Annotated in this window: 44 protein-coding genes and 2 pseudogenes; 23 read left to right on the top strand and 23 right to left on the bottom strand. The window is 46.4% G+C overall.

Annotated features, from left to right (window positions below; all coding sequences use genetic code 11):
- Nucleotides 1-215: 215 nt before the first annotated feature.
- The 4 genes from QUB14_RS20215 to QUB14_RS20200 all read right to left on the bottom strand — a co-directional run bounded on the left by QUB14_RS20215 (nucleotide 216) and on the right by QUB14_RS20200 (nucleotide 4,379).
- Entirely contained in the window at nucleotides 216-602 is a 387-nt protein-coding gene (locus QUB14_RS20215) for a hypothetical protein (protein ID WP_190657455.1), read from the bottom strand.
- 153 nt (nucleotides 603-755) lie between these two features.
- Nucleotides 756-1,724, bottom strand: a complete 969-nt coding sequence (secF, locus tag QUB14_RS20210) for a protein translocase subunit SecF (protein WP_333214142.1) — start codon at nucleotides 1,722-1,724, stop codon at nucleotides 756-758.
- Between the two features lie 122 nt (nucleotides 1,725-1,846).
- Complete coding sequence (secD, locus tag QUB14_RS20205) at nucleotides 1,847-3,244, bottom strand: protein translocase subunit SecD (RefSeq protein WP_333214144.1); 1,398 nt, start codon at nucleotides 3,242-3,244, stop codon at nucleotides 1,847-1,849.
- A 151-nt stretch (nucleotides 3,245-3,395) separates the two neighbouring features.
- Nucleotides 3,396-4,379: an alpha-ketoacid dehydrogenase subunit beta gene (locus QUB14_RS20200; protein ID WP_006631063.1), complete on the bottom strand. Its 984-nt coding sequence runs from the start codon at nucleotides 4,377-4,379 to the stop codon at nucleotides 3,396-3,398.
- A gap of 193 nt (nucleotides 4,380-4,572) precedes the next feature.
- Here QUB14_RS20200 and QUB14_RS20195 point away from each other — a divergent pair.
- Nucleotides 4,573-5,148: pseudogene (locus tag QUB14_RS20195) on the top strand (Uma2 family endonuclease).
- Nucleotides 5,149-5,263: 115 nt separating this feature from the next.
- On the opposite strand, the gene QUB14_RS20190 reads toward QUB14_RS20195, so the two are convergent.
- The gene (locus QUB14_RS20190; protein WP_333214147.1) at nucleotides 5,264-6,637 is read right to left on the bottom strand and encodes an NACHT domain-containing protein; all 1,374 of its coding nucleotides are present in this window, start codon (nucleotides 6,635-6,637) and stop codon (nucleotides 5,264-5,266) included.
- Nucleotides 6,638-6,881: 244 nt separating this feature from the next.
- Here QUB14_RS20190 and QUB14_RS20185 point away from each other — a divergent pair, with 244 nt between their 5' ends.
- The gene (locus tag QUB14_RS20185; protein ID WP_333214149.1) at nucleotides 6,882-7,724 is read left to right on the top strand and encodes an SH3 domain-containing protein; all 843 of its coding nucleotides are present in this window, start codon (nucleotides 6,882-6,884) and stop codon (nucleotides 7,722-7,724) included.
- Nucleotides 7,725-7,798: 74 nt separating this feature from the next.
- Here the strand turns inward: QUB14_RS20185 and QUB14_RS20180 are convergent, their stop codons facing one another.
- On the bottom strand, nucleotides 7,799-8,524 hold the full coding sequence (locus QUB14_RS20180) for a M15 family metallopeptidase (protein WP_333214150.1): 726 nt from the start codon (nucleotides 8,522-8,524) through the stop codon (nucleotides 7,799-7,801).
- 298 nt (nucleotides 8,525-8,822) lie between these two features.
- Entirely contained in the window at nucleotides 8,823-10,118 is a 1,296-nt protein-coding gene (gene purB / locus QUB14_RS20175; RefSeq protein ID WP_333039418.1) for an adenylosuccinate lyase, read from the bottom strand.
- A 199-nt stretch (nucleotides 10,119-10,317) separates the two neighbouring features.
- Here purB and QUB14_RS20170 point away from each other — a divergent pair, with 199 nt between their 5' ends.
- The 4 genes from QUB14_RS20170 to QUB14_RS20155 all read left to right on the top strand — a co-directional run bounded on the left by QUB14_RS20170 (nucleotide 10,318) and on the right by QUB14_RS20155 (nucleotide 12,132).
- Nucleotides 10,318-10,566, top strand: coding sequence for a CopG family transcriptional regulator (locus tag QUB14_RS20170; protein WP_333214152.1), 249 nt, complete (start codon nucleotides 10,318-10,320; stop codon nucleotides 10,564-10,566).
- 48 nt (nucleotides 10,567-10,614) lie between these two features.
- Nucleotides 10,615-10,989, top strand: coding sequence for a hypothetical protein (locus QUB14_RS20165; protein WP_333214154.1), 375 nt, complete (start codon nucleotides 10,615-10,617; stop codon nucleotides 10,987-10,989).
- Between the two features lie 98 nt (nucleotides 10,990-11,087).
- Nucleotides 11,088-11,534 carry a helix-turn-helix domain-containing protein gene (locus tag QUB14_RS20160; protein ID WP_333214156.1) on the top strand — a complete coding sequence of 149 codons (447 nt, stop codon included), beginning with the start codon at nucleotides 11,088-11,090 and terminating at the stop codon, nucleotides 11,532-11,534.
- 19 nt (nucleotides 11,535-11,553) lie between these two features.
- A complete protein-coding gene (locus QUB14_RS20155) occupies nucleotides 11,554-12,132 on the top strand; it encodes a PIN domain-containing protein (RefSeq protein ID WP_333214158.1) in 579 nt (192 codons plus the stop codon).
- A gap of 18 nt (nucleotides 12,133-12,150) precedes the next feature.
- On the opposite strand, the gene QUB14_RS20150 is transcribed toward QUB14_RS20155, so the two are convergent.
- Nucleotides 12,151-13,323, bottom strand: coding sequence for a DNA cytosine methyltransferase (locus QUB14_RS20150; protein WP_333214160.1), 1,173 nt, complete (start codon nucleotides 13,321-13,323; stop codon nucleotides 12,151-12,153).
- A 356-nt stretch (nucleotides 13,324-13,679) separates the two neighbouring features.
- Here QUB14_RS20150 and QUB14_RS20145 point away from each other — a divergent pair, with 356 nt between their 5' ends.
- The 3 genes from QUB14_RS20145 (at nucleotide 13,680) to QUB14_RS20135 (ending at nucleotide 17,423) form a co-directional block, all read left to right on the top strand.
- The gene (locus QUB14_RS20145) at nucleotides 13,680-15,281 is read left to right on the top strand and encodes a metallophosphoesterase (RefSeq protein ID WP_333214162.1); all 1,602 of its coding nucleotides are present in this window, start codon (nucleotides 13,680-13,682) and stop codon (nucleotides 15,279-15,281) included.
- A 145-nt stretch (nucleotides 15,282-15,426) separates the two neighbouring features.
- Nucleotides 15,427-16,155 (top strand): DUF3891 family protein, encoded by a 729-nt coding sequence (locus tag QUB14_RS20140; protein ID WP_333214164.1) that lies wholly within the window; start codon nucleotides 15,427-15,429, stop codon nucleotides 16,153-16,155.
- A gap of 299 nt (nucleotides 16,156-16,454) precedes the next feature.
- Nucleotides 16,455-17,423, top strand: a complete 969-nt coding sequence (locus QUB14_RS20135) for a YegS/Rv2252/BmrU family lipid kinase (RefSeq protein ID WP_333214232.1) — start codon at nucleotides 16,455-16,457, stop codon at nucleotides 17,421-17,423.
- 52 nt (nucleotides 17,424-17,475) lie between these two features.
- On the opposite strand, the gene QUB14_RS20130 is transcribed toward QUB14_RS20135, so the two are convergent.
- The 3 genes from QUB14_RS20130 to QUB14_RS20120 form a co-directional block, all read right to left on the bottom strand.
- The gene (locus tag QUB14_RS20130) at nucleotides 17,476-17,832 is read right to left on the bottom strand and encodes a hypothetical protein (protein ID WP_006631047.1); all 357 of its coding nucleotides are present in this window, start codon (nucleotides 17,830-17,832) and stop codon (nucleotides 17,476-17,478) included.
- Between the two features lie 282 nt (nucleotides 17,833-18,114).
- Entirely contained in the window at nucleotides 18,115-19,902 is a 1,788-nt protein-coding gene (locus QUB14_RS20125; protein WP_333214166.1) for an ABC transporter ATP-binding protein, read from the bottom strand.
- A 313-nt stretch (nucleotides 19,903-20,215) separates the two neighbouring features.
- Complete coding sequence (locus QUB14_RS20120; protein WP_333214168.1) at nucleotides 20,216-20,632, bottom strand: FxLYD domain-containing protein; 417 nt, start codon at nucleotides 20,630-20,632, stop codon at nucleotides 20,216-20,218.
- A gap of 210 nt (nucleotides 20,633-20,842) precedes the next feature.
- On the opposite strand from QUB14_RS20120, the gene QUB14_RS20115 reads away from it, so the two are divergent.
- Nucleotides 20,843-21,598 (top strand): Uma2 family endonuclease, encoded by a 756-nt coding sequence (locus QUB14_RS20115; RefSeq protein ID WP_333214170.1) that lies wholly within the window; start codon nucleotides 20,843-20,845, stop codon nucleotides 21,596-21,598.
- Nucleotides 21,599-21,649: 51 nt separating this feature from the next.
- Here the strand turns inward: QUB14_RS20115 and QUB14_RS20110 are convergent, their stop codons facing one another.
- Nucleotides 21,650-23,353, bottom strand: a complete 1,704-nt coding sequence (locus tag QUB14_RS20110; protein WP_333214172.1) for an NAD(P)/FAD-dependent oxidoreductase — start codon at nucleotides 23,351-23,353, stop codon at nucleotides 21,650-21,652.
- 93 nt (nucleotides 23,354-23,446) lie between these two features.
- On the opposite strand from QUB14_RS20110, the gene QUB14_RS20105 reads away from it, so the two are divergent.
- The gene (locus tag QUB14_RS20105) at nucleotides 23,447-24,358 is read left to right on the top strand and encodes a PPC domain-containing protein (RefSeq protein ID WP_190657500.1); all 912 of its coding nucleotides are present in this window, start codon (nucleotides 23,447-23,449) and stop codon (nucleotides 24,356-24,358) included.
- Between the two features lie 286 nt (nucleotides 24,359-24,644).
- Here QUB14_RS20105 and QUB14_RS20100 read toward each other — a convergent pair whose 3' ends face one another.
- Together QUB14_RS20100 and ribD are read right to left on the bottom strand one after the other, a co-directional pair.
- Entirely contained in the window at nucleotides 24,645-25,241 is a 597-nt protein-coding gene (locus QUB14_RS20100) for a hypothetical protein (protein WP_333214174.1), read from the bottom strand.
- A gap of 45 nt (nucleotides 25,242-25,286) precedes the next feature.
- Nucleotides 25,287-26,462, bottom strand: coding sequence for a bifunctional diaminohydroxyphosphoribosylaminopyrimidine deaminase/5-amino-6-(5-phosphoribosylamino)uracil reductase RibD (gene ribD / locus QUB14_RS20095; RefSeq protein WP_333214176.1), 1,176 nt, complete (start codon nucleotides 26,460-26,462; stop codon nucleotides 25,287-25,289).
- 119 nt (nucleotides 26,463-26,581) lie between these two features.
- On the opposite strand from ribD, the gene QUB14_RS20090 reads away from it, so the two are divergent.
- From QUB14_RS20090 to QUB14_RS20075, 4 genes are all read left to right on the top strand, one after another.
- Nucleotides 26,582-27,853, top strand: a complete 1,272-nt coding sequence (locus tag QUB14_RS20090; RefSeq protein WP_333214178.1) for a transposase — start codon at nucleotides 26,582-26,584, stop codon at nucleotides 27,851-27,853.
- Nucleotides 27,854-28,168, top strand: coding sequence for a hypothetical protein (locus tag QUB14_RS20085; RefSeq protein WP_333214180.1), 315 nt, complete (start codon nucleotides 27,854-27,856; stop codon nucleotides 28,166-28,168). It abuts the gene before it with no gap.
- A gap of 18 nt (nucleotides 28,169-28,186) precedes the next feature.
- Nucleotides 28,187-29,047 (top strand): FAD-binding domain-containing protein, encoded by an 861-nt coding sequence (locus tag QUB14_RS20080; protein WP_039886485.1) that lies wholly within the window; start codon nucleotides 28,187-28,189, stop codon nucleotides 29,045-29,047.
- 97 nt (nucleotides 29,048-29,144) lie between these two features.
- Nucleotides 29,145-29,558, top strand: coding sequence for a hypothetical protein (locus tag QUB14_RS20075; protein ID WP_333214183.1), 414 nt, complete (start codon nucleotides 29,145-29,147; stop codon nucleotides 29,556-29,558).
- 107 nt (nucleotides 29,559-29,665) lie between these two features.
- Here QUB14_RS20075 and QUB14_RS20070 read toward each other — a convergent pair whose 3' ends face one another.
- Complete coding sequence (locus QUB14_RS20070) at nucleotides 29,666-30,205, bottom strand: cyclic nucleotide-binding domain-containing protein (protein ID WP_333214185.1); 540 nt, start codon at nucleotides 30,203-30,205, stop codon at nucleotides 29,666-29,668.
- A gap of 148 nt (nucleotides 30,206-30,353) precedes the next feature.
- On the opposite strand from QUB14_RS20070, the gene QUB14_RS20065 reads away from it, so the two are divergent.
- From QUB14_RS20065 to QUB14_RS20035, 7 genes are all read left to right on the top strand, one after another.
- Nucleotides 30,354-30,650 carry a hypothetical protein gene (locus tag QUB14_RS20065; RefSeq protein ID WP_333214187.1) on the top strand — a complete coding sequence of 99 codons (297 nt, stop codon included), beginning with the start codon at nucleotides 30,354-30,356 and terminating at the stop codon, nucleotides 30,648-30,650.
- 213 nt (nucleotides 30,651-30,863) lie between these two features.
- Nucleotides 30,864-31,994: a hypothetical protein gene (locus QUB14_RS20060; protein ID WP_333297289.1), complete on the top strand. Its 1,131-nt coding sequence runs from the start codon at nucleotides 30,864-30,866 to the stop codon at nucleotides 31,992-31,994.
- Nucleotides 31,995-32,404: 410 nt separating this feature from the next.
- Nucleotides 32,405-32,734, top strand: a complete 330-nt coding sequence (locus QUB14_RS20055) for a hypothetical protein (protein WP_333297286.1) — start codon at nucleotides 32,405-32,407, stop codon at nucleotides 32,732-32,734.
- Nucleotides 32,727-33,068: a type II toxin-antitoxin system PemK/MazF family toxin gene (locus QUB14_RS20050; protein ID WP_333094263.1), complete on the top strand. Its 342-nt coding sequence runs from the start codon at nucleotides 32,727-32,729 to the stop codon at nucleotides 33,066-33,068. The genes QUB14_RS20055 and QUB14_RS20050 overlap by 8 nt, the downstream gene beginning before the upstream one ends.
- 64 nt (nucleotides 33,069-33,132) lie before the next feature.
- On the top strand, nucleotides 33,133-36,252 hold the full coding sequence (locus QUB14_RS20045; RefSeq protein WP_333214193.1) for an SMC family ATPase: 3,120 nt from the start codon (nucleotides 33,133-33,135) through the stop codon (nucleotides 36,250-36,252).
- Between the two features lie 378 nt (nucleotides 36,253-36,630).
- Complete coding sequence (locus tag QUB14_RS20040; protein WP_333214195.1) at nucleotides 36,631-39,939, top strand: PAS domain S-box protein; 3,309 nt, start codon at nucleotides 36,631-36,633, stop codon at nucleotides 39,937-39,939.
- Nucleotides 39,940-40,098: 159 nt separating this feature from the next.
- Complete coding sequence (locus tag QUB14_RS20035) at nucleotides 40,099-41,973, top strand: adenylate/guanylate cyclase domain-containing protein (RefSeq protein WP_333214197.1); 1,875 nt, start codon at nucleotides 40,099-40,101, stop codon at nucleotides 41,971-41,973.
- 116 nt (nucleotides 41,974-42,089) lie between these two features.
- On the opposite strand, the gene QUB14_RS20030 is transcribed toward QUB14_RS20035, so the two are convergent.
- The 7 genes and pseudogenes from QUB14_RS20030 to QUB14_RS20000 form a co-directional block, all read right to left on the bottom strand.
- Nucleotides 42,090-44,336, bottom strand: coding sequence for a restriction endonuclease (locus QUB14_RS20030; protein ID WP_333214199.1), 2,247 nt, complete (start codon nucleotides 44,334-44,336; stop codon nucleotides 42,090-42,092).
- Between the two features lie 10 nt (nucleotides 44,337-44,346).
- Complete coding sequence (locus QUB14_RS20025; RefSeq protein WP_333214201.1) at nucleotides 44,347-45,114, bottom strand: YebC/PmpR family DNA-binding transcriptional regulator; 768 nt, start codon at nucleotides 45,112-45,114, stop codon at nucleotides 44,347-44,349.
- Between the two features lie 145 nt (nucleotides 45,115-45,259).
- Complete coding sequence (locus QUB14_RS20020; RefSeq protein ID WP_333214203.1) at nucleotides 45,260-45,898, bottom strand: histidine phosphatase family protein; 639 nt, start codon at nucleotides 45,896-45,898, stop codon at nucleotides 45,260-45,262.
- A 168-nt stretch (nucleotides 45,899-46,066) separates the two neighbouring features.
- Nucleotides 46,067-46,453, bottom strand: coding sequence for a hypothetical protein (locus QUB14_RS20015; protein WP_333214205.1), 387 nt, complete (start codon nucleotides 46,451-46,453; stop codon nucleotides 46,067-46,069).
- 99 nt (nucleotides 46,454-46,552) lie between these two features.
- A pseudogene (locus QUB14_RS20010) lies at nucleotides 46,553-47,260 on the bottom strand (IS1 family transposase).
- Entirely contained in the window at nucleotides 47,247-48,062 is an 816-nt protein-coding gene (locus QUB14_RS20005; RefSeq protein WP_333214207.1) for an endonuclease NucS domain-containing protein, read from the bottom strand. The pseudogene QUB14_RS20010 and the gene QUB14_RS20005 overlap by 14 nt, the downstream one beginning before the upstream one ends.
- Nucleotides 48,063-48,146: 84 nt before the next feature.
- Nucleotides 48,147-48,287 (bottom strand): hypothetical protein, encoded by a 141-nt coding sequence (locus QUB14_RS20000; protein WP_333214210.1) that lies wholly within the window; start codon nucleotides 48,285-48,287, stop codon nucleotides 48,147-48,149.
- Between the two features lie 94 nt (nucleotides 48,288-48,381).
- Between QUB14_RS20000 and QUB14_RS19995 the strand changes: the two genes are divergently transcribed.
- Nucleotides 48,382-48,717: a hypothetical protein gene (locus QUB14_RS19995; protein ID WP_333214212.1), complete on the top strand. Its 336-nt coding sequence runs from the start codon at nucleotides 48,382-48,384 to the stop codon at nucleotides 48,715-48,717.
- Between the two features lie 57 nt (nucleotides 48,718-48,774).
- Here the strand turns inward: QUB14_RS19995 and QUB14_RS19990 are convergent.
- Nucleotides 48,775-49,358 (bottom strand): transposase (locus QUB14_RS19990; protein ID WP_333214214.1); only part of this gene is annotated, 584 nt, incomplete at its 5' end.

Below are 49,358 nucleotides of genomic sequence, written 5' to 3'. Positions count from 1 at the left end.
GAAGGAAGAAGGAAGAAGGAAGTTCGGCAACGGATTGTGTAACGGATGTAACGGATGTAACGGATGTCAGTCCGATGGAAGTCGGAAGAAGGAAGAAGGAAGAAGGAAGAAGGAAGAAGGAAGAAGCAATAAAAGTTAGGGACTCGGCCGTTGAAACCGCTTAAGAGTCAAACTTTCGTTCCTCTGGCTTGAGACTAAAGAATAAAGCCCGTCGGCTACCGCGAACCTTTGCAAACCCACTTCCACAAAGGATGACTCGGCCCCCGCTGGCGAATGCGCCGCACTTGTTGTTCCAAACCCTGTTTTTCCCGCAGGGGCAATCCTCGCACCATATTGCGACTTTGCCAAGTTAGCACCGCTAAAGTCATTCCCAAGCACAAACCCAAACCGAGAGTTGGCCAGCGATTAAAAGATAAACCGTAGCGCACCGCCGCCCAAGTTAAGTGTTCTAACCACAAAGCGATTTCGCGGCGCAAACCCCAAATGCTCAAAGAACCGACGCTAATCCACAGTAATATCACAGTTAACCAGCGGCCATAAACTGTTAGTTTGTGAAGCCTTTGGACTTCAATTTGAAAATTTGCGTCGCTTTCATTAGTCATTAGTCATTAGTTATTAGTCATTAGTATTTAGGGTACCCAGCGCGCAGCTTACCGCTATAAGTGGCGCGTCAAACCATTTTTTTGTCTTAGTCCTGAGTTAACCGTTAACAGCAGTCAGCAGCTTAATAACTAATGACTGATGAGCGATGACAATTAAACTTCCTCTGACTGGTTGATTCCTTCTGCAGGGACGGGGATAGAGTGGGCCGTGCGAGTGCGCCACCAAGCTAGCAGCGTACTGGCAATGAAAATACTCGAATACGCACCCGCAATAAAGCCGACAATCAATGCTAAAGCAAAGTATTTGAGGGTTTCGCCGCCAAACAAAAAGATTGAAAACAATGTCAGCAGCGTTGTCATCGTCGTGTTAATTGACCTTCCCAGCGTCTGCATGACCGCATCATCGACAATTTGATTTATCGACTGTCCCGGATTTAGCTTGATTACTTCGCGCACGCGATCGTAAATTACCACTGTATCGTTAACAGAAAAACCGATAATTGTCAAGAGAGCGACCACAAATAAGCTGTCAACCTCCACTCCTTGAACTAAACCCAAAAACGAGAAAACACTAAGAGTAACCAACACGTCGTGGAACAGAGCAACGAAAGCAAAAAAGGCATAATCCAACTGAAACCGGAATGTTAGATAAACCGTAATTCCCGCAAAGGAAAGGAATAAAGCCAACAATCCCGAAGTAAATAATTGTTTACCGAGGGTAGGCCCAACCGTATCAATTTGAGTAGATTGAGGAGCAAAAGCGCCTATCTTTTCGCTCAAAGCTGTTTGCAAATTAGTCCGCTGTTCGACATCCAAAGTTTTCGTTCGTAACGATAAACCTCGCTGTTCTTTGCCGATAACTTGAATGCTGCTGCCACCTAAACCTTGGCTGTCCAGGACTTGGCGGACAGCAGCAAGATCGATCGGTTTACAATTTTCCGGTTTCGTGCAGTCGAGTTCAAATTGCAGGCGAGTGCCGCCGATAAAATCTAAACTGGGGCGCAGCGGTGCGCGAATGTCGGGACGAGTCCAAGAAATGGCCATCGACACTATACCTGCAAGGATTATAGCGGCGGAAATACTCCACCAGAGCGATCGTTGTTTGATTACACTGAATTTCATAATTTGAAGGAAGAGGGAAGTTCGGCAACGGATTGTGTAACGGATGTAACGGATGTAATAAGGAAGGAAGAAGTTAACACTTAACAGTTAACAGTCAACTGTCAACTGTTAACTGTTAAGTGTTAACTATTAGCAGTTCTCGACAAACCGGGACAGAACCACTGAGGTTTCCGCAATGCTGGAAAGCTCAATACTACGAACAGCAGAGTGCGGCTGCAAGTGAGCGCAGTAAACATACTCACTCCCACCCCCAATGCCAGAGTTACAGCAAACCCTTTAACTAAACCAGCGCCCAACCAGAACAAAGCAGCACAAGCAATAACTGTTGTGACGTTACCGTCTAAAATGCTGGAAAAAGCGCGGTAAAAACCCGATTCGACCGATCGATAAAGCGATTTTCCGGCCCGCAACTCTTCCCGCGTGCGCTCAAAAATCAGCACGTTAGCATCCACTGCCATCCCGATGCTGAGCACAAAACCAGCAATTCCCGGCAGCGTTAATGTCACTCCCAAAAGCACGAAAGCTGCCCAAGTTAACAGAGCATAAATTAACAGCGCAATATTGGCAATTACGCCGGGGAGTCGATAGTAGGCAACCATGAAAATCAAGACTAAAACTAAGCCGCCTATACCTGCGTTAATACTGCTTTGAATGCTGTCTTTACCCAAGCTAGCGCCGATCGTGCGGTTTTCTACAATTTCGACCGGCACAGGCAAAGCGCCACCCCGCAATTGCACTGCTAAATCGTTGGCTTCTTGCGTTGTAAAGTTGCCTTGAATTACGGCACTCCCACCAGTAATTCCTGTTTGGGCAAATTCAACGCCGACGACTGGAGAACTGATCATTCTTTCGTCTAGGAAAATACCGATACTGCGTCCGGTGCCTGCTAAATTTTTAGTGAGTTGGGCAAATAGTTCGCCTCCTTTGGTATCGAAAACGAGAGCAACGTTCCAGTTGTTCCCAGAGGCCAAGGGTTGAGGTTGAGCGTCTTTGAGGTTTTCGCCACCGAGGCCGCTGCTTTTGAAGAGTTTGGCGATCGCCTCATTGCTTCTTTTCAAAGCAGCCTGATTTTCTTTAATAGCAGCCTCATTCGGGCTAGCTTTCAATTCTGCTTGTTTGACCAGCAATTCCTGCTGCAACTGCCTCTCAATGGCTAATTGTGTTTCTGTTCCTGGCAGTTGTTCCAGAAATTCTAGCTTGGCGGTGCCGCCCAAAACTCGTTCTGCTTGCTGCGGGTCATTTACTCCGGGCAACTGCACGAGAATTTGGTCTTCTCCTACTGTTTGGACTAATGCTTCGGAAACTCCCAAACCGTTAACCCGGTTTTCGACAATCCGCCGCACTGCTTCTAACATTCCCTGGTCAATTTTGGGAATTGTGGGGGTAGTTTTTACTTGAATTGTGAGTTGCGACCCTCCTTGCAAGTCTAATCCCAGCCGCGTCGGAATTGTTACTATTACAGTAATGGCAGCGATGATTAAAACAAAAATTAGGGCTAATAGGGAACGTTGTTTTTGCATATTTAATTATTAGTCATTGGTCAGTTGGCAGTTGGCAGTTGGCAGTTATCAGTTGGCAGATTTTAGTTATCAGTCATCAGTCATCAGTCAACAGTCATCAGTCAACAGTCAACAGTCAACAGTCAACCAATGACTACTGACTAATCACTATTTATACTCGCAAAGCTACCATTTTTTGGACTGCCTCGACAATTTGAGTGGGCTGGACAATGGTCAGTCTTTCCAAATTGCCGTTGTAAGGTGTCGGAATATCTTGTGAAGACAGCCGCAAAACCGGTGCGTCGAGTTCGTCAAAAAATCGATCGCTAATCGAAGCAATTAGTTCGGCACCAATGCCTCCTGTTTTCATGCACTCCTCTACAATAATTACTTTGTGAGTTTTGCGAATGGATGCGCCAATTGTCTCCATGTCCAGGGGTTTGAGAGAAATCAGGTCGATTACTTCTGGATCGTAACCTTCTTTTACCAGTGCGGGCACGGCTTGCATGACGTGGTGTCGCATCCTCGAATAAGTCACGATTGTGACATCTTTGCCCGATCGCACAATTTCTGCTTTGTCCAGCGGCACTAAATATTCTGTTTCTGGCAAATTTTCTTTGAGGTTGTAAAGAAGAACGTGCTCGAAAAATAGAACGGGGTTATCGTCGCGAATGGCTGATTTTAAGAGTCCTTTGGCGTTGTAGGGAGTCGAACAGGCAACTATTTTCAAACCCGGTACAGCTTGGAAATATGCTTCTAAGCGCTGGGAGTGTTCCGCGCCGAGTTGCCGGCCCACGCCGCCTGGCCCGCGAATTACCATTGGCATTTTGAAGTTGCCGCCGGATGTATAGCGCAGCATTCCGGCGTTGTTGGAAATTTGGTTGAAGGCCAGCAGCAAAAAGCCCATGTTCATGCCTTCGATGACCGGCCGCAGTCCCGTCATTGCTGCGCCTACTGCTAGGCCTGTAAAGCTATTTTCGGCGATCGGGGTGTCGAGCACTCTAAGTTCGCCGTATTTGTTGTAGAGGTCTTTGGTGACTTTATAGGAACCGCCGTATTGACCTACGTCTTCGCCGAGTACGAATACGGCGGAGTCGCGGGCCATTTCTTCGTCTAACGCCTCGCGGAGGGCGTTGAACAATAAGGTTTCTGCCATAGGAGGTTAAGCAATGATTGCAGGAGGGTCAGACTAGAATCTTAACCTTTTGGGGGTGTGGATGAGGAGGCGATCGCAAATTTGACAGTTAAAACCTGAGATTTGGCCAATCTGTATCATAACATTTGTATTATGTCAACGAATATTTAAGTTAAAATAATACTAACTTGCCTGCCCACAGCAGAGGAATATTATGCTCCAGACAAAAACTCAACTCACTCTGGAAGAGTTTCTCACTCTTCCCGAAGGAGAAGGCGATATTACCTACGAACTTATTGACGAGCAAGCAGTACCGAAAATGTCACCTAAAAAATTTCATTCTCGCGTCACCAGAAGCCTAATAAAACTCCTCGAACAGTGGGGTGACGAACGGGGAGAAATTGGTGTAGAATGGGCGGTGAAATTAACCCGCCACGGGCGAGACTGGGTGCCAGTACCCGACCTTTTATATGTTTCTTACCAACGCTTATCTCCTGACTGGAATCAAGATGAAGCCTGTTTTGTAGTCCCGGAATTAGTCATAGAAATTATTTCACCAGAACAAACTTTCGGTCAGTGAGCTGCTAAAGCGAGAGATTATTTAGATGCTAAGGTATTGCGGGTGTGGATAGTAGATAGCAAGGCGAGAAGCATTACAGTTTTTTACCCCGATGCAGCACCGCAGACTTATATGGGAGATACCCTATTAAAAGATCCACTTTTTGAGGGATTAGAATTTACTGCGAATCAGCTATTTCAAATGGCAAAAATACCACCAACATTCTCTTAGAAACCAAACTTTTTGTAGAAGTAGGGTTGGTGGATATTCTGTTTTTTGAGTGAGAATTTATTAATTGCTCATTCATCGGTAAACTAACAACTAACAAATAACAACTAACGAATAACTAATGACTAATTTCAGCAAAATGTTTTTGCAATAAATCGTGAATAAATCGATAACGCCGATCGCCCGTTTTTTGCAGCAACAAGCGATCGGTCGCAGCATCGAGAAAACGCTTGTAATCCCAAGGAATGTAGCCGTTCGACCACAGCACGAAGCGCAAGATAAAACCTTCAATCCCCGGAATTCCAGGCAACAAAGCACTAATTACCGCAGCAACAGCACCCGCAATTAATCCCCAAATCGACCCGGAAACGAGGGTGGCAATTAATCCCACAATCACCCAAATCAGGCCGCCAAGCAGCTTAACTCCAAACTGATACTTGCGCCGTTCATCGGCTGTTTGCAGCCAGCTAGACGGTATGCGATCGAGGTAAAATTCTTGAATTCCTTGCTGTTCCATTCTTCTGGCCAACCAGCCCAGCCAGTGGCGAATTTGTTCCGGCCGCAGTTCTTTACCTCTGGGATACTGCTTGACTTGTCCGGTGATTTGGTGGCGAATATAGGCAGTTAACAGATATTTGCGCTGTTCTTCGGCAGAAGTTATGCGCTTCCAAGCTTCGATTAAAATATCGTCGTAAGCCAGAGCCATCATGCTCAAAAGCAAGGGAACTTTTGCTATTTTCAACAACTCCGGCTCGCGCTCTATGCTGTACCAAAGTTCGCGGCTTCTAGCTTCTAGCAGATAATTTTGAATTTGAGTTTCTGTTAAAGGTTTCAATAAAACTGCGGCTTGCAGGCGAAATCTAGTTTCGCAGTTTTTGTAAGCTTCAAAACTGCTGCAAGCTACTAAATGTTTGGGTTTAAATTCGCTTTCAAAAAACTGATTGATTGCTTGAATACAGATATTTTGGCGGTGGGTTTCCACTTCGTCCAAGCCGTCGAGGAGAGGCAGCAATTTTTGTTCGGCGACCCATTTTTTGCCAACAGCAGGAGAGATGCCGTATTTGAACTGAAGTTGAGCAATTAACCAATCTGCGATCGCCCCGGATTCTGCTTTCCACGATCCGAGTTCAAACAGCACTGGTACTGGCAAACTAGCATCTTTTTGGGCGCGGGAAATTAACAGCCGAGCTAATTCTAGCAGCGTCGTAGTTTTGCCTGCACCCGTCGCTCCCAAAATTACCAATTTGCCGCCGGTGCGATCGAATACTTTAGCCATGCTGGCTTTGGGAGGAAGCCGAAAACTCGGACGGTTGCCCGCTTTCACTTCCACATCCCAACAGCGGTTAACACCAAGAGGCGACGAGTCTTGACTGAGGTTAGCCAGTACAGCGGCGTGCAAAGACTGCGCCAGGCCTGCTTGGACTTCCTGCTTCACCTTCTCCAACAATCGATCGCGAGGCGGTTGTAATCTCAGAGGAATCAATTTTGACATTTTATGTACCTCGCGCTGAACGCTTACTTTCGCAAATTGGCGCGCAAATAACCCAGAGCAAGATTACCATCAGTATAGGCGTCCAGTATATATTGACTCAAATTATTGCGACAATTATGGATCTGAAATTTTATCTAAAAATCCTGACCCTGTGGGCCGCACTAGGTATTTCCACATAAATTAACTGGCGATCGCCCCAACTCCCAAACAAAAATTATTAGTATAGATACAGAGAGGGTTTTTTATGTCATTTACGAAGGCTCAAATCATCACAGTAAGCTTAGCAGGAGTGGCAACAGCGGTGGGAGTGGCTGTTGCAACTATACAGTCGGGTGCGATGAAAGAATCCCATCCTCCCCTTGCTGAATCGCCCGCATCCACCAGAAACCAGATTGCAGGGCCGACGAACAACCCCGAATCTCGGCAACCCGAACCTCTGCAAGCACAAACCCCGGCTAGGGAATCTCCTCCATCTCAATCTCAACCAGGCAAAACCCCAGCACTTCAACCCTCGCTAGTTGGAGGAGTCTCTGGGCCAAAAGTTGAGCCAGTAGTTGTCACACCGCCAAATTCGGGTTGCAAAATCACCCAAGCTGTAGTCAGCGATCCGAATCCACCGCTAAATGTGCGATCGAGCCCCCAAGTAAGGGGCAGCCAAATTGTAGGAAAACTCAAAAATAATACCTTTGTTTCAGTCGCCGAAGAACAAAACGGTTGGCTGCGAATTACCGATCCAGTTCCCGGTTGGGTTGCGAAAAGACGCACCGAAAGCAGTTGTTCTAACGTCAACCAGCCGATTAATTTTTTGCCGGGAGGAGATGAGGCCATCGTCAAAGGTAGAATTATCGGTGGCGGCAGCCACTCTTACCGGATTCGCGTTAGAAAAGGTCAAACAATGACTGTTAGGAATCGGCAAGAAGTTTTCCCGCAAATTATCACTCCCGGTGGCAAACTTTTAGCCGGAGATCCTTATCAAGGCAATGAAACAGAGTGGACTGGAAAAGTCCCAGTAACAGGCAGTTACACATTACAATTAGACTCTAATTTCCGAGGATACGAATACGAATTTTCCGTAAAACTGCAATAACTTTTCTGACATATTTAGGAACACGGCACTGCCGTGCCCCTACCCGGATTTGCGACTTTTAATAAATAGTATAATTAAGGAATCGTTCCAAGCGATATATCAAGAATCGCAAATTTCTGCCAATCTTCAGAGTCAAAGTGCCACCATTCAGTTGTTATACCGATAAATCCGTGTTTTTTCATCGCATCCTTAAGCACTTGACGATTTTTCCGAGATTCGGCGCTGCCGCCTTGATAATCTCCGTGAGCTTTTTCGGTAAAATCATCGTAAGGTGTAGGCATTTCTAATTCTTTGCCGGTGCGATCGACTAAAGTCAAATCAATAGCAGCACCGCGATTGTGCCGCGAACCCCTAGCAGGATTGGCCACATAGCGCGGATCTGGCCAAGCTTGCCACATTTGCTTAGTGACAGAGAAAGGCCTGTAGCAATCGTAAACTTTCAAACCCAATCCGATTTTTTCCAAATCTGTTTGAACCAGCGCTAACTGTTGAGCAACAGAACTTCTCAAAGCGCATTTTGATATAGGGTAAAGTTTTCGTTTCAAAAAATTGTTAGTAGTGGCGTACCGGATATCGAGGCGAATGTTGGGATTTACGGTGCGGATGTCAACCAGTCGCGCGGAACGGGGAAGTTGACTCATGAAAATACTTTCAGGTACTACTGGGTTTGGTTCTGGTTGGGTAATTTGCACTTGTGGCGGCTCCTGGGCGCGAATAGATGTTGTATAACTCAGTGTGGTTGTAGATAGTAATACGAGGATAAATACAATTAAATATTTTGTAAATCGGTTTAATTTCATAGCTGTGTTAAGTGGATATTTAATAGAGTTTTTACATTTCCTATCTTGGAGAATTTTCGCGCTTTTCGTGTTGTCTGTCATCCCGCCAGACCGACAGGGGTTGAAACCCCTGTCTCATAGCTAAAGTCCTCTGAAGAGGACTGAAATATTTCTCTAAAACTTTTATTTTATGAGTCTTTCAGTCGGTTTTAACCGACTTTAGCTCTGAGACGGGGGTTTCAACCCCGGCGGACTGTCCGACTGTCCGACTATCCGACAAGCCCGAGAATGATCGATCTGATTTAATTGTTAATTATCCTCAAATTCCCAAGCGTTGATACACTAAATCTAAGTGCCTCAATTGATACTGCGGATCGAAACAATCATCAATTTCTTTGGTGGTCATCTTAGCTGTTACCCGATCGTCCTTAGCAATTAAATTGTAGAAATTGCCGCCCGGTTTGTTCCAAGCTTCGTGAGCACAAGATTGCACAATTTTGTAGGCGTCTTCGCGACTCGTGCCTTTTTCTACTAAGGCTAACATCACCCGCTGGCTGAAGATGACTCCGCCGTAAAGGTTCATGTTTTGCTTCATGTTTTCGGGATAGACTAGCAGGTGTTTTACTAAGTCTGTGGTTTCTACTAACATAAAGTGAGTTACTGTAGAACTGTCGGGCAAAATCATCCGTTCTACGGAACTGTGAGAGATGTCTCTTTCGTGCCAAAGTGCAACGTTTTCTAAGGCTGCGACGGCGTTGGCGCGGACGATTCTCGCCATCCCTGTGAGTCTTTCCGATCGAATCGGGTTGCGTTTGTGGGGCATGGCGGATGAGCCTTTTTGCCCTTTGGAAAAGAATTCTTCGACTTCGAGAACGTCGGTGCGTTGCAGGTTGCGGATTTCTACTGCAAAACGCTCGATCGATGCTGCTAACAGTGCTAAGGTTTGGACGTATTCGGCGTGTCGATCGCGCGAAATGACTTGAGTCGATGCGGTATCGGGTTCGAGTCCGAGGTTTTGACAGGCGATCGCTTCAATTCGCGGATCGATATTAGCATAGGTTCCGACTGCGCCGGAGATTTTGCCGACTGCAATGGACGATCGCAAATTCACTAATCGGGCGCGGTTGCGAAAGACTTCTGCCAGCCATCCTGCTAGTTTAAAGCCAAAGGTGATGGGTTCGGCGTGAATTCCGTGCGATCGGCCAACCATGACGGTATTGCGATGCTGTTGAGCCTGATAGCGAATAGCTTGACTCAATTCTTCGACACGTTCTAACAAGATATTGACGCTAGCGACTAATTGCAGCGCCAAAGCGGTATCGAGCACATCGGAACTGGTTAAGCCGAGGTGAATGTAGCGGCCGGCATCGCCTACATATTCGTTGACATTTGTCAAGAAGGCGATCATGTCGTGGCGGACTTCGGCTTCAATTTCGAGGACTCGTTTGGGGTCAAAATTAGCCTTAGCTTTGATTTCTTCGACTGCGGCGGCGGGGATGTAGCCGAGTTCGGCTTGAGCTTCGCAGACAGCGATTTCTACTTGCAGCCAGCTTTTGAGTTTGGCGGTTTCAGTCCAGATGTTGCCCATTTCGGGCAAGGTGTAGCGCTCTATCACGGTGGGAGTTGGGGAATGCGATCGTCCTATTGTACCGCTATGTGGCACTGGGGATAGGTCGGGTTGGCAGGGGCGATGACTCAATTTTTTGTGTATATGAAATATATTTACACCAAATTGGTGCAAAAAAAACACCTAAAGATAAATAATTAGGTATATAATGGGTGTAGAAGGAGAGAGAGAGTCTAGTAGCTTCCGTATGAAACAACAGCAGTTCAAGAATACACAAGCCCCGCGTCCCCCAAATGTTAAGCGGATGTCCGTCACTTTATCGGCGGATGCTGCTGAACTATTGGAATGGCTTGCTACAACCCAAGGGATAACTCAAATTGAGGCGCTTCGGAAAGCTATTGCAACTGAAGCTTACCTTCACAAAGAGATAAAACAAGGGTCTAAAGTTTTACTTCTAAATTCTGACAAAGAAGTGCGAGAAGTAATATTTAGATAATGCAAGCAGCGGGGGGATAAACAGGTAATTAATCCTTGAAAAATCCCCATGAAAATTAAACAGTTTGACCCGCACAACTATAGCCATCTCCAGCCTAATGATAACGATACTCTTGAGCAAATCGTTTTGACGGGCGAACTGGATATTGACAACTACATTACTAGCGTTTCCCCTAGCAAGGAAGTCTGCCAAGATGTAGAAGATTGGGTTAGACAAAATCGAGACAGAACGCGCTCAAAAATAGCTAATTATTTGCTTGGCATATTTGCTGGCTCCTTGGTTACGACTTTTGCTTTAGTGGGGGTAAGCTCGTTAACTCCAAATTCTGATAAAGGGTTACTCAAGGATTTAATTCCCCTGATTATTACTTCCCAAGCAAGCTTGCTGGGAGTTACCATCGGGTTTTACTTCGATAAGGATTAATCTGACAATCGAACCTGGCTCAAAAGTGCGATCGCGTCATTCCCTTTGGTGCGATCGCCTGTCCGCTTTTTTCTGCTGAAGGAGATAGAAGAGAGACTATGTTGAAACAAAAACCATCGCCAGAATCTGTTTTAATTACCGAACAAGAAACAGAAGCTATAAAAAAATTACAGCAGATTCTCAGCATCGAATCTGCACAAGTAAAATTAGTGGCAAGTAATGGAGAAGAAATTCTCATTCCCGAATCAGTTTACAATTTGTTGGGTCAAATTGTGCGCGCAATGGCATCGGGTCAAGCTGTATCGATAGTAACTCACAATCGCGAACTGACGGTGCATCAAGCTGCCGATCTCCTAAATGTATCGCGATCGTTCATTGTCAAATTGCTAGATGAAGGAGCAATTCCTTATATTGAACTTGGTTCGCACCGACGCATACTTTTTCAAGATTTAATGACCTACAAGCAACAGCGTAAAGTTCAGCGACGCCAATTATTAGACGAGTTGATCGAGATGACTGAAGAAGCTGGCTTGTACGAGGAATAGGACTAAGTGAATCTTTAATATGACTAAGCTGCGTGTTGTACTTGATGCTTGCGTCCTTTTCCCGATGTATTTGCGCGATACTCTGCTTTCCACTGCTGATGAAGATTTGTATTTACCATATTGGTCTCAGAAAATCATTGATGAAGTAATAGGCAATCTTGTTAAAGGAGGAACACTTTCGCAGGAGAAAGCAAAGAATCTTGAAAGGACAATCCAAAGAGCCTTTCCTGAAGCAATGGTTGAAGTGCCTGTCGCACTAGAGCAAGCAATGACCAACGATCCTAAAGACCGTCACGTTCTTGCCGCAGCCGTAACTGCTGGAGCTGATATCATTGTCACCAATAATCTCAAAGATTTTAGAGAAAACGATCTAGCTCCTTGGGACATTATAGCACAGTCGCCCGATGAGTTTCTGAGCAATTTATTGGACGAATACCCGGACTCAATAGTTGATTTATTACAGCAACAGTCTCAAAAGTACAAAAATCCCCCAAAGACTTTTACTGAATTAATTAATTTTTTATGTGAAAAAGCAGGTACACCAAAGTTTGCCAGTAATATATTATTAAAAATTCAGCGTCGCGAGGAAAATCAGTAATATCTTATTTGCTAATTCTTAGGCTTTGCCTGGAAGAGTAACTTTACTAGCTTTGTTCAAAGCAATATCAGCCAAATATGGAATAAGTGCAAAACCGATACACTCTGCTAAACGGGGCGGCACGGCATTTCCAATTTGCCACATTGCCTTTTTCATTGAACCTTCAAAAATAAATGAATCCGGGAAAGTTTGCAATCTAGCCATTTCACGAGCTGAAATAACGCGGTTGAGATAAGGATGAATATGAGTGCCGCCGTGATTTTCCTTAACAGTCATACTCGGTTTCCCCGGATACTGTCGCTTGAAAGCATCGGCGTAGCTTTCATATAAAGAACCGCCTGGTGGAACTTTAGCAAGTCTTTCCATGTACTCAACAGAATGACGAGTCCATTCGTGGTTAATTTCTGGTATGGGAGTATACTCTGGTAAATCATCAATTGCTGACTCAATCGCTCTGTATTGTTCGGGCAACAATTGCGGCTTCGGATAGGGATTTTGCATCCCAAATCTATTGGCAATAAAAATGGCTCGCGGGCGGATTTGCGGGACTCCATAGGCGGCTGATTCAAGAACAGCAACGGACATATGGGGATAGCCAATTTCCTCAAAAGCCTCGCAAATGGCTTGCTTAACAGCTCCTTTTTGTATAGTCAATATTCCCGGTACGTTTTCCATGACAACATACCAAGGACGTATTTCTGAGACAACGCGGACAAACTCTCTAAAGAGGCGATTTCGAGGGTCGTTGGGGTCGCGTTTTCCTGCAACTGAGAAGCCTTGACACGGCGGCCCGCCTACAACAACATGAACTTCTGGCGAACCAATTTCAGCGAGCAACTTTTGGGGATTTAAGTTTTTTATATCGTCGCACAAGTGATGGCTCTCGGGAAAGTTTTTTGTATGAGTTGCCGAGGCGATGGGATTAATTTCAACACTTGCTACTGGTCGAAAACCTGCTTGCAATAAACCTTGGGTCATGCCGCCCGCCCCGCAAAAAAGATCGACAAATGTATAGTCTGATTTTGGCAGTGACTGAGATTCAATATCAATGAATATCTTGTAGGGGTCGCAGTCATTTGCTTCTAGTTCGCGTTGGATGCGTTCGTAACGCCCTAATTTTGCTTTCTTCTGCTTTTTGGCAGGAATTGGTTCTGACTCATTTGAGAATAAAGACAGTTGTATTGCTTCCATTTTATATTTGTTTACTGCGTTCTATCTGATGTTGCCCACTTGGGGCAGGGTGTAGGGCTCGATCGCGCTTGGAGTCGGAGAGTGCGATCGTCTCACATATTGCACCATTCTCGCTTAACAGGCCCGACGACCTGTTCCACAATGAGTGAATTTTCGTGTGGAGTGGGCCCCAGAGCCCGCCCATAAAAGGCTGATTGAGAATGGTGCAATATGTCAGTTGTCAGGCAGTATTCTCCTAAAAACCCGGTTTCTGAGTACCCGCGCCTCTATTTTCAGCTTTTAGAGAGAGGTAAAAACTCGCCCGATCGCTACACTATGATTAACTAGGAACTCAGCAATTTTGGAGAAGAGGTGAATTGAAATTCGTTTCCGACCCGCAAATAAAAGTTAAAATCCGCAAAATGAACGAGCGGGTGCGGTGGCAAGAACAGTCGATCGTCCATCGGGGAATCGACCAAACTCGGATGGTTTTAGAAACTCAAACCACCGACTCTCCAGAGTTTTCGTTTTTAGTCGTAGGCGACAGCGGCACGGGCAATCACCGCGGCTACAATCCCCAGCGGCAGATTGCCGAACAGATGCTCTCCGAGCGCGAAACCTGCCGTTTCGTCCTCCACACCGGCGATGTAGTTTATCTCGTAGGTTCCAGCGAATATTACTTGCAAAACTTTATTCGCCCCTACCGAGAATTTATCGTCGGCGGCGAGCATCCCTCTCGGATTGCCTACGATCGCATGGTGTTTAACTTTCCCTTTTTGCCCGTACCGGGAAACCACGACTATTACGACTTGCCGATAGTCTACGGCATTCTGTCGGCGACAGCTTTGCCACTGCGTCGGCTGTTGGGTTCCAAGTTGGATCTCGATGTCGGCTGGCACGGTTCCGATCGCGGAAATGCCTACGCCAAAGCGTTTCTCGACTACCTGCAAGCTCACAAAATGCCGGGAGAACTCGATCGCCACCTAGACGCCCACTACACCGCCAGCACCAGCACAGGCCGCTGCCTCCGCTACCAACCCGGACGCTTTACCCGCTTACCCAACCGCTACTACACCTTCTGCAGCGGCGGAATAGACTTCTTCGCCCTCGACTCCAACACCTTCAACGAACCGTTACCGATCCCGAGAACCAAACAGGGCGACATTCGCCGCCAGAATTTGGAACTCGATCGCCAGAAGTTGGAACAAGAAAAATTGGCAATGCTCGAAATGTGCGATCGGCTCAACCCCCAAATTCCCGAGGAAGCCGAACAGCTAGACGACTTAGCCGCCAAATTAGAGCAAGTTGACGAAATGTTGATGGATATTGACAAACAACTGTCCCCCGACAGAACAGCCGCCACCGACGTTGAACAGCTCGAATGGCTAAAAAAAAGGCTGATTAACTCTTGGGGCGATTCCGAGGTGCGGGGGCGGGTAATTTACCTGCACCATCCCCCCTACGTGACTGAGGCGACAAAGTGGAATCAAGCTCAAACTTTGGCGGTTCGGTTGCGATTGCGCGAGGTGCTCGACGGGGTGGCCGATGCAGTTGGGGACGCGGCGCGGGGGCGTCCGCTAGTAGATTTGGTGCTGACTGGCCACGCTCACTGTTTAGAATACCTGCGGACAGGGAATACCGGACACGGCGACTCTGGGATTAATTGGATTGTCTGCGGGGGAAGCGGCCACAGTCTCCGCCGCCAGCGCCCGGAAGGGCCGATGTTGCAGGAAGCATTGAATCCTGAAGCTTATCGGTTGGCGCGGCAGTCTGGTTCCGAAACAGCCAGCAGGCGGGTAGCGGAATCTTTGCTATTTGTCGGCCGCAGCGGTCAAGGTTCCCACAAACGCCGTCCTTATTCGTGTTTGCGGATTGATGTTCTCGATGGGCGTCCCCCCAAGTTCCGCATCCGACCTTTGGTTGTCGAACGATTTGAGGGGAAATGGCAGGATATCTCGATCGAACCTTTTGTGATTTAACTTTCGTTTTTCTGTAAGTCTCCATCCCCTTTAAAAACCTGGGCTTTGACCGATTCCGGTTCCCGCTTTTTTAAGGCTACGGGGGATCGAGAGCCGAATTCTCGCACAAAATACTTGTATCAACTTAATTCAGGACAAAAATTCCATGATTGCTAATTTAACCGCCACCGGCTGGGAAATTATTTACCACCGCGCCCACGCTTTACTCGCGGCGCAACTTGGCGGACAGTGGAAGCGCTCGAAATCTCCGGTGCGCCTCTACGAAACCATAGCGGCTATTTCGCATCACGACGATTTGGAGAAAGAGTGGGAAGAAAATATTTTGACTGAAGCGGGCGCGCCCTTTGATTTTACCTTGCAGACGGAAACTTCTCTGCCGAAAATTAAAGCCATGGCGCAGAATGCCCTATATCGCGGTAGGTGGGTAGCAATGCTGATTTCTATGCACATGAGCTTTCTCAATGAAGGAAAGCGGGGAGAGTCGAAGGAACTCGACGAATTTTTGGACGAACAACTGGAAAATCAAAAAAAATGGCAAAAAGAGTTGCAAATTTCCGAGGAAGATGCTAAGGCAGCTTATGCTTTTTTCCAGTGGTGCGATCGGCTATCATTAATTCTTTGCTGCAAGGAGTTACCGGCCGGAGAACGAGCTTTAGAAATTAGTGTCGGCCCGGACGGCAAGCGCTACGATATTTTACAGCACAGCAACGAACTCGTGACTGTCACTCCTTGGCCTTTTGAAGACGATAAGTTTACTGTTAACGTCGAAGCGTGCCTTTTGGATAAAGTCAAGTTCGACAGCAACCAGGAAATTAAGGAAGCGCTGCAGAAAGCTCCCCGCGAAGTCTTAGAGTGGACTTTTGTCAAGTCTTAATTAAAGCTCTATAGCAATCCTAAATCATTTGCATAATTATTGTAGGGGCAATCCCCCCGTGGTTGCCCGATAGATAGGGGGTAGGCACTCTTGGCACTACCCCTACAAATTTATCTGAATCATTTAGGATTGCTATAGCACCAATACTGCACCGTTCTAGGTTTGTAGGGAGAACTTCAGTTTGATCGAGTTTGATGAGAACTGAAGTTCTCCCTACAAATCAATTTGATTGTTGGCGATTTCCCGGACATAATATTATCAATGAGTCCTTACCAATTACCCATTACCAATTACCAAATATGGAACGTTCAGCTTGCCTAATTTTCAATCCCGTCGCCGGTAACAGCGACCCCGACCAAGACTTAGCTAGAATTCAGGAACTTTTAGAGCCTTTTATTGACTTAGACATTCGCCTGACCACCCCCGAATTAGACGCAGATCAAATCGCCCGCGAAGCAGTTGCTAGGGGAGTTGAGGCAATTATTGCTTCCGGGGGCGACGGCACCTTGTCCGCAGTGGCTGGGGCGATTGTGGGCACAAATATTCCTTTAGGAATTATTTCGCGGGGAACTGCTAATGCTTTTGCTAATGCTTTAGACATTCCAAATACAATTGAAACCGCCTGTGAAAATATTTTGGGAGGATTGACGCGGGTGGTGGATGCAGCGATTTGCAACGGTGAAATGCCGATGGTTTTGTTAGCTGGAGTGGGCTTTGAGGCAGAAACTGTCGAACTAGCCGATCGCGAAATGAAGAATCGTTGGGGAATGCTGGCTTACATTCTTTCAGGAATTAAACAGTTAAACAATTTAGAAAGATTTGAAGCGGAAATCGAAACCGAAGATAGAATTATCAGCCTTACTGCTGTGGCCGTCACCGTGGCGAATGCAGCGCCGCCTACTTCTATTTTAGCTCAAGGCCCGGCGGGGATTATTTTTGATGACGGCTTGCTGGACGTGACGCTGGTTGCGCCTCAGAATAAAGCTGGGGCGATCGCAGCTTCTTATCACCTATTGCAAACAGCTTTGAGCGGCAATCCTACGGATCGCGACGACATCGGTTATTTGCGGGCAAAAAAAGTAACAATTAGTGCCGATCCACCTCAAAAAGTAGTTATAGACGGCGAAATCATCGGCATGACTCCGGTTTCTATTGAGTGTGTTCCGGGAGGTTTAACTATTTTTGTACCGCGAGTTGAAGAAGAGCAAGCGGTGGAAAAACTCACCGGTTTAGCGGACATCGAAATTACATTGAAACCCTCAACTTAAAATTTTTAGCGACACCAACAATAAAAAAGACCGCCCGGGCGGTCTTTCTTTTTTAGGCGTCTAAAATTTGGCGAATGCGGCGCTCCAAACGTTCGAGATCGAGTCCACCTTCATCGCGGCTGATGCGGCGCACGGTGACGTTAACATTGCTCAAATCTGCCAGCAAATCTTGCAGGATTTCTTGTTGCTGGCGAGCTTGAGTTATTTCGCGCGGTTCCTGCACCAAATCGCGAACAATTGTATCTTCCGCGCGCGAAGCAACGATCGGGTCTGCTTCGCCGTCTACGTGCACAAAAGTGCGCCGACCGGGCCCGCGTTCTTCTTCAATTGGTATTACTGCTGTTACTCGATCGGAGCGTACATATTTTCCAAATCCCAGGTGGACTAAGACGGACGATTGTATTTTCATAGTTAGCAAGTTTTATTTGTTAGTTATCTATATTTTAACTCGCCTTTCCGGCTCTAACAAGTAATATCCAAGCGGGTTTTACACCTATTTTGAAGAGTTTTTACTGGGATAAAATGTGGTCATTTTTTAGTAAATGTGCTAAATCGTTAGTGGGAGATAACCACCTCAAAAAATATTTTTTTAGTAAGAACGTCCGTGCTGATTCCCCAAAGTTTGAGGACGGACGTTTTCACTGCGAACGTAGAAAAAATGAGCCGAGAAAGGAGGAAATAACGTAGCTTATCAGCTAAATTGCTGAGCGTAGTAGCCTGCGTAGCGATCGCCCTTTTCCAGCAATTCCTCGTGTGTCCCAGATTCCACAATTCTGCCTTTTTCCAACACTAAAATGCGATCGGCTCTCCGCACAGTAGCCAAGCGGTGAGCGATAATAAAAACCGTGCGATCGCGCATCAATCTTTCCAGCGCTTCTTGCACTAAACTTTCGGACTCCGAATCCAGCGCCGATGTCGCTTCATCCAAAATCAATATTCTGGGAGCAAGCAAAACTGCACGGGCGATCGCAATTCTTTGTTTCTGTCCCCCAGATAAATTTACACCCCTTTCTCCTACCCAAGTTTGATAGCCGTCGGGAAACTCACTAATGAATTGATGAGCGTTAGCAATCTCCGCAGCTTTTTGCACATCTTTCAGTTCATAATAAGATTGACCGAAAGCGATATTTTGAGCAATTGTACCCGAAAAAAGAATAGTTTCCTGCGGTACAATGCCGATTTGCCGCCGCAGAGTATTTAAGGTGACATCTTGAATATCAATACCGTCAATTAAAATCTGTCCCGCTTGCGGATCGTAAAATCTGGGTAGCAAATTTACTAAAGTAGTTTTACCCGCACCGGATGCACCCACGAGAGCAATCATTTCTCCCGGAAGTGCCAGTAAACTCATATTTTGTAAAATCGGAACCCCCCCTTGCCCCCCCTTATCAAGGGGGGGTTGAGGCTGTTTTCCCCCATTGTCAAGGGCGGGTTGAGAGGGGTAGGCAAAATTAATGTTGCGGTATTCGACTTTGCCTGTAACATGGGGAAGTTCAATTGCGCCCGGTTTTTCGACTACTGTTGGTTCAATTGCTAATAATTCAAAAATGCGATCGCTAGAAGCTTCTCCCTGCTTAAAATCTCCGTAATTAGCCGTTGTAATAGCGATGGGGTCAATTAAAAGTGCCACCCCTGCGATATAACTGATAAATTGAGTACCTGTGAGATTTCCTTGAGAAATTTGCCAACCTCCCAGGAAAAAGAGCAAAATCACGCTCATCGCTTCCAGAAAGCCAACTACAACGAACTGAAGTGCTTTTACTCTTTCTGACAGATACTTAGCGCGGCGGTTTTGTTCTGCTTCTTCTGCAAAGCGGGCAATTTCGTAGTCTTCAGCCACAAATGCTTTTATTAAGCGAATGCCGCTGAATACTTCTGTCAGCAAAGCCGATAAATCAGAGATGCGATTTTGACTTTGGCGCGAGTAACTTAGCAGTTTCTCGCCAAACCAACCAATTAAGATAGCCATCAGCGGTGCAATAATTAATGCACCTAGAGTTAATTGCCAGTTGAGATAAATCATATACCCCAGGACGGCAATTAGCTGCAAAACACAAGGGATAAACTGATGAAAAAATTTATTTACAACTTCGCCAATGCGGTCAATATCTTCGGTGAGGCGGTAGGATAAATCTCCGGTTTTGGCGGTTTCAAAGTAGCCGATATTGAGTTTTTGCAGATGGGAGTAGACTTTTTTGCGAATTTCTAAAGCAATAGTCAAAGCAGCTTTTGCCATCAGCGTATCTTGACCGTACTGGGCTGTACCGCGAATTAGAAATATGATGGCGCTGAGTGCAGCAATTTTAGCGAAGCCTTTTAAATCTCCATTACCTATAAATTTGGCTGTTTCGCCAACCAGCCACGCTATAATTGGCCAAAATATGGTAAATACTACGGTACAAGCTAATGCTTTACCGATGGTTTGTTTTTGGGGACGGAGGTAGGGTAAGATTTGCCAGTATGTCGATCGAGTTTTCAAGATATTTTGCCCTCGCAAATTCTGTTTTTGGGGATCTCTGCAAGAATATTCAAACTTCGATCCCCCTAACCCCCCTTACTAAGGGTGGTACAAGATTATTATTCAAAGTCCCCCTTTTTAAGGGGGATTTAGGGGGATCTCTGCGTAAGTCATAGAGATATCTGAGCCTGAATATGATATCAGCGATCGGGCAAATCTCAACAATCATTCTTCACCCAAAGCATCCGGGATAGAAAGCCCACAGATTCATCTGTGGAGTTCATTGTCCAATTCTTCAATCTAAAATCTAAAATCTAAAATCTAAAATCTAAAATCATTCTTGACCGTCGGCATGAGTAGCCTGTACCTTAGCCCCCGCGACAACTTCGCCCCGAAAGGCGGCTGACTGTCCGGGTGCAAGAGTAACTGGTTCAGCGTAGATAAATCCGTTGTCAATTAAATTGCCTGACTCGTCCAAGACTTCATAATTGACTTTGACATTCTTGATTATTTTGCAGCCTTGATTAAGGACTTGACCGCTGAAAAAGTTGCCGTCATAATTAGTCGCCGCAATTGACACTTTGGCAGCGATGTTGGCACCGGGAAGGCAAGTTTGGGAAGTGCCTAAAGATGGCTGTTTCTCGCATAACTTGCCCAAGTCTACTGTTTTGCCGTCGGGAGTTTTCATGTAGCAAAACGGCTCGTCAATTTCGGAGTTTTGGGCAATTGTATTTGTAGAGTATGCAATCAAAGGGCGAGCTGAGATCGGGGACATTAGCAAAAGGGATAAAGCTACTGTTAAGTGTAAATAAATCATGCTTTTTTCGGCAACTAATGAAATTTAATTCTATTGTAGAATGGCACTAAAATTTAGGCTAGCATATCTATATGTATGGCGCGTCGCGCTCACGCTGCATTGTGCTATGATAAGACATCAAACTTTAGAAACTAAAGTAAAGTCATGGTCGTTACTCAAGATAACCCAGGACAAAAAACGTTAGAACTGATCGTAACGTGGGAGAAGTTGCCAGACGACTTCCAATTAGAAGAAAAACCTGTGGAGAATACAGGTCAACCGCTAATTGCTGGAGCGCTGCGAGAAATCTTAGAACTGAGAGGATTGATCGGGCCACGAATGCTGATAGCCAGCAAATTTGGCATTTGCGCTACTGTCAACGGTGAGTTAGTAATCAAAGCACCTGATTGGGTTTATGTACCGTCGGTACTGCCCGCCGAATCGAGAAGAGACCGCAAAAGTTATACCCCAAACTTGGAAGGAGAAATTCCCACCATGGTCATGGAATTCTTGTCGGAAACAGACGGCGGTGAATATTCTGTCAAACGTACTTTTCCTCCGGGAAAGTGGTTTTTTTACGAACAAATTCTGCAAGTACCAACTTACATCATTTTTGACCCAGAAACTGGCTTGCTGGAAGTATATCGCTTGCAAAATGGCAATTACGAATTAGAATTTGCCGACGCGGAAGGTCGCCACTGGATGGCAGATATTGGTTTGTATTTAGGAACGTGGCGAGGGGAGAAAGAACAGCGTTCAGGCTATTGGTTGCGCTGGTGGGATGAAGCAGGAAATCTGCTTTTATGGGGTGTAGAACAGTTAGCAGCAGAACGGCAGCGGGCCGATCGCGAACGTGAGCGGGCCGAACGACTGGCTGAATATTTGCGCGATCGGGGAATTAACCCGGACGAGATTATTTGATAAGTTGTACGCCATATCTGTAGGGTGCGCCGGGGCGCGCACCTTACGAGATTATCTAATACTCGGCTTTCTATTCCTAAGATTCTGCGCTCCGGGAACTTTCCGGCTGGGACGGCGATTGTTCAAATTACTCGCAGTTCGAGCATTCAAAGCATCGGCAGAAGGTATCAAACCCAAGTCTTGCAAAATTTCAACAGCCGCCCTTTGTCCAGTTTCGCAACCGCCTTCCATGTAACCTTGATTTTCCAGGGAAGTGTGTTCCCCGGCAAAATATAAATTGCCAACTCGTTCGCCTTCAACGCCGTACATTTGCGTCCACTGTCCGACTAAATAGCAGGAATAAGAACCTTTGAAAAAGCGTTCTCCCGGCCAATAAGCTCGCACAGCTTTGCCCGATCGCAAATTTCTCACTCCGGGAAAAACTCTTTCAAATTGGTTCAAAAATCTTTGTGCTTGATCTTCTGGAGTTCCGGCACCGATCGACAAACCCTGCTTTCCTCCTGTAAAATTAGTAACTAAACCGTTAGGAGTAGGAGCAAAAGGCGTAGCTTCCCAGGTATTCTGGAATCCTAAATCGCTATAAACAGAAGCAGTCGATCGATAAGGTTCCCGCCAAATTCGGCTGCGATAGCCGGTAATTAACTTAGAATTAGTACCGTAACCCAACTGCTCGATCGCCCTGCGCTTTGGTTGGGGCAAAGGTACGTTAATTCTAACGTCTCGCAGAGTGCTGAACGGCAAGGTTAACAAAACTCGCTCGTAAGTGCGCTCGAAGGCGCTTTGTCCCGATCGCAAATTTACCCGATAGCGGCCATCCGGCAAAAGAGTAATCGCTTCCAAAACCGTCCCCGCTTCGATCGAACCAGACAATTGACCCGCCAAACGGTTGATAATTTGACTGTTACCGCCGTCAATTTGATAACGCTCATCGCTGTTGCCGTACAATTCAAAACTGCCCGCCTCAGAACCGATTAAAAACAGCAGATTTAACGCCGACTGTTCTTCAGGATCTCGACCGTATTCAGTTGTGTAAGCAATGCGGAGTAACTGCCGGACAAGCGTGCTAGTCTCAGCTTGGTCTACATATTCAGCGATCGAAAGATTGTCCAATCTTTCCGCTGCTTCCGTAAAATCAAGATAGCTAATTTCATCGCCAACCGTCTCCAAATCAGCACTAATTTTACTCGCTAGCGGCGCAAATTCCGCGATTATTTGCTCAAGAGAAAAGCGGCGCCCTTGAAAGAAAAAAGTATCCTTCACCAGTCCACTCTGCACTTGGGCTAAGTCGATCGCCCGCAAACCCAATTCCGACGCCAGCGAGATTAAATTAGTGTGGCCGGTGTCAATAAATTCTCCCCCCAACTCTGCCGGAATCAGCGTTCCAGCCACCTTGGGAATAGTGCGTATCCGCCCCCCCACGCGGTTAGTTGCCTCGATTATATCGGCGCGCACGCCCGCTTGGCGCAAGCGATAAGCCGCCGTCAAACCCGCAATTCCCGCACCCACAACCAAAATGGGCGATCGTCCGCCCTGTTGAGCAAAAGCTCCCCCTCCCTCCCTGGTAAAAGTCGCAGCAGCGACAGCCCCCGCAGCAGCTAAGCCCCCGTGCAGCAAGCGGCGCCGAGATATGGCAGAATTGGGAATGCCAGCGCTCAGCATCCCCAGCAGTTCATCAGCCGGAATGCCCGTTTCCCTTGATTTCTGAGCAATACTCGCAGCGCGGCGCAGCATTGCCATCAGTCCAGATTTAGCCATAATTAAGACATCCTCACAAAACAAAACTTTGATGTAAACTGGATTCTCGATCGTGTACTTTCCAGACTAAAGTCCAGAGAGATTTTTTTAATAATGCTAACCCTCAGAACACTGTTCGACAGCAAATTTTATCTCGAAAACAACCCAGATGTCGCCGTAGCAGTTGCCAGAGGCACGGTATCGAGTCCCTTCGATCACTACCGAAAAATTGGCAAATTTGAAAATCGCGACCCCAATGCCCTGTTCGACGCCAGCTATTATTTAGACACCAATACAGATGTAGCGGCATCAGTCAAACTCAATGGCGTTTCAGTCGCCGACCACTTTATCAGATACGGTCAATTTGAACGACGCAACCCCAACCCATTCTTCGATGTTAATTTTTATCTAACAAGCAACCCCGACGTTCAGACAGCAGTCCAAGCAAATCAATTTACCCCATTTGAACACTACTTCAAAGCCGGCCAATTAGAAAACCGCAAACCCAGCGTTTTCTTCGATCCCAGCTTTTATTTAGAAAAATATCCGCTGGTAGCAGCAGCAGTCAATAGTGGCGCAGTTAAAAGTGCGATCGACCACTACATTCAATTCGGTCAACAAGAAGGACTTTTGATCACTTTACCCGATCCCGCAGACAATTTGAACGCAGCAAAAAGCCTGGGCATTCTGACAGAAATTCAAACGGCGAGCGATTTTGTGGGAGCTGCTGAACCAGCCGACATTTACAGTTTCATCCTCAATACTCCCAGCCTTTTCAGTGTAACTGTTGACGGTTTGAGTGCAGATGTTGATATTGAGTTAATTCAAGATATCAACGGCAACGGCGCAGTTGGATCAGACGATCTGATTGCTTCGTCTAACAATTTAAGCACGGCTTCAGAAACAATTGTCAGCAATGGCCCTTTACCTGCGGGGATTTATTTCGTCCGCGTTTCTCAATTTCAAGGCGATACAAATTATGACTTGAGATTGCTTTCCGCTCCTTCTCCCACGCCGCTTCTATGACATGAGGGTTTACACTCGAAGGCAGTCCAAATCAGAAGGTGGAAGACAGAATGCAGAATTAAAGAAAAATTTATAATTAAATAATTCTGCGGGTTTGTCAGTTAGATACTGTCCGGTTAATGACTTATAATATAATTGTTTGTTGTCACCCTCTTAAGAGAAGAGAAGACTTACGTCCTCACTACAAACCTAATTATAAATTTTTGACCGTACTTGATATTAAAACAAACAATTCTCTCTTCCATCTTCCATCTTCCATTGAGCCGATATTTCACTTATTAGTTTCTTACCCCCTGGGAGAGGGCAAAGATTGAACAGGTGCCGGAGGCCAATTAGAGCGACTTCTGGTTAGAGTAGTAGACACCAAAGCATAGCCCAAAACAGCGGGAAGCACGATCGCACTCAGAAACACGATCGTCGCAGCCCAAGTCATCGCATTCGAGATCGGGCCGTAATGAGTGCGGTAAGGGTCAAAGGTGGGTAAATTAGGCCTCGGGGCGTCCCGCAGCGCGATCGGACGTTTGAACCGCACTCGCCTGTCATCGAGCTTTTCGAGCAAAATCCAGCCAACTTCCGCTTCTTCTTGGCACAGCTTGTGAAAAATCGCAGGATTGCGAAACAAATCGTTGCTAGCCCGCACAATCTTGTACTCCCAAACCGTCAAATCAACAGCATTAGGAGCGGGTTTGGGATTGCCATTCGAGCGCGCATTTTCAGGCGCATTAAAATTATCTTCTTGAGATTCGTACCGAGTCAAAACTTCCTCCTCCTCGTTGTATTTTTGCCACGCAGCCAATTGCTCGCGGCTCACCAATACACCCGCGAGCGCCGCCTCCAAGCCGAGACTGCCAACCATCAAACTCCAAATCAGAATTTCAACCATAAAAAGAGTTAAAAATCAAAAACTAGAAAGACTCGCTTTTAACTTTCAATCTTTAATTTTCAAATAGCCTTCCACCACACAATCTGCACCCACTGCGCGCCAAGAAACCCGCTCTAAAGCCAAAGCATCAGTCATTGCCGAAAACCCCAAATCTCCTACAGGAGTTGGAGCTCCTTGGCCGCCGACAATTTTAGGAGCAATAAAAGCCATAATTTTTTGAACTGCACCCTCAGCAATTGCCTCGGCCGCCAAAGTGCCACCACACTCCCAGAGTACAGAAAGAAAAGATCGATCGTACAAATAAGCCATAACATTAGTCGGCGTCAGCGGCGACAATTCCACAACTTCCACCCCTTTGGCGATCAAAAATTCCTGAAATTCCGGGTTAACCCCAGGTTCAGTCAGCACCAAAGTAGCCGCCACAGAGGTTTCCCACAACCAAGCCGACTTCGGCAAATCCAGAGTGCGGCTCATCACCACCCGCAGGGGATTATTCCTATCAGGCTGGTGACTTGTCAGTAGAGGATTGTCCAGACGCACCGTATTTCCCCCAACAATCACAGCATCGCAGCCGACGCGCAACCGGTGTACCTCGCTCCGAGCCTCCTCGCCTGTCACCCAAGCGCTGTGGCCGCTACTGGTAGCAATTTTACCGTCCAAAGTCATTGCATATTTCAAAATTCCAAAAGGCCGGCGGTACAAAATCCGGTGTACAAAAGCCTCGTTGAGTTTTTGGCAAGCTTCCCCTTCCACTCCCGCCACCACTTCAATGCCAGCCTCTCGCAACCGGGCCAGCCCAGTTCCAGCTACCAAAGGATTCGGATCGACCATGCCAGCCACTACTTTTGCCACCTTGGCCTTAACTAAAGCTTCGGAACAGGGGGGAGTCCGGCCGTAGTGGTTGCAGGGTTCCAGGTTCACGTAGACGGTCGCTCCTTCGGCGAGTTCCCCCGCTTCCCGGAGCGCAAAAACTTCGGCGTGAGGTTGACCGGCACCGGGATGAAACCCTTCGCCGACAATCTTGCCGTCTCGGACAATTACAGAACCGACAAGCGGGTTGGGTGCGGTTTTGCCGAGAGCGCGGCGAGCCAATTCTATGCAGCGGCGCATCATGGCTCGATCGAACTCTTGAATTTCGCTGTTGTCCAGTTGTTTTGTACCTTGCTGCTGTCCGTTAGCTAAGCTGGCGATCGCTTGAGCGTCCGCCGGAAAAGTTTCCATAAGATTTTGGTATTGTGAAACTTCAATAAGATTTTAAGCATCTATAAACAATAGTAGTATCATATAGTCATGAAAGTCAAATAAAGAACAATTAATGAATCAAAAAATGGGGACTATGAATGCAACTAGCAGAGAGGCATATTATTAAAAAGACGGAACTCCGTTTCGCCCAGATTGATGAATTAGCCTTTAAATCGAAGAATCTCTACAATGCCGCAAACTACGTCATCCGTCAGAGTTTTGTCTATGGGTGGGGTTACATTAACTACAACGAGATGAACCGTTTGATGAAGTCTCATCAAGCATACAAGGCTTTACCAGCTAAGGTCAGCCAACAAATCTTGATGGTATTGGACAAGAATTGGAAATCGTTTTTTGAAGCAGTCAAAGCTTACAAAATTGATTGCTCTAAATTCACGGGTCGCCCGAAGCTACCGAAGTACAAAGATAAAGTCAAAGGTCGAAACATTCTTGTCTATACAATTCAGGCAATTAGTAGCAAGCAATTGCAGAAAGGAATCATCAAACTTTCGGGTACGGAAATCCTAATCAAGACCCAAGTAAATCCCGATCGGATTTGTCAAGTTAGACTGGTTCCCAAATGCGATTCTTATATAGTCGAGGTAATTTATAATCAACCGGAGTCCACCGTCAGCGACGATAAATCTATAGCTAGTATTGATTTAGGACTGAATAATTTGGTGGCGCTAACTTCAAATCAGCCGGGTTTTATCCCTGTCCTGATTAACGGGCGACCATTGAAATCGATTAATCAGTTCTATAACAAACGTAAAGCAGAGTTACAATCTCAGTTAAAAGGAAGCCGCAAGAGTTCACCTCGCATTCAGCGTTTAACTCGCTGTCGAAACCAAAAAGTCGATAATTACTTGCATCACGCCAGTCGATTGATAGTCGATCTTTTAGTTGCAAAACAAATTGGGACGCTAGTAGTTGGCAAGAATGCACAATGGAAAACCGAGATTGGCTTGGGAAAGCAAACAAATCAAAACTTTGTCAGCATTGCTCACGCTCAACTGATTAAAATGTTGGAATACAAGGCTCGATTGGTTGGAATTAAGGTGATCGTGCAAGAGGAATCTTACACCTCTATCTCAAGTTTCCTGAATCTAGATCCGATTCCTGTGTATGGGCATACTGGCGCTGATGATGTCGTATTTAGTGGTAAGCGAATCAAAAGAGGTTTGTACAAGACATCAGTTGGTCAATTAATTAATTCCGATATTAATGCTTCTTACAACATCCTGAGAAAAGCAATCCCAAATGCGTTTAGCAATGGGATAGAGAGCTGCGTAGTTCAGCCGAGGCGGGTCAATCCGCTCAAAGTAAAAGTGAAGGGGGAGGGACTTAACGCCTCCCATGTCATGCAATAAATGACTATACTTTTACTAGCTATGATATCTATCCCTGAGTGTACTGACTTTGATGCTAATTTTGGCTGCGATCCGACGATCGATTGCGGCTGGGGCAAACTGTACGTTACCACTGAGATATTGCACCATTCTCAATCAGCCTTTTATGAACAGGCTGTCCGGCCTGTTCCACAAGAAAATTTATCTTTTGTGGAACAGGCCGGACAGCCTGTTGCTGACAATGGTGCAAGATGTGAGTTACCAGGAGTGAAGGGCAATTTAGGGCGATCGGGCAGGCACGCCCCAACAAATAGCTTTAACATGAGGAAAGAATAGCAGGCGCTTGAAAAAACAATGAGTCAGGACATGAAGCGGGAATTTGCCAGCCGCGACGAATTAATTGCCTACGTGCGTGAACAGTTCCCCGAAGCCGCCGCCCGGGACAGCAGCGTACCCCCAACCCCAGGCGGGCGGAAAGCAGCCGAGACAGCCCTGCAACAAGTCGATCCCGGCAAGTACGCCTCAACCCGCAATTTCCTCAACGGTGCGATAACGCGCTTGTCGCCCTATTTGCGCTACGGAGTTTTGAGTCTGGCGGAAGTCCGGGATGCCGTGCTGGAGAAGGTGCGGCATCGAGAAGAGGCAGTAAAACTCGTCAACGAGTTGGGTTGGCGGGATTATTGGCAGCGACTGTACGCGGAATTGGGCAACGGGATTTGGCAAGACCGGGAACCCTACAAAACTGGCTACACTGCTAAAGATTACAGCGAAACTCTGCCGGAGGATGTCATTGAGGGATCGACTGGTTTGTTTTGCATCGACAGTTTCAGCCGCGAGTTGCGAGAAACTGGTTATTTGCACAATCACCAGCGGATGTGGACTGCCGCTTATCTGGTACACTGGCGCCGCGTGCGCTGGCAAGCCGGAGCTCGCTGGTTTTTGCAACATTTGCTAGATGGAGATCCGGCGAGCAATAATCTTTCTTGGCAGTGGGTAGCAAGCACTTTTAGTCACAAACCTTATTTTTTTAATCGGGAAAATTTGGAGCGTTACACTAAGGCGGTTTATTGTCGCGATTGTCCGATGTACGGGCAATGCGATTTTGAGGGAACTTACGAATATTTGGAAGGGCAGTTGTTTCCTCAGGGAGAAAAGGTCGATCGTAGCGGCGGTTCTAAAAGTTGGCAAGACTTTCAAAAGCGCCGGAAAAATTAAGGAAGTTCGGCAACCGATTCGCTTTCTTCGGATTTAACGGATTTAACACCAATTCTCAATTCTCAATTACCAATTCCCAATTCCCAATTCCCAATTTATGAACAATCCGATTATTTGGCTGCACGGCGACTGTTTGAGTCCTGAAGGCCCGGCTTTTAAAGCGCACCCAGAGGCACCGGCAATCTGGGTTTGGGATGATGCACTCATTGATGAATGGCAGTTGAGTCTCAAACGAATGGTGTTTATTTACGAATGTTTGCTGGAGTTGCCGGTAGTTATTCGGCGGGGCGATGTGGCTGCGGAAGTTATCGCTTTTGCTAAAGAATCCGGCGCGAATCAAGTGGTGACTGCGGAAAGTCCCAGTCCTCGGTTTCAGGATATTTGCCGGGAAATTAAGCGATCGCACCCTGTAGAAGTTTTGCCACCCGAACCCTTTGTCCCCTACGATGGTTACATTGATTTGAAGCGTTTTTCTCGCTATTGGCGCGTCGCTGAAAAATATGTTTTCTAATTGTAATTGGGAAGTGGAAATTGGAAATTGTAAATTGAAAAGAGGTGTTCTTTTCTCTTCTTCCCTCTTCCTTCTTCCCTCTTCCTTCTTCCCTCTTCCCTCTTCCTTCAACTCCCCTTCAAACGCTCCAACAGCCATTGAAATCTCGATGCCGCCAAATCGGGATTTTCGACATTTTCCGGGATAGCCCCCTCGTCGTCGGGATCTTGATATATTAAACCATCACTATCATCGCCGAAGCGCTGGACTGTACCCCGCAGTCTCGACGAAAGAAATTTGGTAATCGCCCGATAAAACCGCAGGGAAAAAAGCACGTCTTGCTCTAGTTTTTCAGTTAGCAGCCGCCTCGGAATTGACAGGATGAGGCACTCTTCAATTGCCGTGACGGTAGCAGAAGGAAGCCTCCCGTCTACAAAAGACATTTCGCCCAAAACTTCCCCGGCAATAATTTTTCCAATTTCTTTGTCGCCCAAAGATGATACAGCAACGCTCAAAGTTCCCTCCAGAACTATGTACAGGGCGTCTAAGGGCTTACCTTCGGTGATGAGGGTTGTGCCGGGGAGGATTTGGGTGCGGGTGCCGTTGGCGAGCATCCAATCGATGTCGCGATCGCTCAATTCGCCTAAAATGACTAGAACTTTGCTCATAAAGTCAGCTTGAGATGAGATAATTTGTATTTTTTTACTTGTTTAGTTGCGTGCTGTTGTTAGATGGTCAGACCCTGAGCGAAAGCGAAGGCTAAACTTTACAAATAGAACACTAAATTTTACACAATTTTCATAATATTCAGTAATTTTGACACGATCGAGCCACAAATATTTCTCGGATCGGTGGTATTATTCTACATTAATTGTCACGGACTGTGCAGCAGCCGATCGCGTTGTTTTAACTGCACTTGCTTTGGAGGGCGGGGCTGCCAAAACTGTTTTGAAAGCTTGTTGTCTCTTGGTTTCGAGCTGGTGCGCCCTCAAAAACCGGATTTTTCCGGCGTGGCTGCTAGTGCAGCGCCCCCAAGTACAGTATTGTAGAATGCCAGCCAGACGCGCGATCGACCTCTCAATTAAACAGGAGCAAGGGTGCAATCATCCCTAGGATTGATTTTTTGCCGATCGATCGGTAAATTAAAATTAGCCTCTAAACCCACCGTCCGTTCTTGAATCTAATCAGCTTGAGAGTTGACTATTCAACGGTAAAATGGCAATCTAGGAACAACACAACTCATATTTGTGTCTTTTTTTAGCAAAGCTCTTGACGGTCGCCCTCAAACACTTACACTTTTAACACACCCTTCATTGAGGAGTATCTATGAATAGTCTATTTTCCAAGTCTACTTTTGCGTTAATAAATCTTGCAGCTTTAGCTGTTTGTTGCAGTACCATGTCAGCGAAAGCTGAAACTGGCAACTTGGCCGATGTCGCTACAACTGCAACAATAGCCGCTCAAAATATTGACCAAATTTCTGAGCCGACAGCAACTTCAGCAGTTAAGCCAGACGCAGAAACAACGGCTAGTAATAAAAAAATTGATTCTATCAGTTGGAGCGAACTAACAGAAGCGGCAGAGCCAGTCGCCTCTGAACCTGCCGCCAACTTGCAAGTATCTATTGCTGCACCCGAAAAATCGGAAGCAGCAACATCTGAAATTGCTGAGACAGAAACAGCGCAAAATACCTCTATTGCTGCTGAAACTGAAAATTCGGAAGAAACTGCTAAAATTGCTGATAATGGTGTCGAAGTGCAGTCAACAGTCGAGACTGCAAAAAAGAGCGATCGACCTACCTCAATTGTTGCCGAGAGCAATAATCTTGAAGTAACAGCAACGAAGGAAGAAAAAGAAGTCCAAACAGCACAAGAATTGTTGAGCAATCCTGTCAGCACTTCCGCCTCAGCTCTGACAAACCAACCGAAAGTTGCTGAAAAACCGGCCACTCTCTCGGAACCAACTGAAACTGCCTCAGAACCAACTGAAAAAGTGGCTCAAGGAACTCAAATCCGACCAGGCCGAGCAACCCGTTCTGGGCCCAGCTACGTCGGCATTGGCGGCAATGTAGGTTTTGGCGGAGATTCAGCCTTAGGCGACGGTTCATTTGCGATTATTAGCAAAATCGGTTTGACGAACAATTTGTCGGTGAGACCTACTGTTTTGTTCCGCGACAACTTAACTCTTGTAGTTCCCGTTACCTTCGATTTTGTATCTCAACAAACCGTCGAAGTCAGCGAGGATTTTGTGATTAGTGCTGCTCCCTATGCAGGTGCTGGCGTGATAGTTACTACCGGGGATGACGGTAATTTTGGCTTCCTGATTTCGGGGGGTGTAGATGTGCCGCTGACGAGAAATTTAACAGCAACAGCGGGATTGAATATTGGTTTTGTTGACGGAGCTGACGTGGGATTGTTAGTCGGTGTCGGCTATACGTTCCCGAATATGGCCCGGTAGTGTTGCTGTTTGAGCAAACGCAGGACAAATAAATAGGCGCGGGGTTGGCTGTAGGAATACAGTCAACCCTTTTTGATTATGGAAAATCTGCCTATGCGATCGATGTAGGGTACGCCACAAGCAGAGAGCGCCGAGATTGATTTTTGTGAAAGATATAATGATGGTTGGATCGATCTGATATCAAATCCGTTAGCATCGGAATAGTAAATTCGAGTTCACTGTTGACGGTTGACTGTTCACGGCGTCAACAGTCAACAGTCAACAGTCAACCGTCAACATCATTCCGGTGTAACCGGAAATGATATGAGATGTTGCGTCATATTCAATAAGCTTTTTATGGACGGGCAGGATGCCCATCCCACAATCAAATTCACTCTTTGTGGAACAGGCCGGAAAGCCTGTTCTTGAAAATGTTGCAAGATATGGGCTCGATCGCACTTTCTCACCCACCACCCGAAAAAACCGTGACTAAAACAGAAATCTTAGCAGCACTCAAAAACCTGACAGCAGAAGAACGCCTAGAAATCATTGAAACAGCTTCGAGGATGATGCGCGAAGAAATAGAAGAAAAAGCCCAGCGCAAAGCCGAGAGAAAGCGGAGACTCAGAGCCGCCGCAGAAGCAGCGGTTCCTTTGTATGAACCAGGAGGGCCGCTGCACGATTTGTGGTCGCCCGACAGCGAACCGTATTTCGATTCCGAGGAAGAATACCTGAGCGCAGGGGTAGAAACTAATGCGTAAGGGCGAAATTTGGCTTGTCAGACTAGATCCAACGGTGGGAGATGAAATTGGCAAAACTAGACCTGTTGTGGTTGTCAGCGATGATGAAGTGGGAAATCTGCGGCTCAAAGTAATTGTTCCAATTACAGCATGGAACGATCTTTTTTCCCCACTTGATTGGATGGTGCAGCTCGAACCGACATCAGAAAATGGCTTGGCGAAACTCTCCGCCGCTGATACTTTTCAAGTCCGTTCCGTCTCGCAACAAAGATTTGTCCGACAACTCGGAACCCTGTCCGAGACAATTATGGAAGAAATTGCAGAAGCACTGACAATTGTTCTGGATCTGGATTGAATAACTAGGCAACAGCGTACAAATAGTGTTATTTATAGATAGATTGTATGGCGCGATGGCCTAAATGATTCCTATACAACTTACACTCAAAAATTTTCTCAGCTATCGCGAAGCTGCTTTAGACTTTCGCGGCCTGCACACCGCTTGCATTTGCGGGCCTAACGGTGCTGGCAAATCCTCCCTCTTAGAAGCCATATGCTGGGCACTTTGGGGCTGTTGCCGCAGCGATACAGAAGACAATATCATCCACATCGGCGAAACTGATGTGCGCGTTGATTTCACTTTCTCCACCGGCGGCCAAATCTACCGGGTGATTCGCAACCGGCGGCGCGGACAATCGGGAAGTGTGGAGTTTCAAGTCAGCTTGAATTCGGCCGTAACCGAGGAAAAACTTAATTTTCGCACGCTCACAGACAAGGGCCTGAGAACAACTCAGCAAAAAATCCTCGAACACATCAAACTAGATTACGATACTTTCATCAACTCCGCCTATTTGCGGCAGGGGCGAGCTGATGAATTTATGCTCAAAAAGCCGATCGAACGCAAACAAGTTTTAGCCAACCTGCTCAAACTCGACTCCTACGATACTTTATCCGAACAAGCCAAAGATACGTCCAAACAATTTAAAGCTCAAGTCGAAGTGCTCAAACAGAGTTTGCAAACCGTACAAGAGCAACTGCAACAAAAAGAGACGATCGCCTCCGAACAAACTCAATTGCAGCAAGCAACCGATTTGCTCTCTTCACAGCAGCAAGCCGACACAACCGAGTTACAGCAACTGCAACTCCAGCACCACAACCGCCAAACTTGGCAAAAACTCCTCGCCGGCCACCAGCAACAGCACTACAATATCACTCAAGAATGCCGCCGCTTGCAGCAAGAACTCAGCGCAGCCAAACAGCAGCAAAATGAGCTGCAAGCCCTCCTAGGGCAAGAAAAGGAAATAACAGCAGGCATCGCGTATTTCCAGAGCTTGCAAGCCACAGAAGAAACTCTGGCGGGCAAATTTAAGGCAAACCAACAAGCCCAAAATCAGCGTCAGCAATTGCAAGAACAGCAACGGCAAGAACTGAGCTTTTTGCAAAGCAAAATTCAGCAGTTGCAAGCTCAATTAGAGGTTTTAGAACAAGATGAAAAAGATGTTCTGGAGATTCTCAAACAGCAGCCGGAGGTTGATAAAGGACTCGCACAGTTGCAAGCAGTTCGATCGCGCCTCAACGAACTAGAGCAACTGCAACTGCAAGTTTCGCCACTGTTACAACAGCAGCAGCAAAAGCAACAAAAGCTCGATCGCGCCCGCGCCGGTTTAACCGCCCGCTTAGACGAAATCAACCGACAGGTGCAAGTTCAGCAGCAGCAGCGACAGCCGCAATTACAGCAGGAAATCTCCGCCATCGCCAATCAAATTTTGCAGTTGGAAAACAAGCGAGTTTATCAGCAGCGAGTCCGCGAAAAAGGTCAAGAAAGGCACGACTTTCTAGGAAACCTGCAAGCCAAAAGCCGCGACTATCAAACCAGACTCGCCGAGATCGACCAAAAACTGCAACTGCTGCGGAAACATGAAGGAGAAAAAACCGCAGGCGAAGATAAAGCCTCGAATTTTGCGGAAAACGAGCCATCGAATTCGCCTTTAATGGTGCGGGATGCAAATTTTGGCAATTGTCCTTTGTGCGATCGACCTTTAGACGAACACTACTGGAATTTGGTAGTCACAAAACACCACACCCAGCAGCAGGAAATCTGGAACCAACTGTGGGTAGTCCGCGAACAGTTGGCCGTCTCCGAGCGCGAAATTCAAGTTCTCAGACATGAATACCGCGAACTAGAAGAGGAATTAGCGCCCTACCAAGAATTGCGGGAACGCCGCAGTCATTTACAAGCACAATTAGATAGCCTGGGCCAAGATGAAAACCGCCTGCAAAGTATGCGTCAAGACGCTGCAGAAATAGAGCGGTTGCTACGCACCGGCGAGTATGCAGCCGAGGACTTGGGCCAACTAAAGCAAATCGAACAGCAACTGCAACAGCTCAATTACAGCGATAGCAGCCACTCCCTCGCCCGCAGCGATGAAAAGCGCTTGCGGTGGGCGGAGATTAAGCAAGCTCAAATCAAAGACGCTCAGCAGAAACTGAATAAAATTAATGCCCGTCGCCCGGATTTGCAAACTCAATTAGCCACAGTACAGCAACAGTTAGAACAGCAAAAAAATAGCTCGGAAATACAGCAGCAAATTCTGTCTTTAGATAGATACATTGCGGAAGTTGGCTATAATTTGGAGCAGCACGAACACGTGCGGAGCGAAATGCGCCGCTCGCAGTTTTGGATCGCCCGCGCCGAAAAACTGCGAGCGGCCACTCAGCAGTACCCGCAAGTGCAGCAGCGGGTTAATGAAATAGCAAATTCCATCGCCGTGCGCGATCGAGAGTTGCAAGCTGTCAGCGCTCAAACTGCCGCGATGAACCAGCAATTGCAAGAACATCCCGATCCCACAGCCCGCATAAGTGCGATCGAACAGCAAATGAGTCGCCGCCGCCAGCAGCTAGACCAACATTTGGGAAGTCTCGGACGCCTCCAGCAGCAGCAGCAAAATCTGGAAACTCTGGAAGTTCAGCTAGTAGCTCAAAAAGAGCAAATGCAAGTTGCCAAACGCCAGCAGCGAGTTTATCAAGAGTTGGGTCAAGCCTTTGGTAAAAACGGCATTCAAGCTTTAATGATTGAAAATGTTTTGCCTCAACTCGAAGCTGAAACAAATCAGATATTGTCGAGATTGAGCGCGAATCAATTGCACGTTCAATTTATTACTCAGCGGGCTGCTGCTTCTAAAAAAGCAACTAAATTGATTGACACTTTAGACATTTTAATTGCTGATGCTCGCGGTACTCGCGCCTACGAAACTTACTCGGGCGGTGAAGCTTTTCGGATTAATTTTGCGATTCGGCTGGCCCTGGCGAGACTGCTGTCTCAGCGGGCGGGCACGGCTTTGCAAATGTTGATTATTGATGAGGGGTTCGGGACTCAGGATGCTGAAGGGTGCGATCGGCTGATTGCTGCAATTAATGCGATCGCCTCCGACTTCGCCTGCATCCTCACCGTTACCCATATGCCCCACCTGAAAGAAGCTTTTCAAGCCAGGATTGAAGTAAGCAAAACTGCTCAGGGTTCTTCCATCAGCTTGTCAATTTAAAAGGGTTGACGAGCCGGATGGAAGGAGGAGAAGAAAAAAAGTTGAAAATATTAGTATTTTCACCTTCTGTTTTCTTTCCCCCTTCGCTATTTTCACCTTCTGTTTTCTGGATAAGTGCGGAATGTCTTTGGTTATACTAAATTCCCCAAAAGAAGGCAATTGTCTGCCCGTGGTCCAAACCATAATGGAATCAGTCATTGCCGATCTAAAATCTAAAATCTAAAATGGTATTAGTCGTCTCCCCCGTCGGCTTTTTTGGGCTGCTGACTTTGTTAACAAAGCTGAATTAAAAATAAGATAATAGAATAAGAATGGCTCAAGCTATTTATATTTTTTTATTGTTCATTCCGCTCCTCGGGAGTTTGGAGCTTGCCACTGATGACAACAGACTCTTTCAACCTGTCTCTCCTAGAACGGGCGATCGCAGCGTCGAGCAACAGCATCCTCATCGCGGATGCTCGCAGGCCTGACATACCTATTATCTACTGCAATCCTGCTTTTGAGAAACTGACCGGTTACAGTGCCGAAGAAGTTATTGGACGCAACTGCCGATTTTTGCAGGGCCCCGATACAGATCAGGCCGAATTAGATAAACTCCGCAGCAGCTTGCGAGCAGGAACGGAAATTCAGGTAGTTCTAAAAAATTATCGCAAAGACAAAACTCCTTTTTGGAACGAATTAATCGTTTCCCCCATCCTAGACAACGAGGGAAAATTAACTCATTTTATCGGAGTTCAGAACGATATTAGCAAAAGAGTAGCAGCCGAAACAGCCCTGCAAGAAAGCGAAGAAAGATTGCGGGCGATCGCCACTGTGACTCCCGTTCCCATGTCAATTACGCGCCTAGAAGACAGCGTTATTTTGTATGCAAATCCTGCCCTCGGGGAAAGTTTAGGTTTTAGTTCCGAACAACTTATCGGACGCAAAAAAATTGAACTTTATGCCAATATCAATGACCGCCGTCAATTGATAGAATTAGTCAAACAAAACGGCTTTAGCGACAGCGAACAAATTTGCCTCAGGAAAGCAAACGGCAGTTTGTTTTGGGTGAAAATGTCGATGCGCTCGATTAATTTTAACGGCGAAGCAGCAATTTTATCGGCATTTTACGATATTACCGCTCGCGTAGAAGCAGAAACAGCACTACGGCAAAGCGAAGCGAGGTTTCAAAAACTAGCCGCCAACGTTCCGGGAATGATTTATCAATTTCAGTTAGCAGCAGACGGCACTATGTCATTCCCCTACGTCAGTTCCGGCTGCCGCGAACTCTGGGAACTAGAACCAGAGGTACTCCAAAATTCAGCTATTCCCGCTCTAGAAATGATTCATCCAGAGGATGCGCCCAGCTTCCAGGAATCTCTTGCTATCTCAGCTAAAACTTTAGAGCCTTGGCGGTGGGAAGGCAGATTTGTTTTTGCGGGCGATCGGATTAAGTGGGTTAGCGGGGCTTCCCGGCCAGAACCCGGCGATAAAGATGACATTATTTGGGACGGCTTGTTGATTGACATTAGCGATCGCAAACTTGCAGAATCAGCACTGCGGCAAAGCGAAGCCAGATTCCAAAAAATGGCCGCCAACGTGCCGGGAATGATTTATCAATACTTGCTGCATCCCGACGGTTCCGATGAATTCATTTATGTCAGTTCAGGCTGTTGGGAACTCTACGAATTAGATCCAGAAAAAGTTCAAGAAAACTCGGATTTAATGTGGTCAACGGTGCATCCAGAAGACCTAAAAGTCCTTTTAGAATCAATCGCAATTTCCGGCGCAACTTTAAAACCTTGGATATATGAAGGGCGGCTCGTAACGCCATCGGGAAAACTGAAATGGATTCGCGGCATTGCCCGCCCGGAAGCGCAACCTGGGGGCGATATACTGTGGGAAGGGGTGACAATCGACATCAGCGATCGCAAGCTAGCAGAAATCGCCCTCAGCGAATCAAAAATGGCCCTGCAACAAGCCAATCAAGAACTTGAAAAGCGCGTCCTAGAACGCACGGAAGCCTTGCAAACATCCCAAAATATGCTGTGGTCGGTAATCAACAACATCCCTCAGTTAATTGCCTGGAAAGATCGAGATTTAGTTTACTTGGGAGGCAACACAAACTTTGCCAAAGTCGCAGGTTTCAATCACCCCAGTGAAATCGCTGGCCTCACCGACTTCGATATGCCTTGGAAGCCCGAAGAAACAGAAATTTTTCGAGCCTGCGACCGTCGCATCATGGCAACAAACACCCCAGAATATCACATCATAGAATCCAAAATGCAAGCCGACGGCACCCAGTGCTGTCTGGATACAAATAAAATACCTTTACACGACAATTCCGGCAATGTTGTCGGCATTTTGTCTACGTTTGAAGACATCACAGATAGGCTTTCCCTAGCAGCTCAAGTCCGGGCCAGCGAGGAACTATTTCGCACGATTTTTGAAGATGCACCCATCGCTATCTACTTAGCCAATTTAGACGATAACAAGTTAGTGCGAGTCAATAAAACTTACTGCGAAATGCTGGGATATACCGCCGAAGAATTGCTGAGCAAAACATTTATAGAACTTGGGCACCCCGAAGATTATTCAAAAAACCTCGAAGTTGCTCATTATCTTGAGCGGGGAGAAACTAATAGCTATCAAATTGAAATTCGCCAGCTTGCCGCTACAGGTAAAATTGTTTGGGTAAACGTGACAGCTACTTTGATTCGAGACGCCGAAGGAAAAGCTATTTACAAATTAGGGATGATTGAAAATATAACTAACCGCAAAATTTCCGCCGCAGCACTCCAAGCTTCAGAATCTCAATTGAGAAAACAAGCAACCCAATTGCAAGAAGCCTACGAACAGCTACAACACGCTCAAATCCAATTAGTTCAATCCGAAAAAATGTCGAGTCTCGGTCAGATGGTGGCTGGCATCGCCCACGAAATCAACAATCCCGCAACTTTTATTAACGGCAATATTTCTCATACATACAACTATTTTCATGATTTAATAGAAGTCTTAAGCCTCTACCAGGAATGCTACCCGTCCCCAGTAGCTCAGATTTCTGAAAAAGTTAAGGAGTTAGATCTGGATTTCCTGAAGGAAGACTTGCCCAGGATGCTAAACTCCATGAGAGTAGGAATAGAAAGAATTAGTAAAATTGTGTTATCGCTGCGGAATTTTTCGCGACTGGATGAATCAGAAATGAAGTTGGTAGACCTTCATGAAGGAATTGACAGTACGCTGTTAATTTTGCAGCACCGATTGCATCAGGGAAGTAAAAAAAGCCGGATTGAAATTATTAAAGAATACGGAAAAATCTCGAAAATTCACTGTTGTGCGGGGCAGTTAAACCAGGTATTTCTCAACATTATCAGCAATGCGATCGACGCTTTAGAAAACCAACCGCAACCTCGGACGATCGTGATTCGCACCCTCATGAAAAAAGCTGGCCTGAAAAGCCACAGTAAAAACCAGCTCAGTGATTGCGATCGCATTGTAATTTGCATCGCCGACAGTGGCCCGGGAATGAGCGAAGACGTTCGCAAGCGGCTATTTGACCCGTTCTTCACCACCAAGCCCGTAGGGGCTGGAACCGGCTTAGGATTATCCATCAGCCATCAGATTGTGGTAGAAAAACATAAGGGAAGCCTGCGGTGCATCTCAGCGCCCGGACAGGGAGCGGAATTCTGGATTGAAATCCCCTGCTGAGCGATCGTCCCTTAATCTAAAAGTTTAAATATCTAACTTTTAATTCCCAATTGCCGTCGGTGCTTGAGTTATCAGGGTTTTGAATTAACCGCACTCAGAGGCCGGAACAAATCGCACTCAGCGGTGTGCTAATCTGCTGCCCTTATTCGCTAGGCAATTATGCTGAAAAAACTACCTTTATCCTGGTCTCGCTACATTCCAGCCGGGTTGACGCTGGCTTTGGGTGTCGGACTGTCGGTTCTGGCATTCGCCTTGGTTTGGGACTGGGAAGACAAGCGCCGCGACTACGAAATGCAGCGCCGCATCGACGATATTTCGATCGGCATCGAACGCCAGCTCAACTCCGACTTAGATACTGTTCTAGCCCTCAGCGACTACATGAAAGCCTTCAGCGCCGTCGAGCGTTCCTCTTTTGCCCGGTTTGTCGCCCGGCCCCTATCCGTCCACCCCAGCCTGCAACTCCTGGCTTGGGCCCCCCGCGTCCCGAATTCGCAGCGGCGCAACTACGAAACCAAAGCTAGAACCGAAACAGAGCCCAGCTTCGAGATTACAGAGCGCGGCCCGCGAGGAGAACTCCGCAAGGCCCTCCAGCGTTCCGAATACTTCCCGGCGTTCTACGTCGAACCAACAGCCGGAAACGAGACAGTATTGGGCTTTGACCTCGCCTCCCACCCAAAAATCCGCGTCGCGCTCGATCGAGGGCGCGATACAGGGGAAATGATTATCACCAACTACATCGGCCTAACTCAGGGCAATTCCCCGGAACTGGGTCTTTTGGCCATAGTTCCGATTTACGAAAACAGCAGTAAACCCACTACCCTGGAATCCCGTCGCCAACTGCTACAAGGATTTGTTCTGGGCGTATTTCGAGGCAAAGATATTTTCCAAACCTCTTTAAAAGGACGCAATACCGACTACCTCAATATTTATCTCGTTAGCGAGGCTCCAGACAAGCAAGAAGCACCGTCGCTGTTACCCCAAACGGGGAACCAAGTTCTCAAAAATCTCCCTGCTGAGCGCCAAATTCAGCAATTTGCGGTGCAGTTCCAATCCGCGAGCCAACAAGTGCTTCCAGCATCAGCCACTGTTGACCGAGCCCTGATGCAAAACTGCCCGATTCTTGACAATCCAGGCCCGAACTATACAGCTTGCAGAAGGCGGCTGAAAATTAGCAGCCGCCAGTGGTCTATGTACGTGTCTGCAACGCCGGAAATTCGCAGGATTCGCAAGCACTGGCGCTCTTGGGGAACTCTGACGATGGGGATGCTGTGGACTTTGATTCCGGTGACATATATGCTGACATCTTTGAGCCGCACCGCCCAAATCGAAAAGCTAGCCGGAGAAAGAATTCGCCAAGCCGAACAGTTGCAGGCTGCTTACCTACAGTTGGAACTCGAACAAGCTAAATCCGAGCAACTGCTGCTGAACGTTTTGCCGGCAGCGATCGCCCTGCGTTTGAAGGACAATGAACACAATATCGCCGAAAGTTTTGCGGAAGTAACTGTGATGTTTGCCGACATTGTGGGGTTTACAGAGCTTTCGTCGAGAATTTCAGCGACGGCGGTGGTGGAAGTGCTCAACGATATTTTTTCGGCTTTTGACCACTTGGCCGATCGCCACGGTTTGGAGAAAATTAAGACTATTGGTGACGCTTACATGGTTGTCGGCGGTTTGCCGACGCCCCGAGAGGATCACGCCGAGGCGGTTGCGAACATGGCGATCGATATGCTGCACGAAATTAGGCTCCTGAGTTTAGAACATTCGGAACCTTTCAGCATTCGGATTGGGATTAGCAGTGGCCCTGTCGTTGCCGGCGTCATCGGCTTAAAAAAGTTTATTTATGACCTCTGGGGCGACACAGTAAATATTGCTTCGCGCATGGAATCCCACGGGATTACTGGCTGCATTCAAGTCACCACCGAAACCTACCAGCTATTAAAAGATAAATATACTTTTCAGAAGCGCGGCGCCATTCAAGTTAAGGGCAAGGGATACATGGTTACTTATTTACTAACTGGGAAAAAAGATTATTGACACTCCCCGTTCTTTCATAGACGGGGATTCTTGGGGAGCATCTCAATTTTTGTAAAAAGCATCTTTGGTATAAGCAAGCGAGGGGGGACGCTCGCACTATAAAAGCTTGCACACAGTTATTTTTTAGCTCGCATCACTAAATCAATTAACTGTTCTCTTCCCCAGAGTTGTACCCCATTCGCTTGAGCCAGTTTATGAGCATTGGATGTAAACATACTGTTTGTAATAACGATCGCATCTTGCGCCCCGTAATACTTAACCGCACTAACCACTTCTTGCACGGCGGAATTTCCCACTTTTCCTTGATAGCGTTTTGCCTGGACAACGGTTTTCTTGCGGGCTTTAGAGAGAATCAAGTCCGCACCAAAATCGCCCGTTTTGGGTGTCATTTCGACCGCATAACCGAGATTGCGGAAACAGCAGGCTAAAAATTCCTCAAACTCTTCTCCCGTCATGCGATCGACCTGATCGATTAAATACCCAATCTCTGCCACTTCTAACCGCGTAGAACCTGCTAAAATCTGCTTGAATTTTTTCAGCAGAATTGCACTCAACTTAGTAGAAGGAGAATGAGAAGATAAGGGGGGAGCTTGTGATTCAGTATCTATTAAATTCGCAATCTTTGACACGTCTAATCGCCCAGCAACTTTTATGATTTTTTGGAAATTTTGCAGCATACTCGAACTCAACTTATTAGTAGAAGGAGAATCAGAAGATAAAGAGGGAATTTGTGATTCAGCTTGGACTTCAGTTTGTGCTTCAGTGGCTTCCGATACCCCATCCTCGATCGAAGTTGGCTGGGCTGGCTTTTGAGCTTGCTTTCTTTTGCTCAAAACAGCCCGTTGAATTGTCAGCAAAATTTTCCCCTCTTGTTGATTAATTTCACCGTCAGCCTCGACGATCTCAGTGCATCGCTTTAAAAGTGGTTCGGCAAAGTCAAGTTCGAGTTGTGCGAGTAAAATATCCAACTTGGGAAGCAATTTAGACTTATTTGTCACAGCTTCAATCTCAGCTAAAGTCCTGGGATTTAAATTCGCCGCTCGTAATTCCGGTAATAACTCATCCCATCGGGTGAATTTTTTGCTGGCATAGACGACATACACCAAAATCCAATCCATCACCGTTTCTTGTGCGATCGCTGTCTCTAAATATTGCTCACTTTCCGCTTGCAATACCTCTTGTAAATCTTCGAGCTTGGTTTCGATTTCCGAGGAATCGAGATGCGCTTCATAAAACCGACAAGCACCGTATCCCAGCGCGTAAATCATTGTCGCACTGGCGCTAGCATTAATTACCGCACCCGCCAAGGGAATATTGCTGACAAGCGTAACTCCAGCTTCGATCGCTAAATTGCTACCCAAGGACAAACCAAAAATAGCGACAACTTCTGCTTTGCGATCGCTCGATCGCAAATCCATGCCATAGGCGGCAGCAATTTGATAAACCAACTCGGCAGATAACGCCGTCATTGCCGCTAAATCCATGCCAGACAACGCCAAAGCCACGCCGGGAACTAAACTGCTCACCAAGCCACTTCCTGCCGCTAGCAAGGCTTTTTCCACCATCAAGTGATGTGCGATCTCTTCGGGTTTCTCGTGAGGATATTGGCGCTGTAACTCTCGAACTTGCGCCTCGGCATTTACGACATCAACAGCATCTATAGCATTAACTAACCAGTCGATTTTGAAATTTTGGGTCAGTTTTTTCAGGATAGGACTCTGCGAAATAAAAACTAGGGATGAACCAAAAAAATTGGGAACTTGCATTGCTGCACTTCCCGCACTCGCCGCTGCATTCCCCACCGCACTCGCGGTATTAACAAAAATCGCACTTCCAGCACTGACGGCGGCATTCCCCACCGCAGTTGCCGTATCAACAATCGCACTTCCAGCAGTGCCGGCGGCATTCCCCACCGCACTCGCCGTATCAACAATCGCACTTCCAGCACTCGCCGCCGCACTCCCCACCGCACTCGCCGTATCAACAATCGCACTTCCAGCACTCGCCGCCGCACTCCCCACCGCACTCGCGCTTGCAGAGACGGCTCCGAAAACGGAACCGAACCAATTGGATTTATCCCCTGGTTCAGCCTGCACCTCCGATTTGGATTTATCCTTGGTTTCTGAGACTTCGGTTACTGAGAGAACTTCTTGTGAGTGAGTGCTGTCTTTTTTGCTTTCGTTGTCTAGCATGGCTTTACTGGGGGTTGAGATTTTCAATGCAGCTTTTTCAGCAATTCCTTGGATTGACACTCCCCCCTCGCGTACAGATGGGGATTCGTTTCCTGGTAATAGTGTAGCGCGATCGTCCCGCTGGCTAGTTTCGTCTTTTGGAGTGCCAGCAGGACGCTCCCAATCCCTCATCTTTCAACCATTAAACCATGACCGAAGACATCAATTCATCTGTCATTTCAAAATTCGCCGTCACACTTTGCACGTCGTCCAAATCTTCCAGTGCATCCATTAACTTAAGGAGCGATCGAGCTTTTTCAGGAGTGTCTATTTCCACTGTATTGCTGGGAATCCAGCGAGTTTCTGACTGCAAAACTGCAAATTTTTTTTGTTTCAAAACATCAGCCAGTTGTTCCAAATTAGCCACACTTGTAAATACCTCTGCACCTTCAGTATCCTCATCAATTAATATCAAATCATAAGATTCCGCAGCCGCCTCTAGCGACGCTTCAAACAATTGTTCCTCATCAATCGGGCCGCGTACCGTACAAACTCCTTTGTGGTCAAACATCCAGCCCACACAACCAGTTTCGCCCAGGTTGCCGCCATTTTTAGTAAAAGCTTCTCGCAAGTCAGCCGCTGTGCGGTTGCGATTGTCTGTCAGCGCTTCAATCAAAATAGCAACCCCGCCAACGCCGTAACCTTCGTAGCGAATAGCTTCTAATTCGGAACTTCCCCCCGCTAAGCCGGCACCTTTGGCGATCGCCCTTTCTATGTTTTCATTAGGAATATCCGCCGCCTTGGCTTTTTCAATAGCCGTCCGCAGTTGAAAATTGCCAGCGGGATCGGGAACTCCGCTGCGGGCCGCGACAATAATTTCGCGAGATATTCGAGCAAAAACTTTGCCTTTAACGGCATCAACTCTAGCTTTTTGGCGTTTTATATTCGCCCACTTACTGTGTCCAGCCATACCGATTTGAGATTTGAGATTTAAAATTTGCGATCGAGATTAAACAGTAACACCCAGATTCGGAGAAATCCGATTAACGTAGGGTACACCTCGGCGCACCTTACACAAATAGCATAAAATGCGATTTTTCGCACGAATCTCAACTTTAATTAAACCGGATCACCGTTTCAGAGTCACTCAGGTGAGAAGTATCGCCATTAAGTGCGATCGACCATTCTCCCTCACCCCGCACCACTTTCACCAAACAGCACAAAGAAGCGTTAATTTCCGTTTCAACACAGCCAGCCAGCCCGATCGCAGTTCCTAAAACCGACGCACCGTGACCTACTAATAACATATCTTCGGGAAACTCAGCCGCGAGGCGTTTAGCAGTTTCCCCCGCCCTTTTGAGACAAGCTTCCCCAGTTTCGGGATAATTAGCAATACCGCCTTTGTAGGAAGCATCAATCCTGGGAAAACGCTTGCACAAAGCTTCAACGGACTCAGTTTCTGGCATTTCTGGCATCCATTCCGGATTCAGCCATTCGCACAGTCCCCACTCTAGTTTAATTGACAAATCGAGAGCTTCGGCCGCGTGATTTGCTGTTTGGACAGTTCGCAGAAAAGGGGAAGCAAAAATATGAGAAATTCCTTCACCTTTGAGGCGATTGGCTAGTTGTTTAGCTTGAACGTGACCGTCTTCGGAAAGGTGGGGGTCATAGGGGCGTTCTGCGGTGAGAAACCAGTCGGGGTTAACGAAGTCGATGCGGTTTCCGTGTCGTGCGATCCAGACTGTTTGTGGCATGAGTTGGTTTGAGTTTTGCTTCTAGGTGTAATATTATATCAAAGTTTGTTAATTTGATTTGTTGCGAAGCTATTGATGAGATTTTTTTTAACCGCAGATGCACGCAGATAGACGCAGATGGATAGTGGATTGGGTAAGGGGTAATGGGGCGCGATCGTATTTTTCCCCTTAAAGTCTTTCCAGCCATTTTTGCAGGGCTAAATCAATTAATTGACCTGAACTAAATTTACAGGCGCGCTTATCTAACTCGTCTATAGTTTCTAAGATGTTCGGATATCGCTGGGCAATGTTCATTTTAATAAAAACCTCTTTCACATCCTTAGCTAAATCTATATACTTCATCTCTTCATAAGTAAAAATTTTAGATGCCGCAGAGCTTTTAATAATTTTAATGGCGCTGTTAATATACTCGATCAATTTTTTTTCATTAAAATAAGTATATCTATAATTTTGTTGCCACTGTTGGATATTTGTTATGTTGAGCTTTACTTTTTCTGTTTGATTAGCTATTACCTTCTTGTTAGAGCTAACTTTAGCACCAATTCCGCTTGACACGTAGCCCTCTATCAAAGCATTGCCATCCCAATCAGTCCAGATTCTTGCTCTGCCAAGAGTTTTACTTGTCAGACCTTTGGTAATAGTGCATAGTAATGGTTAAGACCGTAGGGAGGCATTGTAATGATGGACAAAGTACCAAACCGCACCGATGTGATTGCTTAATTTTTTGGAGAACGACAAGGTTTTACGAACCAATCGCCCAACTCGCTGGCGCAGGGTGTTGTTGAAGCGCTTGTGGGTAACTGGTTTTTCCGGTTTCTTTGCCAACTGCTCGATGCCGCTTTCTTGGTAGCACCTGCTCATAAGCTTCCCAAAAATCGGTGTAGCAGATAGCACACTGGCGATAAACTGCCGGTAATGATTGCCAAAGCCCTTTGGCTGCTTGACGAGAACGATCGCCGATGAATACCCCCACGATCTCACGGCTGTCTGCATCAATGGCTAACCAGATCCATTGTTTGTTATCTTTGGAACCAACGAATGACCACATCTCGTCTAACTGAATCGTCAGCCGGCCTGGTTTTTTTTAGTGATTTCCAGTCTCTTGGGGGTCTGATAAAATTTCTGGTTGACGTACATTTGTAACCAGCGCTCAGATACACCCGTTACTCGTGCAATGGCTGCCAGAGAACAGCGTTCGAGTAACAGTTTATCAATCAACTTACGAGTTGCTTCATCTATGGGCCCTCGAGTAGCATTTTCCACAAACTGCCGTCCACAAGCAAGACAGCGAAATCGGGGTTTACCGTAGTGGGTGTGTCCGTATTTGATGATTTGGGTTGATTGGCACTTAGGACAATTCATCGACTTGACTGAAATTTTTCAGGGTTCTGACCTCAAGTGTACCATTACTATGCACTACTACCAGACCTTTTAAGGGCAACCACAGAAATAAGATTATACTTCCTTTACTATCCGAACACAACTCAGCGCAGAATTTACTATTTTTACTATTTCCATTTCCATACTTGATACTGCCAGCCGACACAACTTCTTCCATCCGCTTATCAAAACAGAGAAGCTTATGCCTAGTTTTTAATATTTCTTGCTGTTGACTAAGCTCGCAATTACTCAAAAGTTTCAAAAGTGCTTTGGGTGGACTGGGTATGTTCTCTGTGCTTTCTCTTTCTTGATATGTAATCTCTACTTGTGAAGTATGTTCGGCATCTACATCTTTCAAGTGTAAATATAAATTTTTTCCGTCAGGAACGAGCGCAAATTGCAAAAATTGAAAAAATAGCCCGTGATACTTCCTGTCGGTAAAATTATCTCTGTGAAATTTTGGCGCAATTGCTATTAAGCGAACGAGTTGATCGTAATCCACGCGATCGGCAAAAGGTTTGTGTTCCAACAAAGCATCGTAATAACGGGTTAACTGCTGAACGACATATCTATCTTCGCCGTTTTTCAACTCCAGCACAACTAACCGTTTATTCTCGTCCACCGCTATAATATCGGATCTTTGCTCGTTGACAGTGAATTGCCGCTTGATGACCGTCAAACCCAGCAAGCTTTGCAAGTGAACTTCGACAAAATCCTCTAACGCTTCTTCACTTGCAAATTCCCACCCAGACCCTGTTCTCCTCAATGCGGCGCTGCTTAGCATTTTGACACTTCTTAAAGTCTTTAACCAATTTTACCACTAATGTCTGTAGTCCGCTCAGGAGTGGTGAAGAAGACCCTCAAAGCCTTAAAAATTTGTTGCGGGCGATCGCTCGATCTGCTTTTTTTTCAACAGCGATCGATAGTAAATCTTATTATTACCGATTGCCAACCGGTAGGATGAGGCAAAGCCGATCGATCGCACGCCTGTGGCGGGCTTGCACTGCACACCTGACCCCAACCAATAGCGGAGCAGACCATTTTTGTGTAAGTCCTATATTTGACACTGCGCTAAAATTACATCAGTCACTCTGTATGGTCCAATGGCTCAATCTATAAAGCAACTCCACGCCCAAATTCAAGCCATGCCCAGCGATTCGGTTAAGGCGATCGTGCTTTCATGGCTGAATCAGTCCAACGGTAATCTCAGCGACTTTGAACGCCTAATCGCAGAAATTGCCGAGGAAACGGAGGGATATCAGTGGGGAGAAATTGACACAGCAAACGAGTTTCAACCCCTCAGCGAAGAAGAAACAATCGCCTTGAGTCTCGCAGCCTTGCAAGATTACCAGACAAACAAGACGGGCATTCCGCACGATCGGGTTAAGCAATGGGCAGATAGTCTAGGGAGCGATCGCGAATTGCCATGCCCTCAGTAATTTGGACGCGCCCAGCCCTAACAGCGGGCTCTCCTGAACTTATGGTTATAACTTTTTCTAATCACCAAAGCAAGCTAATACGCGATTCCTAAAATTATTAAAATTAGAAAAACCATACCCTTGTCGCATTATCAACTTAATCCGATTGTTGATTCCTTCCATGACTCCACTTGTGGTGCGATCAAGAAAGTAGTTGCAAATGCCCTCAAAATGATTCTCAATTGTTGATGCAGATTCTCTAAAAAATACTTTGGCATGATTTAGCCATTCTTTGATTTTATTCTGCCCTTTTTTGACCGTCAAATTAGTCTCATATATTTCTCTAAATTTTTCTTTCATCTCATACGCAATTCTCAAACATTCTGATTTACCTAGTGTCAATTCTAATTTATAAATCTGCTGTGAATTTAAATTTACTCGATTATTTAATAATAAATATCTACTTTTTCTGTCTGTTATTCCGGCTGCTATACGTAACTTATTTAAGTCTTTATTAACTACTTTTATTACATGAAAACGATCAATAATAACTCGAGCATTTGGGAATACTTTTTTGATAATTTGAGGGAATCCACCCCACATATCAACACTCACTTCCTCAACTTGTTCGCGAACCTCAATTGGTTGTTTCATAAGGACTT

The sequence above is a fragment of the Microcoleus sp. B3-D2 genome (genome assembly GCF_036705345.1).
In the GTDB taxonomy this organism is placed as follows: domain Bacteria; phylum Cyanobacteriota; class Cyanobacteriia; order Cyanobacteriales; family Microcoleaceae; genus Microcoleus.
This window is presented reverse-complemented; position numbering and strand designations above follow the sequence as displayed.

What these genes read in the sequence shown, in the direction of transcription:
- QUB14_RS20215 (WP_190657455.1), bottom strand. Translation starts at nt 602, where the DNA reads ATGACTAATGAAAGCGACGCAAATTTTCAAATTGAAGTCCAAAGGCTT.
- secF (WP_333214142.1), bottom strand. Translation starts at nt 1,724, where the DNA reads ATGAAATTCAGTGTAATCAAACAACGATCGCTCTGGTGGAGTATTTCC.
- secD (WP_333214144.1), bottom strand. Translation starts at nt 3,244, where the DNA reads ATGCAAAAACAACGTTCCCTATTAGCCCTAATTTTTGTTTTAATCATC.
- QUB14_RS20200 (WP_006631063.1), bottom strand. Translation starts at nt 4,379, where the DNA reads ATGGCAGAAACCTTATTGTTCAACGCCCTCCGCGAGGCGTTAGACGAA.
- QUB14_RS20190 (WP_333214147.1), bottom strand. Translation starts at nt 6,637, where the DNA reads ATGTCAAAATTGATTCCTCTGAGATTACAACCGCCTCGCGATCGATTG.
- QUB14_RS20185 (WP_333214149.1), top strand. Translation starts at nt 6,882, where the DNA reads ATGTCATTTACGAAGGCTCAAATCATCACAGTAAGCTTAGCAGGAGTG.
- QUB14_RS20180 (WP_333214150.1), bottom strand. Translation starts at nt 8,524, where the DNA reads ATGAAATTAAACCGATTTACAAAATATTTAATTGTATTTATCCTCGTA.
- QUB14_RS20170 (WP_333214152.1), top strand. Translation starts at nt 10,318, where the DNA reads ATGAAACAACAGCAGTTCAAGAATACACAAGCCCCGCGTCCCCCAAAT.
- QUB14_RS20165 (WP_333214154.1), top strand. Translation starts at nt 10,615, where the DNA reads ATGAAAATTAAACAGTTTGACCCGCACAACTATAGCCATCTCCAGCCT.
- QUB14_RS20160 (WP_333214156.1), top strand. Translation starts at nt 11,088, where the DNA reads ATGTTGAAACAAAAACCATCGCCAGAATCTGTTTTAATTACCGAACAA.
- QUB14_RS20155 (WP_333214158.1), top strand. Translation starts at nt 11,554, where the DNA reads ATGACTAAGCTGCGTGTTGTACTTGATGCTTGCGTCCTTTTCCCGATG.
- QUB14_RS20150 (WP_333214160.1), bottom strand. Translation starts at nt 13,323, where the DNA reads ATGGAAGCAATACAACTGTCTTTATTCTCAAATGAGTCAGAACCAATT.
- QUB14_RS20140 (WP_333214164.1), top strand. Translation starts at nt 15,427, where the DNA reads ATGATTGCTAATTTAACCGCCACCGGCTGGGAAATTATTTACCACCGC.
- QUB14_RS20135 (WP_333214232.1), top strand. Translation starts at nt 16,455, where the DNA reads ATGGAACGTTCAGCTTGCCTAATTTTCAATCCCGTCGCCGGTAACAGC.
- QUB14_RS20130 (WP_006631047.1), bottom strand. Translation starts at nt 17,832, where the DNA reads ATGAAAATACAATCGTCCGTCTTAGTCCACCTGGGATTTGGAAAATAT.
- QUB14_RS20115 (WP_333214170.1), top strand. Translation starts at nt 20,843, where the DNA reads ATGGTCGTTACTCAAGATAACCCAGGACAAAAAACGTTAGAACTGATC.
- QUB14_RS20110 (WP_333214172.1), bottom strand. Translation starts at nt 23,353, where the DNA reads ATGGCTAAATCTGGACTGATGGCAATGCTGCGCCGCGCTGCGAGTATT.
- QUB14_RS20105 (WP_190657500.1), top strand. Translation starts at nt 23,447, where the DNA reads ATGCTAACCCTCAGAACACTGTTCGACAGCAAATTTTATCTCGAAAAC.
- QUB14_RS20100 (WP_333214174.1), bottom strand. Translation starts at nt 25,241, where the DNA reads ATGGTTGAAATTCTGATTTGGAGTTTGATGGTTGGCAGTCTCGGCTTG.
- ribD (WP_333214176.1), bottom strand. Translation starts at nt 26,462, where the DNA reads ATGGAAACTTTTCCGGCGGACGCTCAAGCGATCGCCAGCTTAGCTAAC.
- QUB14_RS20090 (WP_333214178.1), top strand. Translation starts at nt 26,582, where the DNA reads ATGCAACTAGCAGAGAGGCATATTATTAAAAAGACGGAACTCCGTTTC.
- QUB14_RS20085 (WP_333214180.1), top strand. Translation starts at nt 27,854, where the DNA reads ATGACTATACTTTTACTAGCTATGATATCTATCCCTGAGTGTACTGAC.
- QUB14_RS20080 (WP_039886485.1), top strand. Translation starts at nt 28,187, where the DNA reads ATGAGTCAGGACATGAAGCGGGAATTTGCCAGCCGCGACGAATTAATT.
- QUB14_RS20075 (WP_333214183.1), top strand. Translation starts at nt 29,145, where the DNA reads ATGAACAATCCGATTATTTGGCTGCACGGCGACTGTTTGAGTCCTGAA.
- QUB14_RS20070 (WP_333214185.1), bottom strand. Translation starts at nt 30,205, where the DNA reads ATGAGCAAAGTTCTAGTCATTTTAGGCGAATTGAGCGATCGCGACATC.
- QUB14_RS20060 (WP_333297289.1), top strand. Translation starts at nt 30,864, where the DNA reads ATGAATAGTCTATTTTCCAAGTCTACTTTTGCGTTAATAAATCTTGCA.
- QUB14_RS20055 (WP_333297286.1), top strand. Translation starts at nt 32,405, where the DNA reads ATGTTGCAAGATATGGGCTCGATCGCACTTTCTCACCCACCACCCGAA.
- QUB14_RS20050 (WP_333094263.1), top strand. Translation starts at nt 32,727, where the DNA reads ATGCGTAAGGGCGAAATTTGGCTTGTCAGACTAGATCCAACGGTGGGA.
- QUB14_RS20045 (WP_333214193.1), top strand. Translation starts at nt 33,133, where the DNA reads ATGATTCCTATACAACTTACACTCAAAAATTTTCTCAGCTATCGCGAA.
- QUB14_RS20040 (WP_333214195.1), top strand. Translation starts at nt 36,631, where the DNA reads ATGACAACAGACTCTTTCAACCTGTCTCTCCTAGAACGGGCGATCGCA.
- QUB14_RS20035 (WP_333214197.1), top strand. Translation starts at nt 40,099, where the DNA reads ATGCTGAAAAAACTACCTTTATCCTGGTCTCGCTACATTCCAGCCGGG.
- QUB14_RS20030 (WP_333214199.1), bottom strand. Translation starts at nt 44,336, where the DNA reads ATGAGGGATTGGGAGCGTCCTGCTGGCACTCCAAAAGACGAAACTAGC.
- QUB14_RS20025 (WP_333214201.1), bottom strand. Translation starts at nt 45,114, where the DNA reads ATGGCTGGACACAGTAAGTGGGCGAATATAAAACGCCAAAAAGCTAGA.
- QUB14_RS20020 (WP_333214203.1), bottom strand. Translation starts at nt 45,898, where the DNA reads ATGCCACAAACAGTCTGGATCGCACGACACGGAAACCGCATCGACTTC.
- QUB14_RS20005 (WP_333214207.1), bottom strand. Translation starts at nt 48,062, where the DNA reads ATGCTAAGCAGCGCCGCATTGAGGAGAACAGGGTCTGGGTGGGAATTT.
- QUB14_RS19995 (WP_333214212.1), top strand. Translation starts at nt 48,382, where the DNA reads ATGGCTCAATCTATAAAGCAACTCCACGCCCAAATTCAAGCCATGCCC.